At 29.1% G+C, this 57,671-nt stretch carries 40 protein-coding genes and 1 riboswitch (1 of these 41 cut by a window edge); of the genes, 14 read left to right on the plus strand and 26 right to left on the minus strand.

From position 1 onward, the window contains the following. On the plus strand, positions 1-1,897 hold the 3' portion of the coding sequence (locus EG57_RS0202415) for a PAS domain S-box protein (protein ID WP_032075715.1). 776 nt of this gene lie to the left of the window's left edge; only the last 1,897 of its 2,673 coding nucleotides appear in the window; its start codon lies beyond the left edge, outside the window; its stop codon occupies positions 1,895-1,897. Positions 1,898-2,590: 693 nt separating this feature from the next. Here the strand turns inward: EG57_RS0202415 and EG57_RS26990 are convergent. Further along, positions 2,591-3,754: a methyl-accepting chemotaxis protein gene (locus EG57_RS26990; RefSeq protein ID WP_242859793.1), complete on the minus strand. Its 1,164-nt coding sequence runs from the start codon at positions 3,752-3,754 to the stop codon at positions 2,591-2,593. Between the two features lie 169 nt (positions 3,755-3,923). Beyond that, positions 3,924-4,439 carry a serine/threonine protein kinase gene (locus EG57_RS0202425; RefSeq protein ID WP_032075716.1) on the minus strand — a complete coding sequence of 172 codons (516 nt, stop codon included), beginning with the start codon at positions 4,437-4,439 and terminating at the stop codon, positions 3,924-3,926. Positions 4,440-4,622: 183 nt separating this feature from the next. Here EG57_RS0202425 and EG57_RS0202430 point away from each other — a divergent pair, with 183 nt between their 5' ends. Continuing rightward, complete coding sequence (locus EG57_RS0202430) at positions 4,623-5,063, plus strand: cell wall hydrolase (RefSeq protein WP_032075717.1); 441 nt, start codon at positions 4,623-4,625, stop codon at positions 5,061-5,063. Between the two features lie 65 nt (positions 5,064-5,128). Continuing rightward, positions 5,129-5,476 (plus strand): hypothetical protein, encoded by a 348-nt coding sequence (locus EG57_RS0202435; protein ID WP_032075718.1) that lies wholly within the window; start codon positions 5,129-5,131, stop codon positions 5,474-5,476. Between the two features lie 78 nt (positions 5,477-5,554). Here the strand turns inward: EG57_RS0202435 and gcvT are convergent, their stop codons facing one another. From gcvT to EG57_RS0202460, 5 genes are all read right to left on the minus strand, one after another. Continuing rightward, positions 5,555-6,634: a glycine cleavage system aminomethyltransferase GcvT gene (gcvT, locus tag EG57_RS0202440; protein WP_032075719.1), complete on the minus strand. Its 1,080-nt coding sequence runs from the start codon at positions 6,632-6,634 to the stop codon at positions 5,555-5,557. A 148-nt stretch (positions 6,635-6,782) separates the two neighbouring features. Then, positions 6,783-6,880, minus strand: a riboswitch (glycine riboswitch). Positions 6,881-7,254: 374 nt separating this feature from the next. Beyond that, on the minus strand, positions 7,255-8,967 hold the full coding sequence (locus tag EG57_RS0202445; RefSeq protein WP_032075720.1) for a methyl-accepting chemotaxis protein: 1,713 nt from the start codon (positions 8,965-8,967) through the stop codon (positions 7,255-7,257). Between the two features lie 236 nt (positions 8,968-9,203). After that, a complete protein-coding gene (locus tag EG57_RS0202450) occupies positions 9,204-10,391 on the minus strand; it encodes an ABC transporter permease (RefSeq protein ID WP_032075721.1) in 1,188 nt (395 codons plus the stop codon). Beyond that, positions 10,392-11,093 (minus strand): ABC transporter ATP-binding protein, encoded by a 702-nt coding sequence (locus tag EG57_RS0202455; protein ID WP_032075722.1) that lies wholly within the window; start codon positions 11,091-11,093, stop codon positions 10,392-10,394. A 28-nt stretch (positions 11,094-11,121) separates the two neighbouring features. Next, positions 11,122-12,510 (minus strand): efflux RND transporter periplasmic adaptor subunit, encoded by a 1,389-nt coding sequence (locus tag EG57_RS0202460; protein ID WP_032075723.1) that lies wholly within the window; start codon positions 12,508-12,510, stop codon positions 11,122-11,124. A gap of 217 nt (positions 12,511-12,727) precedes the next feature. Between EG57_RS0202460 and EG57_RS0202465 the strand changes: the two genes are divergently transcribed. From EG57_RS0202465 to EG57_RS0202475, 3 genes are all read left to right on the plus strand, one after another. Beyond that, complete coding sequence (locus EG57_RS0202465; RefSeq protein WP_032075724.1) at positions 12,728-13,426, plus strand: response regulator transcription factor; 699 nt, start codon at positions 12,728-12,730, stop codon at positions 13,424-13,426. A 4-nt stretch (positions 13,427-13,430) separates the two neighbouring features. Next, positions 13,431-14,882: a HAMP domain-containing sensor histidine kinase gene (locus EG57_RS0202470; RefSeq protein ID WP_032075787.1), complete on the plus strand. Its 1,452-nt coding sequence runs from the start codon at positions 13,431-13,433 to the stop codon at positions 14,880-14,882. Positions 14,883-15,016: 134 nt separating this feature from the next. Next, the gene (locus tag EG57_RS0202475) at positions 15,017-15,715 is read left to right on the plus strand and encodes a hypothetical protein (protein WP_032075725.1); all 699 of its coding nucleotides are present in this window, start codon (positions 15,017-15,019) and stop codon (positions 15,713-15,715) included. 236 nt (positions 15,716-15,951) lie between these two features. Here the strand turns inward: EG57_RS0202475 and EG57_RS0202480 are convergent, their stop codons facing one another. Both EG57_RS0202480 and EG57_RS0202485 read right to left on the minus strand, forming a co-directional pair. Next, positions 15,952-16,503: a hypothetical protein gene (locus EG57_RS0202480; RefSeq protein ID WP_032075726.1), complete on the minus strand. Its 552-nt coding sequence runs from the start codon at positions 16,501-16,503 to the stop codon at positions 15,952-15,954. Between the two features lie 208 nt (positions 16,504-16,711). Then, positions 16,712-18,430, minus strand: coding sequence for a methyl-accepting chemotaxis protein (locus EG57_RS0202485; RefSeq protein WP_032075727.1), 1,719 nt, complete (start codon positions 18,428-18,430; stop codon positions 16,712-16,714). Between the two features lie 297 nt (positions 18,431-18,727). On the opposite strand from EG57_RS0202485, the gene EG57_RS0202490 reads away from it, so the two are divergent. After that, positions 18,728-19,936: an EAL and HDOD domain-containing protein gene (locus tag EG57_RS0202490; RefSeq protein WP_032075728.1), complete on the plus strand. Its 1,209-nt coding sequence runs from the start codon at positions 18,728-18,730 to the stop codon at positions 19,934-19,936. A gap of 39 nt (positions 19,937-19,975) precedes the next feature. On the opposite strand, the gene moaA is transcribed toward EG57_RS0202490, so the two are convergent. After that, entirely contained in the window at positions 19,976-20,932 is a 957-nt protein-coding gene (gene moaA / locus EG57_RS0202495; protein WP_032075729.1) for a GTP 3',8-cyclase MoaA, read from the minus strand. Positions 20,933-21,186: 254 nt separating this feature from the next. Here moaA and EG57_RS0202500 point away from each other — a divergent pair, with 254 nt between their 5' ends. Further along, the gene (locus EG57_RS0202500) at positions 21,187-22,335 is read left to right on the plus strand and encodes an aminotransferase class V-fold PLP-dependent enzyme (protein ID WP_032075730.1); all 1,149 of its coding nucleotides are present in this window, start codon (positions 21,187-21,189) and stop codon (positions 22,333-22,335) included. 168 nt (positions 22,336-22,503) lie between these two features. On the opposite strand, the gene EG57_RS0202505 is transcribed toward EG57_RS0202500, so the two are convergent. From EG57_RS0202505 to EG57_RS0202530, 6 genes are all read right to left on the minus strand, one after another. Then, positions 22,504-23,541 (minus strand): aldose epimerase family protein, encoded by a 1,038-nt coding sequence (locus tag EG57_RS0202505; RefSeq protein WP_032075731.1) that lies wholly within the window; start codon positions 23,539-23,541, stop codon positions 22,504-22,506. A gap of 102 nt (positions 23,542-23,643) precedes the next feature. Next, positions 23,644-26,037, minus strand: a complete 2,394-nt coding sequence (locus EG57_RS0202510; RefSeq protein ID WP_032075732.1) for a phosphoketolase family protein — start codon at positions 26,035-26,037, stop codon at positions 23,644-23,646. Positions 26,038-26,297: 260 nt separating this feature from the next. Beyond that, positions 26,298-27,764, minus strand: a complete 1,467-nt coding sequence (gene araA / locus EG57_RS0202515; protein ID WP_032075788.1) for an L-arabinose isomerase — start codon at positions 27,762-27,764, stop codon at positions 26,298-26,300. A 19-nt stretch (positions 27,765-27,783) separates the two neighbouring features. Then, positions 27,784-28,482 carry an L-ribulose-5-phosphate 4-epimerase gene (gene araD, locus EG57_RS0202520; RefSeq protein WP_032075733.1) on the minus strand — a complete coding sequence of 233 codons (699 nt, stop codon included), beginning with the start codon at positions 28,480-28,482 and terminating at the stop codon, positions 27,784-27,786. Positions 28,483-28,903: 421 nt separating this feature from the next. Then, the gene (locus EG57_RS0202525) at positions 28,904-30,259 is read right to left on the minus strand and encodes a sugar porter family MFS transporter (RefSeq protein WP_032075734.1); all 1,356 of its coding nucleotides are present in this window, start codon (positions 30,257-30,259) and stop codon (positions 28,904-28,906) included. 108 nt (positions 30,260-30,367) lie between these two features. Continuing rightward, entirely contained in the window at positions 30,368-31,972 is a 1,605-nt protein-coding gene (locus EG57_RS0202530; protein ID WP_032075735.1) for a xylulokinase, read from the minus strand. 347 nt (positions 31,973-32,319) lie between these two features. Here EG57_RS0202530 and EG57_RS0202535 point away from each other — a divergent pair, with 347 nt between their 5' ends. Continuing rightward, entirely contained in the window at positions 32,320-33,408 is a 1,089-nt protein-coding gene (locus EG57_RS0202535) for a GntR family transcriptional regulator (protein ID WP_032075736.1), read from the plus strand. A 264-nt stretch (positions 33,409-33,672) separates the two neighbouring features. Here EG57_RS0202535 and surE read toward each other — a convergent pair whose 3' ends face one another. From surE to EG57_RS0202560, 5 genes are all read right to left on the minus strand, one after another. Further along, positions 33,673-34,422 (minus strand): 5'/3'-nucleotidase SurE, encoded by a 750-nt coding sequence (gene surE / locus EG57_RS0202540; protein WP_032075737.1) that lies wholly within the window; start codon positions 34,420-34,422, stop codon positions 33,673-33,675. Between the two features lie 231 nt (positions 34,423-34,653). Further along, positions 34,654-38,100, minus strand: a complete 3,447-nt coding sequence (gene addB, locus EG57_RS0202545) for a helicase-exonuclease AddAB subunit AddB (protein WP_032075738.1) — start codon at positions 38,098-38,100, stop codon at positions 34,654-34,656. Positions 38,101-38,324: 224 nt separating this feature from the next. Continuing rightward, on the minus strand, positions 38,325-39,185 hold the full coding sequence (locus tag EG57_RS0202550) for a polysaccharide deacetylase family protein (protein ID WP_032075739.1): 861 nt from the start codon (positions 39,183-39,185) through the stop codon (positions 38,325-38,327). A gap of 24 nt (positions 39,186-39,209) precedes the next feature. After that, positions 39,210-40,949 carry an ABC transporter ATP-binding protein gene (locus EG57_RS0202555; protein ID WP_032075740.1) on the minus strand — a complete coding sequence of 580 codons (1,740 nt, stop codon included), beginning with the start codon at positions 40,947-40,949 and terminating at the stop codon, positions 39,210-39,212. Further along, complete coding sequence (locus EG57_RS0202560) at positions 40,918-42,687, minus strand: ABC transporter ATP-binding protein (RefSeq protein ID WP_032075741.1); 1,770 nt, start codon at positions 42,685-42,687, stop codon at positions 40,918-40,920. The genes EG57_RS0202555 and EG57_RS0202560 overlap by 32 nt, the downstream gene beginning before the upstream one ends. Positions 42,688-42,927: 240 nt before the next feature. Between EG57_RS0202560 and EG57_RS0202565 the strand changes: the two genes are divergently transcribed. From EG57_RS0202565 to EG57_RS0202585, 5 genes are all read left to right on the plus strand, one after another. After that, entirely contained in the window at positions 42,928-44,208 is a 1,281-nt protein-coding gene (locus tag EG57_RS0202565) for a hypothetical protein (protein ID WP_032075742.1), read from the plus strand. Between the two features lie 87 nt (positions 44,209-44,295). Further along, positions 44,296-45,021 carry an ABC transporter ATP-binding protein gene (locus tag EG57_RS0202570; RefSeq protein ID WP_032075743.1) on the plus strand — a complete coding sequence of 242 codons (726 nt, stop codon included), beginning with the start codon at positions 44,296-44,298 and terminating at the stop codon, positions 45,019-45,021. Beyond that, positions 45,008-45,760 (plus strand): ABC transporter permease, encoded by a 753-nt coding sequence (locus EG57_RS0202575; protein WP_032075744.1) that lies wholly within the window; start codon positions 45,008-45,010, stop codon positions 45,758-45,760. The genes EG57_RS0202570 and EG57_RS0202575 overlap by 14 nt, the downstream gene beginning before the upstream one ends. 9 nt (positions 45,761-45,769) lie before the next feature. Beyond that, complete coding sequence (locus EG57_RS0202580; RefSeq protein WP_032075745.1) at positions 45,770-47,212, plus strand: sensor histidine kinase; 1,443 nt, start codon at positions 45,770-45,772, stop codon at positions 47,210-47,212. Between the two features lie 10 nt (positions 47,213-47,222). Further along, on the plus strand, positions 47,223-47,918 hold the full coding sequence (locus EG57_RS0202585; RefSeq protein ID WP_032075746.1) for a response regulator transcription factor: 696 nt from the start codon (positions 47,223-47,225) through the stop codon (positions 47,916-47,918). Positions 47,919-47,973: 55 nt separating this feature from the next. On the opposite strand, the gene EG57_RS0202590 is transcribed toward EG57_RS0202585, so the two are convergent. The 5 genes from EG57_RS0202590 to EG57_RS0202610 form a co-directional block, all read right to left on the minus strand. Then, positions 47,974-50,415, minus strand: a complete 2,442-nt coding sequence (locus EG57_RS0202590) for a sugar phosphate nucleotidyltransferase (protein ID WP_032075747.1) — start codon at positions 50,413-50,415, stop codon at positions 47,974-47,976. Positions 50,416-50,440: 25 nt separating this feature from the next. After that, positions 50,441-51,970 (minus strand): glycosyltransferase family 4 protein, encoded by a 1,530-nt coding sequence (locus EG57_RS0202595; protein ID WP_052037719.1) that lies wholly within the window; start codon positions 51,968-51,970, stop codon positions 50,441-50,443. Positions 51,971-52,484: 514 nt separating this feature from the next. Beyond that, positions 52,485-53,858, minus strand: a complete 1,374-nt coding sequence (locus EG57_RS0202600; protein ID WP_052037720.1) for an APC family permease — start codon at positions 53,856-53,858, stop codon at positions 52,485-52,487. Between the two features lie 254 nt (positions 53,859-54,112). Then, positions 54,113-55,477 carry an aspartate aminotransferase family protein gene (locus EG57_RS0202605; RefSeq protein WP_032075748.1) on the minus strand — a complete coding sequence of 455 codons (1,365 nt, stop codon included), beginning with the start codon at positions 55,475-55,477 and terminating at the stop codon, positions 54,113-54,115. Between the two features lie 368 nt (positions 55,478-55,845). Beyond that, the gene (locus EG57_RS0202610; protein ID WP_084572143.1) at positions 55,846-57,516 is read right to left on the minus strand and encodes a sigma-54 interaction domain-containing protein; all 1,671 of its coding nucleotides are present in this window, start codon (positions 57,514-57,516) and stop codon (positions 55,846-55,848) included. Between the last annotated feature and the right edge of the window lie 155 nt (positions 57,517-57,671).

Consider the following 57,671-nt stretch of genomic DNA (forward strand, 5'->3'; position numbering starts at 1 on the left):
TATAGGAATAGAGCTTTTTGATGCTAATGGAGAAGTTATATCTTCAAATGAATCCTTCTGCAAGATGTTTAACTTAGATGATATAAAAGAATTCAAATATTCCAATTTCTTTAATACTCCTCATATTTATGAAAGTGTAAAAAATAGAATTAAAAATAAAAAGCCTTCTCGTGTTACTTGCAAATATAAATTAAATCAGCGCGCTGACTTTGAAACAAACAAAAATAGGATTTATTATTTTGATATTGTAACTGCTCCTATACTAAATGAAAAAAAAGATTTAACTGCAATTTTATTACAAGTACAAGACATTACCAAAATTAAAACTGTAGAAAAAAAAGTTCAAAATTTCACTAATTTATCTGATGATATATTCTCTATATTTGATTATGATGGTAAATTTTTTCAAATAAGTGCCGGTATGAATAAAATTTTGGAATGGAATGAAAAAGATGCTTTATATAAAAACTTTAAAGATTTTGTTCATCTCGATGATATTCAAGGCTGCGTAAACGATTTTTCATATTTATTAAAACATGGCAGGCACATATTTAAAAATAGATGCATTTGTAAAAACGGAAACTATAAATGGATTGAATGGAACTCATTCGTAATAAAAGAATATAGTCTTATTTATTCTATCGGAAGAGATATAACTAAGAGAATGGAAAACGAGGAAGAACTAAAAAAAGCAAAAATTGCAGCTGAAGAAGCCAATATTGAAAAGAGTAGATTTTTAGCTAATATGAGTCATGAAATAAGAACTCCAATAAATGGAATAATGGGTATGACAGATTTAACCTTGATGACAGAATTAACAAATGAGCAAAGAGAATATTTAAATATGGTAAAATCTTCTTCAAAACACTTACTAGATATAATAAATGACATTTTAGATATATCTAAGATTGAATCCGGAAAGTTTAAACTTGACTTAGTACCTTTTAACCTTGAAGAAAGGATTTCCAAAATGGTTAAAAATATCTCTGTCCTTGCTTATAAAAAGTTTATTGAAGTTATGTATTTCATTGATCCTAATATTGATGAAGGTAATATTATAGGTGATCCTTCAAAATTGGACCAAATATTAATGAATTTACTAAGCAATGCTATTAAGTTTACAGACAGAGGAAATATAATAGTCTGCGCCAAAAAAGTTGAAGGACCTAAAGATAAAATTAAAATTCAATTTTCTGTTAGCGATACTGGAATTGGAATTCCTGAAGATAAAATGGACAGGCTTTTTAAAACCTTTAGCCAAATAGATGATTCGTACACTAAAAAATATGGCGGTACTGGATTAGGACTTTCAATATCCAAAAATCTTGTAAATATGATGAACGGAGATATATGGGTAACAAGTAAGCATAACCAAGGAAGTTGTTTTTACTTTACCGCAGAATTTTCTCAAGATGAAAATTCATCAAAATGTTTTTTAGAAAATGATAATGAACTTACAAGTACTTCAAAATACATTGAAAAAGTAACGACAAATATAAAACAATTTAATAACTCTAAAAACATTTTAATTGTAGATGACAACGAAATAAACCAAAGATTTATTTCTACCCTAATAAGTAAAAGAGGTTATAATTATTTTACTGCTTTCGACGGCATTGAAGCTTTAAATTTATTAAATCAAGTAAACAAAATTGATCTAATCCTTATGGATATTCAAATGCCTAATTTAAATGGACTAAACGCAACCAAACGTATTCGCAATATAGAAACAGATACCAAAGATCATATTCCAATTATAGCAATGACAGCCTATGCCATGATAGGCGATAGAGAAAAATTTTTATCAGCAGGCATGGACGATTATATTTCCAAACCAATTGACTATACTACACTTTATAAATTAATAGATAAATTTTTATCCAATAACTTAACATAAAAAGCATAATGTAACGTAAGGGTGCAGTGGAAGTTTGGATTTTAACTTTTACTCCGTGATATATGATAAGTGTACGCACATAATTACATTGTCATAAGTAGTTTTAGTAAGTGAAAATTATATTTATAACCTTAACTTATAATGCTTAAAAATCAAGGCATAGCCTGCTGCTAGGCTAATATATTTCATTTAGAAGCAAGTTACTTTCTATATTTATAGAAATACCTTAAAATAAATTTATTATTTAGGTTGTTGAAAAATATAATAAAAAAAATATGCAAGTATCTTATAAATGTAATAATCAACAAATTTATTATTTTTGCAGGCTGCACCATAGAGTATTATTAAAATAACTGAAATATACATAAACTAGGTAATAAATATTATGTGTACACGTAATGCACTAAGAAGTAACTTTCAACTGTATGCAGACTGATATATGCTGTGAAGGAAGATTCGAACGAATTTTAGAAGTTCTTTGCTTGAGATATTTAAAAATTCCGTAATTTTTGCCAGGACGGCAAAAGCTCCGAAAGCGACAGGACGTCGCATTTGAGGAGGTAGGAATTTTTCAATATCTCAAGCATTAGAACTTCTTAATGAAGTGAGTTTTCCTTCACAGCATATATCAGCCGGAATACAGTTGAAAGTTACTTCGCTTACATGCGCTTGTATCTCATAATTTTTAAACTATTAAAGCTTAAACTTTTCTGTGACTTTATTTAATTTTGATGAAATTTTGTCAAGCTTTTCTAAGCTATTAGATACTTTTTCAATAGCTTCATATTGCTCTGCCATAGATGCAGATATTTCTTGTGTTGATGCTGCTGATTTTTGTGTACTATCAGATATATTTGTTATGAAGCTAATAACTATTTCCTTATTTTCATCTACTTTATTAATACTTGATGCTTGACATTCTACTTGCCTCATTGTATTTTTAACTGCTTTTCCAGTTGAAAAAAACGACTTTTCAGCTTCTGCCATAGCAGCATTGGCCTCTTCAGTAGCCTTGTTACTATGTTCCATATTCAATTTAGTATTTTCTATTTCACCTTGTATATCTTTCACTATTTTTTCTATTTGTTTTGCAGAATTTGTTGTTTCTTCAGATAGTTTTCTTATTTCATCTGCAACTATGGCAAATCCTCTTCCAGCCTCACCAGCTCTTGCTGCTTCTATAGCTGCATTAAGTGCTAAAAGATTAGTTTGGCTTGCAATTGATTCTATAGCATTAACAATTTCACCAATATCTCCTGACTTATTAGATAAATAATCCACATTATTAGATATTTTTTTTACACTGCTATTATTTATTTCAAATTTTTCTATAAGCTTCTTCATTGCTTCCATGCCCATTAAATTAATTTTTTGAGTCGCCTTAGATAACTTTCTAACCCTATCAGATCCTTGTACTGCTATTTTTATTTCCTCAGCTAAACTTGATAATTTTTCATTTCCACTCTCAGAATTCTTTGCTTCTTCCGCCGATCTTTTTGATAGCTCTTCTATTATGGCAATTAAATTTTCAATTGAAGATACTGCTTCTTTACTTGATGTATAAACTTCTTTATAATATTCTGAAATATCCTCTGAATTTTCCTTAATAATTTTAGCTATACTTCTAATCTTTTCTCTTAAACTATAAACAGACTTTACCATATTGCTAATTTCATTTTTTCCATTTAAGAAAAATTGCAATTCATTAGTTTTTTGTTGAACTGTTAAATCTAAATTAGCAGTCACATTAATAATTTCTGTTGCTATCTTTATTGGCTTTATAAATTTATTATGAATCAGCATCAAAATTATACATTGAATTATAACAAAAGCCATAAGCAATAAAAGTATTCTCATTTTACCATCTCCCATATCCCCTATAATGATCCAAATTAATAATAACACAATTTGGATAAAATTTCATAAAATTCACTAATTTCGATACACAAAATTTCAATATTCATTAAATTCAAACTATTTTATATTAACAAGTTCTTTCTTGAAACTGAAGATGGTACGTTATAAGCTAATTACTCCATTTTTTATACAAATCAGGCCTTTCATCTTTTAAAACATTAAAAAATTTACCTATTACTCCTAAATTTTTTAAATCTCTTATCATAAGTTCAGGATATTTTACTGTCTTTATAAGCTGCATAGAAGGATCTATAACCTTTACTTTTTCATCTTTAGTTACATATATATGGACTCCTCTCATATCTAATCTTTTAAATCCAAGCTTTTTAAATTCTTCAACCATTCCTATTAAATTCAATACTAAATTTTTGCTTAGTCCATACTTTTTTATATAAGTATTTAGATCATATCCATCTACATATTCTCTTATCATATTTTTCCCTTTTCTTTCATATACTTTTGGAAAATAACTACTTCCTTCAGCTATCTTTAAAACTTTATATTCTTCCAAACATCTATCTTCCCTTTTGCATATTTTTATTACTTTTCCATCAGGCATTAAATACACTTTTCCATTCTTCCCATGTCCTAAATATTTATATTTACTCACATCAACACAACTCATAGTTGTTTTCTCCCTTCTTCCCAAAATTTCATCATCTTCTTTTATTAATATATTTACTTAATGTAAGAAATGTACTTAATTATAGCAATAATTAAAAATATAATAATCTTATTAAAAATGTAACAATTACCATATATGTGAATAAACTATTATTATAGTGAGAATAATCGAGGTGAATAATATATGGCTTATTCAGATAGAGAATTATTAGCAAGATTAATTAAATGTGAAGCTGGTGGCGAAGGCGAAAATGGCATGAAAGCTGTTGCTACTTCTATTATGAATAGAGTAAGAGTTCCATATGGCGAATATCATAGAATCGGTCAAGGAGATCTTAGAAAAATAATTTATCAAAAGGGCCAATATGATTGTATGCGTTCAGTTTTAGGCGGTGTTGCCAATCCTCAGACAATTTGGGCAAATCCACCAGAACAAATACATTATGATATTGCAGATTGGGCATTAGCAGGAAATAGATTATTTCCAATAGGTTATTCGTTATGGTACTTTAATCCATTTGCTCCTTGTCCATATACTTTCCCATATAACGGAAGTGGCAGTTTTCAAATAAAAGTAATAAAACACTGTTTCTATAATCCTACTGAACTATATGCTAAAACCTAAAATTAAACCATATGTTTATTTTCATAAATAATAAAATAAAAATTTTTATATAAGGAGGTTTATTTATGTTTCCTCAGTGTTGTTTTAATTGCTTTAATCCTTATGCAATGGACTATGATTCTTCCAATACTTTTAACTTCCGTCAACAGCAGCCAACCACGCAAGATCAAGGTTTTGAACAAGCTCCTGGTTCACCAATAGCTCAAGATATTCAATATACACAAGGATACTTAAGAACACAAATAGGGAAAAGAGTTAGGGTATTTTTCTTAATTGGAACTAATATAGTACAAGATAGAGAAGGGATTTTAACAGATGTTGGAATTAGTTATATTATTCTAAAAGAAACAGGAACAAATATTAATGTATTATGTGATATCTATGCAATTAAATTTGTAAATATATTTCCTTAAAATATGCAATAAAAAATACATAGACTTTAAATACAATTTCAAATTGCATTTAAAGTCTATTGCAATATTATAATAAAATCATCTTATTACCTTAGCTTTAACTAAATCATTCATATTCTTAATAAATATTGTAGTTCCTAATTTAGAATATTTTAAATCTACCAAGGCTAAGCCCAAATTTTTTTTCTTTTTAGGTGAAAAACGTTCTGTAGCAACTATACCTACTTTTTCTCCATCAAAAATAACATTAGAACCAGAAATTTCACTGCTGCATTTATCTCCTGTCTCAAATTTTACAATCTTTCTTTTAATTCCTTTTTCACTTTCTTTTTTCAATGCATTCTTACCAATAAAATCACTTTTTCTTAAATTTACATAAGTTTTTAATCCAGCTTCAAATGGAGTTATATCTTCCAAAAGTTCATCTCCAAAAGGAGGTAGATTAGAATCTAATCTTAATGCATCTCTCACACTTAATCCTGCAGGTTTTATGCCTTCCTCTCTTCCTGCATTTAGTATACTATTCCAAAGTAATTTTAAGTCTTCAGGAAATATATAAATCTCAAATCCATCTTCCCCTGTGTACCCAGTTCTAGAGAGTAGACACTTTGTCCCACAAATGCTTACATCTCTTCTAAAACTCAAATATTTAATTTCTTTAAGATCTATATCTGTTAATTTTTGCAATATAGTCTCTGATTTAGGTCCTTGCAATGCAAGTTGACAGATTTCATTTGAAATATTAATAATACTTACATCATGTTTATTCTTTTTATTTATAAGCCATTTAAAAATTCTTTTTACATTTCCCGAATTAACAGTAATTAGATAATTGCTATCGCTTAATTTATATAACAATACTATCTCAATAACTGCACCATAAGGGTAACACATAAGAGTATACATAGCTCTATTTTCTTCTAAATTTTCAATATCATTAGTTACTAAATTTTGAATAAAATGAAAGGCATCCTTACCTTTTATTTGAATCTTTCCTACATGTGAAATATCAAATAATCCTGCCTTTTTTCTTACGGCCTTATATTCTTCCACTACTCCTTCAAATTGCATAGGTAAAGCCCAGCCTGCAATTTTGCCTATTTTTCCACCATATTCTTCATAAACATTATATAGTGGAGTTTTCTTCAACGCTTCCATACTGTTACCTCCTATGTATTCATAATAATAAAAAAAGGACCATTAGACATATCACTTATAAACGCCCACATGATCCTCTGTTATCCTATTTAAAAACTTTTACATTTAAATATAATCATAAAAGGTTAAAAATAGAATTTCAGAGTTTCGTCCTATAATGTTACATTTACCTGAAAGTTTCTATTAAACTTGTGATGTTTAACATTGCTTCTTCGGTTAACAAAAGTTATCTCACATTATTTTCATCCGAAGTTATATACTTTTTTATTATGTAAATCATTATAACACTTTTCTAATACATTTTTAACCCATTTTTATGAATAAATTATAAAATTTTAGTTATATTTATAAATATCTTATTTGAGAACAATATACTTTAAATAATAATACTTAATTATGCAAGTAATATATAAATTCTACGAAAAACTATATATTTTTCATAATTATTTTAAATAATTTTATATTTAGCAAAATGAATTTAAAATATCATTAATATTATAAATAAAGCATATAATTTTTTTTGTTTATTATTAGTATAATTATTAAATATATTTAATAATTATACTATAATTTTATATTTAACCGTAAATTATTTACAATCATTTTTTTAGTTTTTATAATTACACTTTAAATCCAGATGTCATTTTAATTAGTTTCTTTGACATCTCTGATAAATGTTTTGTATTTTTCTCTATATCAGTCATAGTGCTAAGCTGTTCTTCTATGCTTGTACTTATATTTTCAGTCCCACCAGCTATTTCACTTGAACTGCTAGCTATAGTATTAATAGCCATTTCAATTTCTTTTGTACTCTTTGCTTGCTGTTCATTAGCATTGTTTATTTGCTCTATTTGATTTACTATATCTTGTATATTATATATTATACTTTGCATACTCTCTCCAACCTCGGATGCTTTAGTAACTCCATGAGACACCTTTACTTCAACATGCTCAAATGAGGTTACAGCTGAAGCTGATTTTAACTGATTTTCTTTAACTAATTCAGATATCTGTGCTGCTGCATTATTACTTTCATCTGCAAGCTTTCTAATTTCATCAGCTACTACACTAAAGCCTTTTCCAGCTTCACCTGCACGAGCTGCTTCTATGGCTGCATTTAAAGCTAACATATTCGTTTGAGCTGAAATTCCTGTTATTATTTCAATAATTTCTCCTATTCTCTTTGAAGATATGTCAAGATCACTTATTATCATTGACACTTCTTTTGATGAAGAAGCTATATCTGTTATGGAAGAAACAACTTCCGATATTTTTCCTGCTCCTTCTTCTGCTATTTCTTTTGCCTTTTTACTGTTTACGGAAGTATTTTTTGTTGCTACAGAAGTTGATTCAGAAAATTTAGCTACTTCTGCAAGACTTGCTGAAGTTTCTTCTGAAACAGCAGCTCCATCTGATGTACTAGAGGATATTTCTGAAACAGTATCTGCTATACTATCTAATGACTGTGTTGTTGCTGTTGTTGCATCACTTAAATTTTCACTTAAAGATGTTACAGTTTCAGCTGAAACTGATACTTCCTTAATAATTGAATGAAGTTTGTCCATAAACATGTCAAAACTTCTACTTAAATCTCCCATCTCATCTTTACTGTTATAACCTATTCTTTGAGTTAAATCTCCATTGCTTTCAGAAATTTCCTTCAACTTCTTGGTAACTTTTTTAATTGGATTAACAGTTTCCCTTATTATAATTACAGATAAGATCAAAGTTATAATCATACATATTACTAAAATTGATATTAATATCATTAATGTAAGACCAAAAATCTTTTTACTTTGATCATAAGTGTTATTTGCTGCTTTAACATGATTATTTATAATTTCATCAAAGGATGCAGTTAATGCAGTTTTAGCTTTATCAAAATTAGCAGCATCATTAGGTCCTGAACTACCATTAGCCCCACTTATAGCTCCTTGTTGACCAGAAGTTTTTATAAATTCATCCTTTGCTGCTATAAACTTATCATAATTATCTAATAAAGTTTTGTAATCAGCGTCACTTTTATATTCTGATAATGATTTGTCAATTGATGCTACCTTATTTGCAACATCACTTTTTATAGCATTTTTTGTATTTTCATCACTTGCATCCATTAATGAGCTGCTTTTAGTTCGAATATATTCCACATTTGATTTCATATTCTCTAACTTAACAATTGGAGTCATTCTTGATTCACTTAGTTCTTTAATCCCAATATTAACTAAGGACAATTGTTTTACTGAAGCAACCCCCATTATTAGTAAAAAAATAAGAAAACTAATAGCAAGAAAGCTAATTTTCTGTGCAATTTTTAAGTTTCTAAAAAAATTCATGTAATTATCCTCCTCTGTATTTCTATTGTCTTTGGTACTTTATTGTTTACTACATTTTTACATTAAGTTTATATTTATATTTTAATATTAAATTGTTACAGTTAAGTTACAATTTAAACTTAACTTTAGCTACTTTTCCACATTTTATATGTGTATTCCATTTAAAAGATTTCAAACATTTATTTTACAAAAAAGTACTGACAAAATATATTGTCAGTACTTTTTTTATTTCACATTTATTCGAATCTCAATGCTTCAATAGGACTCAATTTAGAAGCCTTATTAGCAGGGTATACTCCAAAAACTATACCTACAAGAATAGAAAATAGAAATGCTTCTATTACCACATTATTAGATATTACAACAGATGTGTGAAAAAAAGTTTTCATTACATAAGCTGCTACATATCCACCTAAAACACCCAAAATCCCCCCAAAAGTACTTATACCTGCAGATTCTAATAAAAATTGCATCAGAATAGTTTTTCTCTTGGCACCAATGGCTTTTCTTATTCCTATTTCTCTTGTCCTTTCAACTACTGAAACAAGCATAATGTTCATAATTCCTATTCCACCAACAAGCAGAGATATAGCTGCTACTCCTGAAAGCATAGTAGTCATACTATCACTTGTTGAAGTGGCTGTTTCCAACAAACTAGACTGATCCATTATTCTATAATTAGTATTTTCTGAAGAATCACTGCTAAATTTATTGTTTAAAAATAACTGAAGATATCCTTTTGCTTCTGATATTGAATCCTGACTTTCTGCTTCCACATAGAAAGTTTTTATCTCTGAAATCTTAAATAACCTTTGAACAACACTTAAAGGTACTATTATTTTGTCATCTGGAGAATCTTGTCCACTACCACCTTGAGTAGCAAGAACGCCTACTATGGAAAATATACTTCCGTTTATATTAATTTCTTCTCCAACAACATCTGTACTTCCAAACAAAGTATCCGCAGCATTTGTACCAATTACTGCAACTCTATACCTGCTATCTACGTCATCTTGAGTAATAAATCTGCCACTAGTTACGCCTAATTTTCTTATAGTTGCAGAACTTGGTACACATCCTTCAATAGAAGCTGTAGTACTCTTTGAACTGGATTGTGATTTTACTGTGGCATTTTGCTGTGATGCTGAAGGTGCTATATCCTTTATTCCTGGTTTCTTTTTAAGTTCACTTAACTCACTACTTGTTACTGTTATACTTCTTCTTCCCATGATATTTACAGTTATAAGATTAGTTCCTAAACTTGAAATTTTAGAAGCTACGTCTTGTTTAGTTCCCTGACCCATACCTACTAAAGCTATAACAGAAGTAATTCCTATTATTATACCAAGCATAGTAAGGAAAGACCTCATTTTATTGGCTAAAACCGATGAAAATGCCATTTTTATAAGTTTACTAAATTTCATTTAAATCACCTTACTATATTCACAATTTAATTCATCTGATTGAATATATCCATCTTTTACAGTTATTATTCTTTTTGCCTGATGTGCAATTTCATTATCATGAGTTATAAGTACAATTGTATTTCCTTCTTTATTTAGTTCCTTAAGCATTTCAATAACTTCTTTCCCTGTTTTGCTATCTAATGCTCCTGTAGGTTCATCTGCTAATAATAACTCAGGCTCTGTAGCAAGAGCTCTTGCAATAGCAACTCTCTGCTTTTGTCCTCCAGAAAGTTCCGCAGGCCTATGTTTAATATGAGATATCAACCCAACTCTTTCTAGTGATTTCAAAGCTTTTTCTTTCATCTCTTTATTACTTAATCCTTGATATATTAAAGGCAATTCCACATTGCCTAGCACATTCATTTTAGGAAGAAGATTATAATTTTGAAATATAAAGCCTATTTTTCTGTTACGAATCTCAGATAACTTATTATCATTACAATTTGTATCTTCTCCATCAAGAATGTATTCTCCAGAGGTTGGAACATCCAAACAACCTATTATATTCATTAAAGTGGATTTACCTGCTCCAGAAGGCCCCACTATTGATACAAATTCACCTTTTTCTATATTCAGATTAACATCACTTAAAGCACTGTATTCACTACTACCCATTTTATAGACCTTATTAATATTCTTCATCTCTATAACAAGATTCATATTCTACCTCCATTAAACTACATATTAGTTAATTTCGTGGCATTCCTCCTCCACCAGACATTCCTCCACTTGGCATTCCACCTTGTTGATTGATTCTAGTCTTATTTGACTTACTATTGCTATTTGTATTAGTAGTTTGTGTAAGTTCTGTCATAACAACTTGATTATCTTTAAGTCCACTGGTTATTTCAATTAAAGTTTTATTTTTAAGTCCTGTTTTTACTTCTACAAGCTTTCCTGGCCTTACATTATTAGAAGCTTTTCTATTAGACGAAGCTGATCTACTTGTTTGCTCAGAAACCATGACGTATTTCTTTCCATTCTTTTCTGTAACAGCCTCCACTGGAACTGTTAACACATCTGTTTTATTTTGTACTTCAATGCTGACATTTGCATTCATTCCTATTTTCACATTCTCTGGGTTATCTATAGTCACAATTACACTATAAGTTGTTACATTATTGGTAGTTGTACCACTTTGTGAAATAGATTCAACACTACCTTTAAAAGTTTTATCTTTAATATCATCCAATTTTATTGTAGCTGTTTGTCCTACTTTTACTTGGTTAATATCCAATTCATCTACAGCTAGTGTCACTCTCATTTTAGATGTATCTGATATAGTAGCAATAAGCTTTTCATTTGTTACTATTTCACCATTTTTAACATTTAATACTGTTACTATTCCACTTATAGGAGTAGTTATTGTAGACTTAGCTAAATTAGCTTGCTTGTCACTTAAATTTTTTTGTGCCAACTTAATATCATTTTCTTTTTGAGCAATAGTATTATTTAAAGTTTTAGCATCAAGCCTAAATAATATATCTCCTTTATTAACGCTTTGGCCAGCTGATATACAAACTTCTGCTACTTTTCCACTAGAAGGAAATGGAACAGCTGTTTCATAAGAATTATCAGTTCCTACAGTTATCATAGCCATTCCCCCATAAGTAGACTTTATGGAACTAACCTCATCTCCAGCTCCTGCATACACTGCTCTTACTTTTCCACTTATAGGAGCCTTTACTACAAGATCATCTAACTGATTTTTCAATGCTTGCAATTCTAAATAACTGTGCTGCAGCGAAATTTGAGCACTATCCACTGCCTGTTGAGTTGTACTGTCATCAATTTTGCAGAATAAATCACCTTTATTAACAGAAGCACCTAATTTTGCTGTCATTCCATCTACTGTACCAGTGTTAGAGGAAAAAACATTTACTTCATTCACTCCTGTAACAGCACCTGTAGCTTCTACAGTAATATCCAAATTAGTTTTTGTTGCCTTTGATAAAGAATATTTAGTAGATGACAGTACATTTTTAGATGTACTTTTTTTATATGCATAATATCCTCCAAAGCCAACTATAATTATTAAAACTATTACAGCCGATATTTTTAAAATCTTTTCTTTCATGCTCAGAAACCTCCAAATCTAGTTTATCGTCACTATCATTTCCTTAATTTGAACTTTAATTATACTAAGTCATTTTTATCCACATTTTAATTCTACTCTAATAGCTTTATATAAATCTCGGCAAAATTGCGGCAAAATTGTGGCAACTATAAATACCAAACAATTTCAAATGCTATTACAAGACGCTTATGTTAAAATTGATTAAGAGGTGAGTTAATTGAATAAGAAACTGATATATATTGGCGACGATGAAGTTAACATTTGCAACATAATAAAGTCTTTTCTTATCAAAGAAGGCTTCGAAGTAGAAGCATTTAATGATGGTCTTTCTATTCTTGAAGCTTTTAATACTAAAGAACCAGATATGATCATACTAGATATTATGATGCCTGAAATGGATGGATTTTCGCTTTGTTCATTAATCCGCCAAAAAAGCTTCATCCCAATAATAATAGTATCTGCTAAAGACACAGAGCCTGACAAAATAGCAGGCCTTACTTTAGGATGTGATGATTATCTTACTAAACCTTTTAGCCCTATGGAACTCATAGCTAGGATTAAAAGCATTTTTCGTAGAATTGAATTGGATAAAGAGCAACATATTGAAGATAACAAAATTATTACTATTGGAGATATTTCTGTAAATATTAATATAAAAGAAATACATTTTCATGGAAAGAATATAGGCCTTACAGGTATGGAATTTTCATTCATTTATTACCTTATAACAAACAAAAATAGAGCAGTAAGCCGAAGTGAACTATTAGATAAAGTTTGGGGATTCCAAAATGATGTAGAAACTAGGGCTACTGATGATATGGTAAAAAGAATTAGAAAAAAACTGCTAAATGCTGGTTCTTGTTTAAAAATTGATACTGTATGGGGCTTTGGCTTTAAAATACAATTTAAGGAATGATATTATGAAAAAAACTACAATTAAATGGAGAATTTTTAAATATAATATTATTATAATTATTATGTTAATTACACTAACTACAATAATATTTAATATTGCTATTCGTCTATATTTTGAAAAAGATTTATTTATACAATTAAATAAAATTGCATCAAATACTGAACGCATAGCCCTAAAACATGGTCCAGACTTTTTTGTAAAATCAGAAAAAGTTCCACCACCACCTCCTTCACCTCAAAACAGTAATAGCCTTATACATTTTTATTTTATGCTAGATCGTTCATTAAAAGATTCTCTTACTGTTTTAAATGCAAATTATATTTTACTTGATAAATCTAAAAACATATTAACTCCTTTTCCAAGAGAATCATCTGTAAATTCAGCTGATATATTAAAACAAATAAATGAGACTGCAAGTAAATCAAAAAAACTTAGTTCTAAAAATTATTTGAACTTTTATTTATCTGGTACTGAATATATAGCACTAGTTAAACCTGTATCTGAAAAAAATTCCTTTGGATTAGGATGGATAATCATATATTCAAACATTGAAAAAGTAAAACAATTGCAAATTGGAATAAATATTGTTCTTTCTATTATTTTAATTTTTTCATCATTGATTATTTTAATTTTTTCATCTATTTTATCAAAAAAAATATCTTCTCCATTTTCTACACTCAGTCAGCATATAAGATCTATTTCTGAAAGAAACTTTGATACCAAAATTAATATGTCTGTAGATGATGAATTACGTGAATTTGTAAATAATATCAATATTATGTCTGAAAAATTAGAAATATATGATAAAGCACAAAAAACCTTTTTTCAGAATGCATCTCACGAATTTAGGACTCCACTTATGTCAATCCAAAGTTATGCCGAAGGCATAAAGTATAAGGTGGTTGATACCGATGAGGCTGCGGACATTATAATTGATGAAACAAAACGATTAACTCATTTAGTTGAAGATTTACTTTACTTATCTAGGCTTAATACAATAGATGATAATTATCATTATAATAATTTGGATTTTAACGATTTAATAAAAAGCTGTGTTAAACGCATGAATACTATCACTGTAAATAATAATATAAAAATCATTCTAAACAACATAGATAAAAAAATTGAAATAAATGCAGATGAAGAAAAACTTTCTCGAGCAATTGCTAATATAATAAGTAATTGTATCAGATATGCATCTAGTGTTGTTATATTAACAGTTAAAGTTATAGATAGTAAAATAATCTTAACTATATCTGATGATGGAATAGGTTTTCAAGAAAATGATCTTCCTAATATATTTGAAAGATTTTATAAAGGTAAAAAAGGTAACTTTGGTTTAGGCTTGCCTATCAGCAAAAATATTATTGAAAAACATAATGGAAAAATCATCGCTAAAAATTCTGATTCAGGAGCATTGTTTATAATTGAATTGCCATTAATCAAAATCACCTAGTTTTCGTAATTTATAATTAAACGCACAATTTATCCATAATATGCCAACTGTGACATAATTGTAACATGCCTGTAACAATCTACAATTATAATTATTATGAGATAAATTATTATTTTTAAAGAAAGGGTGATATTATGAACGTTAATACTACAAATGACATTTATCAATATTTACTTAATCCTCTTTATAATAACAACTTAACAACTAATAGTACTAACAACTCTGATTCAAATGACTCAAATACTGATATAACTACTGACTCAATTCAATTAAGCAAAAAAGCTCTTGACACTTTAAGCTCTACAACATCATCAATAAAATATGGACAACCATATACTAATAGCATCAATAACTTTATTGCCCCTAACATTAACTTATCTGATGGAATTAAATCAAAACTTAGTAGTCTTGTAACTGCTGGAACTATTACTCAAGATCAAGAAGATAAAATTGAAGATTTTATTCAACAAAAAAATGAAGAAAGAAAATCTGAAATGGATACACTTAAAAATATGAGTGCTAGTGATAGAAAATCTTATTTGGAACAAAAGAAATCTGAAGGTAAACCTGACCTTTTAAAAGATTTAGTAAGTGCAAATATTATATCTCAGGATCAAGCTAATTCAATAGGAAGCCTTACTCCTACCCCACCAAACAAACTTTCTAATATGTATAAAAATAATTTAAATACAACAGTAAAATCTACACTAGATAACCTAGTAAATTCAAACGTTATAACTCAAGATCAAGAAGATACTATTATAAATTCTATTGATGAAAATATAAATAAATCAAATACTGAAACTAATTCATCCCAGAATCAAGAAAGCTAGAATAACAAAATAAAATTTTATTTATAAATATCCAATAAAAATTTAATATATACATAATGTAAACTCGCTTAATTAGCTATATTAACTAAGTAAATAAGTTACACTAGCTTTGGATGTTTATAAACTAGCATATATTAAAGACTAAAGAGGAAGGTAAAGTCATCTTCCTCTTTTTATCAATAAACCTTACTTAGTGGAAATGTTTCAGTCGTCATCCATTAGGTAAAACTTTTTCACTAATTAGAACTTTGAGATGTTTGGCTACTACTGTTTGAAGTTGATTGTCCATTGTTCTTTTGAGGCATATTAGCACTTATCTTTTGCATAACAGCATCCGCTTGAGCTTGAGTTATAACCCCATCAGTTACTAGTTTGCTTAAAGGACTTTTACCTTTATTTTGATCGTTTCCTTGTAAGCTAGCTTGTCCATTTGATTGCTGATTGCTTTGTTGGCTACTTTGTTGATTTTGATTATTGTTCTGACCGTTATCTTGTGGTGGTTTGTTATCTCCACCTTTATTATCTGGTTTAGTTGTAAGAGCTGTTAGAATCTTATCTGATTGAGTTTGGTTTATAGTTCCTGCTGTTACAAGAGTTTTAAGACTTTCTTGTATCTGTGTTTTTCTTTCATCTGAGTTACTTGTTTTATTGCTACTCTGTGACGTTGTTTGTTTAGTACTACTAGCACTAGTACTGCTTTTACTACCACAACCTGCAAACAGAGATACTGACATAGCGACTGTAACTAAACACATAACAGATTTACTAAATAAATTATGTTTTTTCATTTTTATTATACCTTCCTTTTTTATACTTAATATTAACTTTATTTACTAATATTAATACTTTTTTATCACAATTTCATAACAATTTCATAACAATTTAACAACAATTTACTTTATTTGAATAATATTTGTTGTTTAAATTTTAAAACCGTCGATATTAACAGCTAACCTTTGAAGGTTTGCTAATACCAACGGCTTTATATAATGATTCCTAATTTATTTTAAAATTCTCCATAATTACTGATAGCTTTTCTGCCTCTTCTGCATTTTTATCAACTTCTTGTGTTATAAGCATATTTTTATCATTTACTGCAGATACACCTTCTGCTATTTCTCCCGAAGCTTTTGCAACTTCACCTACAGAAACAGCAACTTCCTCCATACTTTTTACAATCTGATCTACAGCACTAGAAATACTTTCTGAAACTTCCGAAAAATTTTCCACTATAGATTTAACAGTACTTCCATCATTTTTATATTGTTTACTTATCTCTATTAAATTTCCATAATCCTTTAAAACATCACTTTCAATAAACACTAGAACTTCCTTAGATGAATTAGACAGTTCTTCTACAGCAGTTAAAACCTTTTTAACATTAGTTTGTATTTCAACAACTGCGTTAGATGATTCCTCTGCAAGTTTACGCACTTCTTCTGCAACTACTGCAAATCCCTTTCCGTGTTCTCCTGCACGTGCAGCTTCTATAGCTGCATTTAATGATAATAAATTTGTTTGTTCTGCTATATCTAAAATGCTATTAGCCATTTCTGATATATTTTTAACTACTTTAGAATCTTCTATAGCTTTTTCTAATTTATCTTTGGCATACTTATAAATTTTTTCTGCATTTTCCTTAGCCTGTGAAGAATTTTTGTTTATATCATCAGCTTTTTTTTCTATTGCAATAGCAATATTTAATCCTTCTTTAGCCTTTTCAGCTGAAACATTTACTTCTTCCTTTACTGTAGTTGCCATTGATGTTACTTCTTCTGATGATGCTGCAGACTCTTCCATCCCTGCTGATATTTGCTCTGTAGATGCTGATATACTCTGAACCTGAGAGTTTACCTCTTCAAACATTTTTACCGTTCTATTTACACTTTCAGTTGTACTTTCACTCTGATTTTTCACTTCAACTATTGTTCCTTTTAAAACCTTTACAGCATCATTTAATGCTTTAACTGTTTGACCAATCTCATCATTTGCAAGAACTTCTATCTCGAAATTAAAATCTCCCTGAGCTAATTTATTTGCTGCCTCTGATAATTCTTTCATCTGTGATTTTATACTTTTAATAATAACATATGAGAATATCACAATTAAAATTAAACATGCAATACCAATAATAATCATCAATTGTATAACTTTTTGTGAAGAAGCATTAGCCTCTGCTCCTTGCTGTTTAGATGATTCATCTTGTAAATCTACCATACTTTGAATATTAGAAATCAAAGCATTTTGAGGCTTTTCCATTTTATTAAACATAATCAATAATTCTTCGTTAGTTACACCAACTCTCATTCCATTTTTTATAGTATCATTAATAATTGGGATAACATCTTCTTTACTAGATTTCATTTTATCAAATATTTCTTTACCTTTTTGTGTAGAAAGTAGTTTTTGTAATTCATTTTGTGCATTTTCATATTGTGATAAATTTTCGTCTATTTCCTTTTTCTTTGAAGCCATGTAATTCGTATCATTACTAACTCCAATGTCTCTAACGTCTATTGCTATTCTATTAATGTATCCCCTCATATCAGTGGCTAATTTTACTTTTCTATTGTTTACATTAATCATTTGATATAATAATGCGTTTGATTCCTTAAGTTTAACTATAGATGCAGCTGAAATGATAATAAGCATAACCATCATAACACCAAAACTAAATAAAAGCTTGCTTGTTAGTTTTACTTTTTTTAAATTCATAACTTCACCCCTTTTATAAAAATTATATACATATATATCGACTGTTTATTTTGTAAATTAACATTATTTTTAAATATGTGTACTATTTCATATCAAAATTTTTTTAAAAATGTAATTTTACAAAAGTATATTTAATAATATTACATTTTTTACTAATATGTGAAATTTATTTATATTTAATCATAATATTTCAAAAATTATGTATATTAATTTTTACTATCAATGAATTTTATTGCAAATTTTTATATGCCATGCAATAATTACTATATAAAGCATTTATGCGGAGGTGAAATATTAATGGACATATTTGTAGCAAGACAACCTATCTTTAACAAAAATAATAAAGTTATAGCATATGAATTACTTTTTAGAAATAGCTATGATAATAAATATACAAATGAAGATGGAGATACTGCTACTTTAAATGTAATAAATAGTTTGTATACTCTAGGAATAGATAATGTTACAAATGGAAAAAATGTTTTCATTAATTTTACTGAAAACTTATTAAATCATGACTTTATTGCATTATTGCCTCCTAATGTTGTGACAATTGAAATATTAGAAGATGTTTATCCAAGTAAAAAAATCATATTAGAATGTAAAAAATTGAAGAAACAAGGATATACTATTGCCCTCGATGATTTTATATTTGATGAAAAACACATCAATCTTATACAGATTGCTGATATTGTAAAAGTGGATTTCTCCATAACTAAAGGATATGAAAGAAAAGATATAATAAAAAAAGTAAACTCAAATAATATTAAGTTTCTTGCAGAAAAAGTTGAGACTATAGATGAATTTAATGAAGCAAAATCATTAGGATATTCATATTTTCAAGGTTACTATTTTAGTAAACCTATAATACTTTCTGGAAAGGATATTCCACATGATAAACTTATTAACTTTAAGATTTTAAAAGAATTAACTAAGGAAAACCTTGATATTGAGGGCTTAGAAAAGCTTATATTGATAGACATTTCTCTTTCCTTTAAATTATTAAGATTAGTAAACTCAACAGCATTTTCATTAAAAAACAAAGTAAACTCAATAAAACAAGCAATTTCATTGCTTGGAGAAAGAGAAATAAAAAAATGGATATATGTAGTTATAATACGTTCTCTAGCAGAAAATAAACCAAATGAATTAATAAATTGTACACTTATTAGAGCTAAATTTGCAGAATTACTATGTATTAAAATGGGCTTAAAATACAAAAGTTACAGTTCGTACATTACAGGTTTACTTTCATTTATTGATGTAATTTTAAATCAACCCATTGAAATAATAATAAAAGATCTGTGTTTATCAGTTGAAATTAAAGATGCTCTATTAAATAAAGAAAATATATTAAGTTCAATAATTAAATTAATAACTTTTTATGAAAAAGGACTTTGGCACGAGGTGGATTTATATTCAAAAAAATTAAATGTTAGTGATGAAGATTTATCACTATGCTATTTTGAATCCTTAAACTGGTTAAAACAACTTAATGGCTATTAAGTTTTACCTTATAGCCACTATTTTTACTTTTATTCTTTTTTAACCACCTATTTGATACATCATTTTTAAACTATGACTTTTATTATCACATTCTAAATGGTGTTGTGAAGGTTTATTATATATAATGTCTTTTAAAACTGAAGTGAGTAAACCTTCATTATCTAAATATTCTCTTATATTTATTTCTTTAGCTGAATGAAGACAAGGCTTAATTGTTCCCATAGATGTAAGCCTTATTCTATTACAATTACTACAAAACTTACAACTTAATGGACTAATAAATCCTACTTTACCTTTTGAATCAACAAGCTTGTACATAGATGCAGTACTTCTTTTATCAGATTCTAAAGGTATAAGCTCTGGAAACTCATTTAAAACCTCTTCTGAAGACATAAATCCATTTTTATAAAGCTTTTCACCTTCTCCTATAGGCATAAGTTCTATAAATCTTATTTCTACAGGTATTTCCCTAGTAAGATCTATAAAACTTTTTATTTCATCATCATTTATACCTTTTATAAGTACTGTATTAACTTTTACTTTAATACCCAGATTTATGCATTTTTCTATTGCTTTTAATACTTTATTTAAATCTCCACCCCTAGTTATATAACTAAACTTATCTTCTTTTAAAGTATCTAAACTTATATTTACTCTCTTAAGGCCTGCTTCTTTTAACTCATCAGCTAAATCATATAAAAGTATTCCATTAGTAGTTATAGCTATATCCTTAATTTGTTGTATTTTAGAAGTTTCACTTATTAATGAACTTATATTTTTTAATATTAAAGGTTCTCCACCTGTATACCTTATTTTTTTTATTCCAAGAGGAACTGCTACTCTTATAATCTTTAAAACTTCTTCAAATCTAATGACATCTTCATGACATTTTTTAAGTACACCCTGTTCAGGCATACAATATATGCATCTTAAATTACATCTATCTGTAAGGGAAATTCTAAGGTAGTCTATATTTCTTCCATAGTTATCAATCATTTTATACCCACCTTTAATTATAAATATTAGTATATATTCTCGTGTTACTTAATATCATATAACGCTTTTAAATATTATTCAACACAATTTATATTTTTTTAATGGTTTCAGCATGAAATATTTTAAATTTTTCAAAAATTTCTTCATTTTCCAAAATAATATCTATATAAGAAATATTTTTATTAGCTTTAGCATTTCTTCTTATAATGTTATAATTACTTTAAAATTATAATTACTTAAGAGGTGGTACAATAATGAATTCTGTATATTTTGATAATGCCGCAACAAGTTTTCCTAAAGCACCAGGAGTTGCTGAAAGTATGGTAAATTATATAACAAATATAGGCTGTAATGTAAATAGAGGTGCTTATGCCTCTGCTCTTCAAGCTCAACGAGTACTTTTTGATACTCGTAATTTAATCTGTTCTTTTTTTAACTTTGATACTCCTGAAAATGTTGTCTTTACAAAAAACATTACTGAAAGTTTAAATATTTTAATTAAAGGTTTACTAAAACCTGGTGATCATGTACTAGTATCTTCTATGGAACATAATGCTGTTATGCGTCCTCTAACCTCTATGGAAAAATCTTCTGTAGAATTTTCCAGGATTCCTTGTAATATTGATGGTACACTTAATTTAGAAGATCTTGAAAAATACTTAAAACCAAATACAAAAGCTGTTATTATGACTCACGCTTCTAATGTATGTGGTACTATTTTACCTCTCATACAAGTTGGAGAATTCTGTAAGAAACATAATTTATACTTTTTAATTGATAGTGCTCAAACTGCAGGATTTTTAGATTTAGACTTTAAAGCCTTAAATGCAAACGCTATAGCGTTTACTGGTCATAAGGCACTTCTTGGACCTCAAGGTATGGGAGGCTTTATAATAGATACAAATCTTGTACCACTAGTTGATCCATTTATAGAAGGTGGTACTGGAAGTGTTTCGTCTTCAGAAAAACAGCCTGATTATATGCCAGATAAATATGAAGCTGGTACTATGAACATTCCTGGAGTATTTGGATTAAATGCCTCACTAAATTATTTAAAGGACATAGGTCTTAAAACTATAAGAGAAAAAGAACTTCATCTTACAGAACTTTTTATAAATAAGATTAAAAACATGGACAATGTAAGATTGGTAGGCTTAAATGGAATAGATAATAGAACTGCTGTTGTATCTCTTGATTTTACAAACAGCGATAATGCGGAAGTTTCATTTAAACTATCAAGTGAATACTCAATACTTAACAGATGTGGCCTTCATTGCGCTCCATCAGCACATAAAACCCTTAACACTTATCCTCAAGGTACTGTTCGCTTGAGCTTCAGTCATACTAACACAGAAGAAGAAATTAATTATGCTATAGATTGCATTTACAAATGTATCAAATAATTATGTGACACAACCTTTTCAGAGGACAGTTAAGGAGGAAAACTCACCTTCATTGTCCTCTGTCCTCTGTCAAATGTCCTCTAAAAAAGTTGTGTCGCATTATGTTATATTAAGTGAAAATTTTATATGTGTAAAAGTTAGGTATTTACTGTATAAAAAATAAGTTTACTATATTGTAGTAAATTTATATTTAATATAATATTCCTCTTGCTTATTTGGTGACAATACTATATCTCCAAAGTTTTCATGATGTATTGAATCAGGTAATGTTTGAGCTTCTAGAGCTACTCCAAATTCAGGCGCTACTTTCTTATTTTGAACCTTCCAAATCTGATCTACAACATTAAGAGTATAAACTACTAATCCATTACGATTTGACTCAATATCAAGACGTCTACCTGTGTCATGATTAATTAAAGTTGCTATATTTCCACTATTATCTACCTTAAAAGGATGATCAATTCCACTTATTTTAAAATGTTTTTTTACATCTTTAATTGCCTGTGATAAATCTTTCTGTTTTCTAAAATCTAATGGTGTTTCAGATACATCATTTAATTTGCCAGTTGGTACTAAATCATCAGCAAGTTCAGTATAGTTATCTGCATTAATTTGTAATGTATGTCCTGATAACAATTTGCTAAAATCATTATTTAAATTAAAATATGAATGAATTGTAGGATTAAAAAGTGTATAATCATCAGATATACCTTTAAAAGTAATTAGAACTTCATCATTATCATTAAGTGTATATATTATTTTCACCTTCAAATTTGCTGGAAAACCATCTTCTTCAGCTGTAATTGTTCTATAAAAAATTATACTGTTATCATCTTTAGATTCTACTACTTCGCTATTCCATATTAATGTATCGAAACCATTTTCTCCACCATGTAGTGTATTTTCTCCCTCATTAGTTGGAACCTTATATAAAGTATCTTTAATTTGAAATTTGCCTTTAGCTATACGACCACCAACTCTTCCTATGGCTGCCCCTAGAAACATACTTCTATCTTTTAAATAACTATCTAAATTATCAAAACCTAATAAAACATTTGATAAGTTTTCTTGTTTGTCTTTTACAAAAATTTCTGTTAATTTAGCTCCATAGGAAATACAAGAAACTTTCATTCCATTACTATTTGTCATTGTATACTTTCTAATTTCCTTTTCTCCAATATGTCCAAATAGTTCACTTTGAACCATGTTACTCATCCCCTCATATCATATTTTTACAAAAACGGAACTATTATACTAATTTCTTAGTATAATAGTTCCTATTTTATCATTATAATAATCCGTTAGCAATTACACATGCCACTGCCATTTAGCAACTTCAGGAAGATCTTCACCAAAGTCACGAATGTATTTATTATGTTCAACTATTTTGTCGTTCATTAATTGAACAAGGTGTGCACCACGATTTCCAAGTTGAGGTAAATTTTGTACTACATCTTTTACAAGATTAAATCTGTCTAATTTATTCTGAACACGCATATCAAATGGAGTCGTAATTGTACCCTCTTCTTGATAACCATGAACATGTAAGTTATGATTAGCACGATGATAAGTTAATTGATTAACTAAATGAGCATATCCATGGAAAGCAAATATAATTGGCTTATCTGTTGTAAACAATGTATTATAATCTTCTTCACTTAATCCATGAGGATGTTCATTTTCAGGCATTAGTTTCATCATATCTACTACATTTACAAAACGAATTTTAAGCTCTGGTAAATGTTCACGTAAAATTGTAACTGCTGCTAATCCTTCTAAAGTTGGAGTATCACCACAAGTACCTATAACTACATCAGGTTCTTGTCCCTGGTCATTACTTGCAAAGTCCCAAATACTAGCACCCTGTTCTACATGCTTAACAGCTTGTTCCATAGTTAACCATTGTTGTCTTGGGTGTTTTGATGTAACTAATACATTGATTTTATGTTTAATATGAAGACAATGATCAAAAACAGCAAGTAAAGTATTAGCATCAGCTGGTAAATAAGCTCTGACTATTTCTGGTTTCTTATCTACTATATGACCAAGTAAACCTGGATCCTGGTGTGTATAGCCATTATGATCCTGCTGCCATACATTAGATGTAGCTATTAAATTTAAAGAAGCTATATCTTTTCTCCAAGGAAGTTCTGAAGTTACTTTTAACCACTTTCCATGTTGAGTGATCATAGAATCTACAATACGAAGGAAAGCTTCATAGCTTGAAAAGAAACCATGACGTCCAGTTAATAAGTATCCTTCTAACCAACCTTCACATAAATGTTCACTAAGCATTGAATCTACAATTCTTCCATCATGAGCTAAGAATTCATCATTTGGTTCATTTATTTCTGGTAACCATTGACGTTTAGTTCCTTCAAATAATGCCCATAAACGGTTGGACATAGTTTCATCTGGTCCAAAGATACGGAAGTTACGATTTTCTTCGTTTAATTTAACTACATCACGTAGATATTTTGCAAGTTCAATCATATCCTGTGAAGTAGTAGCTCCTGGAGTAGGTACATCTACAGCATAATCACGAAAATCAGGAGTACGAAGTTCCTTTAATAATAAACCACCATTTGTATGTGGATTTGATGCCATTCTTTTATTTCCCTTTGGAGTTAATTCTTGAAGTTCAGGAACTAATCTACCATTTTCATCAAATAATTCTTCTGGTTTATAGCTCTTTAACCATTTTACCAAATCATCTAAATGTTCTGTGTGACAACGGTCTACTGGAAGAGGTACCTGGTGCGCACGGAAAGAACCTTCATTTGGAACTCCATCAACCATTTTAGGACCTGTCCATCCCTTTGGAGTACGTAAAACAATCATTGGCCACTTAGGACGAGCAGCATCATTATTTTTACGAGCATTTTCTTGGATTCTAAGAATTTCTTCAGTTACTATATCAAGTGTATTAGCCATTAATTCATGCATAGTTTTAGGATCTTCGCCTTCCACAAAATAAGGCTTCCATCCATTTCCTTCAAAGAACTTTTTTAATTCTTCATTAGGAATACGTGATAATATAGTAGGATTACTAATTTTGTAACCATTCAAATGTAATATTGGAAGTACTGCACCATCTGTAATAGGATTTAAAAATTTATTTGCCTGCCATGAAGTAGCAAGTGGACCAGTTTCAGATTCACCATCACCAACAACACAAGCAGTAATTAAACTAGGATTATCAAAAACTGCACCAAATGAGTGAGCTAAAGAATAACCTAATTCTCCACCTTCATGTATAGAACCAGGAGTTTCAGGTGCCATATGGCTAGAAATTCCGCCTGGGAAAGAAAATTGTTTGCATAGTTTCTTTAAACCAGGAATATCACGAGCAACATTTGGGTAAACTTCACTGTAAGTTCCATCTAAATAAGCATTGGATACCATAACTTGACCACCATGTCCTGGTCCAGAAACATAAATCATGTCTAAATCATACTTTTTTATAACTCTATTTAAATGAGCATAAATAAAGTTTTGTCCAGGAATAGTTCCCCAATGTCCAACTACTTTTCCTTTTAAATGTTCAGGCTTTAAAGGTTCTTTAAGTAAAGGATTGTCTAATAAATATAATTGTGCTGCAGATAAATAATTAGCAGCACGCCAATAAGCATCCACTTTTTTTAAGTATTCTGGTGTAATATTTCCTTCACCTGTATGTTCTTTTGTTGTTATAACTTTCATAATATTCCTCCTGATTTGTAATTTTTTCATTGTGAAATCATCTGATGTCATATTTAACAAGTGTTTCATTTTTGTTAATTGTAATTCAACATTTTATTATGTATTATGAACGCTTTATTTTATACGCATATATTTAAAATTTTAAATTATTTATACGTACAAATTAGAATATTTTTTTGACAACTATGGATCCATTACAAATTCCATAGTTGTCATTTTTTCTTAAAGTATAATAAGCATTACTATTAGCTATTAAATAATTATCTTGAAACTTCTTTAATAAGGTCTCTTAAATTAGTGTTTTTATCTATTATAATTGTTTCCAATCCAACCATACGAGCCCAATCATAAACTTGTTCACAAGTTAAAGCTAAAGTAAGAACAGTATGATGTCCGCCGCCAGCATAAATCCAAGCTTTAACAGCATCTGCAAAGTTTGGCTGTGGCTGCCATACCATCTTAGCTACAGGTAAATTAGGTGTATCTTCAGCAGCTTTAACAGCAGTTACTTCATTAATAAGCATGCGATAGTGTGTTCCAAGATCAAGCATAGATATAGTGATACCTTCTCCAGTTGTTCCATTAAATATTAAACGTGCAGGATCTTCTTTTCCACCAATACCTAATGGTTTAACAACAACTCTAGGTTTGTCTGCTGCAAGAGTAGGATCTACTTCTAACATATGAGCACCTAAAATTGTTTCGCTGCCAGAATTTAATTCATAAGTATAGTCTTCCATAAATCCAGTTTTTTCATTCTTAGTCATGATTTTAATTAAACGGCTTAATGCAGCAGTTTTCCAATCACCTTCACCTGCAAAACCATAACCTTCAGCATTTAAACGTTGAACTGCAAGTCCAGGTAATTGTTTCATTCCATATAAATCTTCAAAGTTTGTAGTAAATGCAGTATATCCACCAGCATTTAAGAAATTACGTAAAGCAATTTCCATTTTTATTTGTTCTTTTACTTGCTTTTCATAGAATTCAGGGGCATTCTCACCTGGTTCCATTATATAAAGCTTCTTAAATTCTTCATAAGTATCATTAATTTGTTTTTCTGAAACTTTGTTCATTTCAGCAACTAAATCACCAATACCAAAGTAATCAACTGTCCATCCAAATTGAATTTGAGCTTCTATTTTATCTCCTTCAGTAACAGCAACATTACGCATATTATCACCAAAACGTGCAACTTTAATATCTTGGCTCAAAATGTAACCTACAGCTACCTGCATCCATTCAGCAATTTGCTTTTGAACGTCATCTTTCTTCCAGTAACCTACAACTACTTTATTGTGTTTGTTTAATCTAGCATTGATGAATCCATATTCTCTATCACCATGAGCACTTTGATGTAAGTTCATATAGTCCATATCTATTGTTTTCCAAGGAATGTTCTCATTAAATTGAGTTGCTAAATGTAATAAAGGTTTTTGTAATAATTTCGTTCCGGCAATCCACATTTTAGCAGGTGAAAAAGTATGCATCCATGTTATAACACCAGCTACTTCATCTTTGTAGTTTACTTCTTTCATAATACTTGTAATTTTATCAGCAGATGTTGCTAAAGCTTTAAATACAATAGGATATGGTAATTTTCCGCTTGCATTTAAACATTTTATAATTTCTTCAGAATTCTTTTTAACCTGAGCTAATGCTTCTTCTCCGTATAAATGTTGACTTCCTACTACAAACCAAAATTCTAATTTTTTATTTTTTAACATCTTAATCATCCCTCTTTTTTTATTTTTTCTGTCCATAATATGCGTTTTTCCCATGTTTTCTTTTAAAATGCTTGTCCAATAAAACTTGATCCATTCTGATATTATGAGGATTCAATTGTAATGAATGATATGTCATTTTTGCTACTTCTTCCAAAACTAATGCATTATGTACTGCATTTTCTGGATCTGTTCCCCAAGTAAAAGGACCATGGTCATTTACTAATACTGCTGGTATATTATTAGGATCAATATCATTATCTTTAAAAGTCCTAACAATTACGTCTCCTGTCTGCTTTTCATATTCTGTATTTATCTCACTTGCAGTCATTTGTGGTGTTACAGGAATGTCACCATAAAAATAATCTGCATGAGTAGTCCCAGCTGCTTTAATAGAAATTCCTGCTTGAGCAAAAGAAGTAGCCCAAGGTGAATGTGTATGAACAACACCTTTAATATCAGTAAATTTCTTATATAAAACTATATGAGTTGGCGTATCGCTAGAAGGATTTAAATTACCTTCTACAACATTGCCATTTAAGTCTACAACAACCATGTCGTCAGCCTTCATATTTGTATATTCAACTCCACTTGGCTTAATTACTATTAACCCCTTCTCACGATCAATTCCACTTACATTGCCCCAGGTTAATGTAACCATTCCATACTTTGGAAGCATCAGATTAGCTTCTAGTACTCTTTTCTTCAAATCCTCTAGCATAAATTAATCCTCCTTAGCTGTAACTTTATTAATTTGCTCTAGATACTTAATAACATTTAAATTTCTTTCTTGAATTATAATTTTAAATCTACATCTTAAAAACGATTTTACATATATAATACTATTTATACGTATAACAGTCAACGAAATTTAAAATTTATACGTATAAATTTTTTCAAATCTATTTTTCACATTTATTTATGCAAAAACATTATATTCACATTCATCTTTAGTACCATATAGAAAGCTTAATTATGAAGGTTTTCTGATGTTTCTTATACCTTTATGTCCAAATTTATTTTCATAGAATGAAAGTTTTCCATGCGTTCACTAACATGTACGTACCTGTTTATTATTTAATAGCTTTAATAAGCGACTTCATTTTAAAAGGTACGTATATATTCTAAGAAACTTAAATAATTTACGAAACTTTTCCAATAGAACGATTGTATAAATACATTTCAATTTCTTCTAATGATTTTCCCTTTGTTTCATAAAGAACATATTTTGCAAATAAGAACCCTATAATGCAAATTGCAGCAAAACCAAAGAATATTACAGATAAACCTACTGTTTGAAGCAATATTGGGAAGAATAAAGCAACTAAAATATTACCAAACCAATTTACTGTTGATGCAATACCAGTAGCAATTCCTCTAACATGACTTGGGAACAATTCACCAACTACAATCCATGTAACGGCAGCCCAAGAATATGCATAGAAAACAACATACAAGCATATAAAGAAAAATACAGTCCACATTGCCCATGTATGATTAGCTTCAGCTGAAGGGTAAATTAATCCAACCAATAATAGACATACTCCCATTCCAATAGATCCTGACATAAATAGACTGCGGCGTTTAAATTTATCTACAATTAATAAAGTTATAATAGTTGCTAATACAAAAACAACACCAATACCAACTGTACTAATAACTCCACCAATTGCTGAACCAAAAACCTTCTCTAGAATTTGTGATGAGTAATAAAAAATTGTATTTGCACCTTGGATTTGCTGTAATAGTGTTAAACCACAACCTGCAACTACAGCAGGTAGAGCTGTTTTACCAAACAAATCTTTAAATGAACCTGAATCAGAATGTTTTGAATTAATAATCTCCTGATATTCAATTTGAGCTTCTTCAGAAGAACGTAACGTTTGCAACACTTGTAGTGCAGATTCCTTTTCTCCAATTCGAACTAAGAATCTTGGTGATTCTGGTAACACAAATGTTCCAAACAGTAAAACCATAGCTGGTATCATAGCACCACCAAGCATCCAACGCCATCCTTCAAATGCATTTGCAAATCCATAATTTACACCATATGCAATAAGCATTCCAACTGTTATCATTAATTGATTTAATCCCGATAGCTTTCCACGTGTTTCAGCAGGACTAATTTCTCCCATATACATTGGAACTAATGCCGAAGCACCACCTACAGCTACCCCTAAAATAATACGAGCACCAATTAGAAAGCTTGTACTGCTAGAAATACCAGATCCGATAGCACCGATTGCAAATACAATAGCACTCCACATAATCATCTTACGACGACCAAAACGGTCTGCTAATGAAGCCATTAGTGAAGCACCAATCATAGCTCCTACAAACAATCCAGAAGTAATTAACCCTTCTAACCATGGATTAATATGCCATGTTGTCTTAATTCCAGGTAAAGCACCGTTAATTATTCCGATATCATACCCAAACATGAATCCTCCAAAAGCTCCAAAAAAGTAAATTAATGTTGGAGATATTTTTTTCTTCATTGTAATTTTCCTCCTTACTCATTGGTTAAATAATATTTATTGTTTTCTTTAGTGGAGTTAGTTTCTAATATTACCTTAATTATATTTAACTATACATATGGTATTTATTTAAATTAAATAATCCACTGCTGCTTGTTCAATAGGAATTCCCTTTTTATAGCGATCCATGAATTTCTCAAAGCCTTCAACATCTTTTGACTCAGGCTTTACTTCATCGGCTACATAGCCAGCAAAAACCTTTTTTGATAGAAATTCTGACAATGTTAAATCATTTTCTTTATTTTTCAAATAGCTTGCTAAGAGTGCAATTCCCCATGCACCACCTTCACCTGCAGTTTTCATAACTGATACTGGTGTATTTACTGCTGCAGCAACTGCTTCTTGTCCCACAATAGGCGTCTTGAATAATCCACCGTGACCAAGTAACTTATCAAGTTTCACTCCTTCATCCTTAAGAAGAATGTCCATACCAATTTTAAGTGCTCCTAAAGAAGTAAAGAGATGTGCTTTCATAAAGTTTGGCAAATTAAAATTACTTTTTGGTTTTCTTACAACTAGAGGTCTACCTTCTGAAACACCTGTAATGTTTTCACCTGCTAAATAGTTATATGTAAGAATTCCTCCACAATCAGGATCACCTAAAAATGCTTGACTATAGAGTCCCATGTAAAGAAGATCCTTTGGAATCTTAACATTTATAGCTTTAGTAAATTCATCAAAGATATTTACCCATGCATCTATATCAGAATAGCCATTGTTTGCATGAGCCATTCCTACTAAATCACCTATAGGTGTTGTTACCATATCGATCTCTGTATGAACCTCATTAAGTGGCTTCTCAAGAACAACCATAGCAAAAATTGATGTACCCGCAGATATGTTTCCTGTACGTGGTGCAACTGAATTTGTTGCAACCATTCCTGTTCCTGCATCTCCTTCAGGTGGGCATAACGGGATTCCACTTTGAAGGTTTCCACTAACATCAAGCTTTTTAGCTCCCTCTGGAGTTAAAACACCTGCACTTTCTCCGGCTACTAAAATCTTTGGTAAAAGTTTTTCTACATTTAATGAATATTTTTTAACTTCAGGCAACTTATTGAAGGTTTCTAACATATTATTATCATAATTATGAGTATTCATATCAATTGGAAACATTCCTGATGCATCACAAATACCCAAAACTTTTTCACCTGTTAATTGCCAATGAATATATCCAGCTAAAGTAGTTAGAAAATCTATCTTTTCAATATGAGGTTCATTATGAAGAATAGCTTGATATAAATGAGCTATGCTCCATCTCTCTGGAATATTAAATTTAAACAACTCTGTTAACTTTTTCGCTGCTTCTTCTGTCATTGTATTACGCCAAGTCCTAAATGGCACAAGTAGATTTCCTTGCTCATCAAATGCCATATATCCATGCATCATTGCTGAAAAACCAATAGACCCAATTTTGGAAAGTGTAACTCCATATTTTTCTTTTACCTCAGCAAAAAGTTTTTGATAACTATATTGTAATCCCTTCCAGATTTCTTCCAATGAATATGTCCAAACCCCATTTTCTAAGCTTGTCTCCCATTCAAAGCTGCCACTAGCTAACGGTTGAAAATCGTTTCCAATAAGAACAGCTTTAATGCGAGTAGAACCAAACTCTATTCCTAGTGATGTCTTACCATTTTGAATTTCTTCTACTATTTTTTCTTTTATAGTCACTAGAATGACCTCCTCTTAAAATATTAGTAAACGGTTTCTTTTAAATAAATATACCACTCATGTACGTACATGTCAAGAAAAATTTTAACAAAGGTACGTACCTATTTTCTTTTATTTGATTATTTTTATAAGAATTTATATTTATATATAATCCTATTTACCATAATTTTTATTGACAAACCCTGACTGAACAATAGCTCTCCCATTTATGTTTCAAATTAATCGTTAAATATTAATGCTTTTCATATTCATACGTACTAATTACAATTGCCACTGTTTCTAAACATATAAACTTATGATATACTATTATATAAAAAAACATTTATTTTTACAGGAGAATAACACTAATGAAATACAAATATGAAGAAGTAGAAAAAAATATTATTGACTGGATCGTCACAGGTAAATATAAAACACATGAAAAAATACCTACTGAATCAGAACTTATGCAAATGTTCAATGTCAGTAGACATACCATAAGAAAAGCTATAGGCGATCTTGTATCAACACAATATTTATATAGAAAACAAGGAAGTGGCATATACATTTCCGATTGGACAGAAAACAGCGAAAATCTTAAAAATACTAAAAATGTGGCTGTATTAACCACTCACATATCTAATTACATTTTCCCTAATATAATTAATGGTATGGAAGATGTTCTTTATTCCCAAACTTATTCTCTTTTGCTGTCTTCCACTAATAACAATGTTATGTTTGAAGACATAAACTTAAAAAATTTATTAGCACATAAAATAGATGGCCTTATTTTAGAACCAACTAAAAGTGCATATCAAAGTCCAAATATTGCATACTTAAATAATATAATATCAAAAAATATACCCGTTGTAACAATAAACGCTTCTTATCCTGAAATTAATGTACCTAGTCTTCGAACAGATGATTTTAAAGGAGGTAAACTGGCAACAAATTACCTCATATCTTTAGGACATAGAACATTAATGGGTATTTTTAAAGTCGATGATTTGCAAGGTATAAATAGAATGAATGGATTTATTTCAGAATGTCAAGAAAATAATATTCCACCATACTCTGGACAGATTTTAACTTATCTATCTGAAGAAATAAATTCATCATTACCTTCTAAAATTGAGTATACATTAAAATCTGAAAAGAAACCTACCGGAATTTTTTGTTATAATGATGAAATAGCTTATATAGTCTTAACTATTGCTAATAAACTAAACATCAAAATTCCTGAAGAGCTATCAATAATAGGCTTTGATGATTCACAGCTTTCAGTAATTGTACACCCAACTTTAACTTCTATAACTCATCCTAAAGAACAAATGGGTAGAGATGCTGCTAATCTGATTATTAAACTAATAAATAACAATAATCATTTTGAGGCTAATGACTCTATTCTTTATGATCCCCAACTTATCATTAGAGAGTCAACTTCTCCAATGAAATAATTTTTGTAATAAGTGCTGTCACACTAAGAATTTACATACAATATGTTATGAAGTTTATCCGATCGCTACCATTGCTAATACCCCCACTTCTTCAAGTTGGGGATAAGCACTGCTACGCGCCTGGATAAGTTCTTCTAAGACTCAGATGGGTAAAATGCCTAAATGGTATTTTACGAGCTTTTGCTCAGGTAAGAGGTATTCCTCACAAGCAAACTCCACCTGAGTCTAAGAATCACTTGATTCTTAGTGCGACAACCACTTTTTTTAAAATAATTTTCTAACTTCCTCTAATATTTTAAAATTTGTCAGATCATAGTGAAGAGGTGTCAATGTAACATATCCTTGTTTTATAAAATGTACATCTGTATCTATATCTTGAACATTATTTAATTCCCCTCTTAATTGAAAACTCTTGCCATCATTTGTAGTATGTTCTTCAAAATAACTATTGTAAGTTCTTCCACCTATTTTACATATTTTTATTCCTTTGATTTTTTCTTTATTTAATATAGGAACATTCAAGTTCCATACAACATCATCCATAAGATATCTATTTTTAATTTTTTCTATTAAATCTGATGTATATTCTGCTGCAACTTCATAGTTATCCTCTCCGTCTTCAATTTCTGAAGAAACAGCTATAGATGGTATTTTGTAAATAGCAGCCTCAATAGCAGCAGAAACTGTCCCTGAATAAAGTACATCTATTCCTGCATTTACACCATTATTTATTCCAGACAAAACCATGTCTACTTTTCCATTTGTAATTTTATTTACTGCAATTTTTACACAATCTGCTGGTGTACCACTGACACTATATACTTTTGATTTTATACCATTCAATTTAACTTCCTTAACAATTAATGGTTCTCTCATAGTTATAGAATGACTACAAGCACTTCTTTCAACACTGGGTGCAACAATAATTATTTCATGATTTTTCTCTAGCTTCTTGGCTAAAGTATATATTCCCTTTGCATTAACACCATCATCATTAGTCAACAATAACTTCATAAATTAGCCTCCATAATTATATAAATTCATTACCAAAATTTATTGTATCATAATATAAATTTTATTCACACAAATTTGTGATCTACATATAATGAATATATAGATTAATTTATTATTCAAGATACCCCCATATATCGATAAATTTCCCTATCACCTCCAATCTAAAAAACAAGCTCTAAGTTATACTATATAACCTTTCATGCAATCCAATCTTAGAGCTTGTTATTAAGGTTATTTTTTATACTTATTTTCTATTTCATTCCAAACTTCTTCATCACTTTTATCATTTATTATCCTATACTTGTTTTCTTCTAAAGATGTATCAAATTGACATATAGATGGATAAATACAGTATTCACAAGCATTTCCACTCTTATGTTTACTAGGATTCACACCTATATTACCTTCCAGTATTTGCTCACACAAAGAAGCTATAGTATCCCTTACATATCTTCTTAAAAGATTAAATTGATCTATTGTAGCAACTGAAGAATAAGCTTTAGACAAAGTACCATCCTTCTTTATAGAAGCCGGTATAATATCAGAATTTTTTTCTATTTCATTATCCATTCCTCTTATAATATCAGGGTCATCTAATAATAATCCATTCATTTTTAAGGCTTTCATTATTCTTTCTTCTATTTCTGAATCAGTAATATCTCCTTTTGTCTTTACTATTGGATCATCTAATTTAAAATAAAGAATTCCTCCTGGAATAGCCTCTTTATTCATTTCTTTTTCAAGTTCCGTGAGCATAGCATCTAAATATATTAAAAGCTGCATTTGTAAACCATAATATACATCTGAAAGCTTAAATTCCTTTGTTCCAGATTTATAATCTACTATTCTTAAATAAGTATGCTCCTCACTATTCATACTATCTACTCTGTCAACTCTTCCTATAAGACTTATAGTTTCACCAGAATGAAGCTGTAGAGAAATAGGGGGGAAATCTCCTAAATTACCAAATGATAGTTCATATCCAGAAGGTTCAAAGCCTCCCCTTTTCATATGCTCAGTTATAAGCCAAACTGATCTATTGAGAATTCTTTTTGCATTATTAGTTATATGCTTATATCTTTTAGAACTATTAAATACAGAACTAGGCATACTTTCTAAAATTCCATCCACTATTTCAGAAACTTCTCTCTCACACCATTCACTATCAATTTCCTTCCAACTTAAGTTTTCTTCCTTAAGTTTGCTTGAAAATACTTGGAGTACATTATGCATAAAGCTTCCCAAATCAGGTGAATTTAATTTATATACTTTTCTTTCCTTTGCATTAAGTCCATATTGTATAAAATAAGAAAATGGACAATTTACAAACCTTTCAAGTCTAGATACACTTATATTCAAATGCCTTCCATAAAGTTTTCTTACTCTATTTGTATCCATAATTTCTGCTTCGTTACTATATGAAAAACCATTAAATACATTTTCAAGTTTTCTGCTCCATTTATCATTTTTATTATACCATCTATACACATCTAGCCACATAGGCGTTATATATCCATTATAATCCTTCTTAATATTTGATATAAGCTTATTAAAGGTTGCTCTAGGTCCTGTTACATGCTTTAATCTTTCCTCATCATTTTGTATTTCTATTAAATTGCCTTGTTCCTCCACATTGCTAAATATCTTTTTAACTCTACCTATTACTATAGAAGGTCTTTTTGTTTTTCCACCTTCATCTGCTATAGAATAACTCAGTCTTAAATATTTACTTACAGTGGTTAAGGTAGTATACACCAAAAATTGTTCTTCAAAGGCTCTACTTCTAGTATCCTTTGCAATTTCTATTCCTCTTTCCTTTAAAATTTCTCTATCACTATCTGTTAATACACCTTCTTGAGCTAGCGCAGCTGGAAAAACCCCGTCATTAACTCCAACAATATATAATACAGATACATCATGACTTTTAAGTCTCGTAACACTACCGATGAGAACTTGATCTAAAGCTGGTGGAATTACTCCTATTTCATACTCATCAAAACCTTTAGATAAAACCTGTGAAAAAGTCCCAACTGATAGAGTTTCTTCTCCCATTACTTCTACTATTTGATCTAAAACCTCCATTACTATATTCCATATCTGACTATATTCATTAGCTTTATCTAATTCTCCATTTTCCTTAAAATATTCTATCCATGCAGCTACCTTTTTATCTAATTTTATACTACATAAAAAATTATAAATTCCTTCACATATAGCTCTTCCTTTTTTTCTTCCTTTTATATCTTGAGATAGTTTAATAATAGGCTCTCTTATTTCATCTCTAATTAAATTTATCTTATTCAGAGTTTCCTTTTCATAATCTGATGTTTCTTTTTTTTCAAAACTATAGCTTAAACCAAAATCCCAAGGTTCTTCTTTAACCCAAGCATTTCCTTTTATACCACTGCTAAGTACATAATTTTCTACTAAGTCTATATCCTCCTTATTTAACTCCAAAAGTCCTGTTTTTAAATATCTAAATACAGCTTCATAGCTCCAATTTTGTGATAATATCTCTACTACAGACATTATTAGCATTATAATAGGATTGTCATTTATTTTTCTTTTTTTATCTATGAAACAAGGTATATCATATTCTTTAAAAATTGCACTAAACAAACTTTCATATCCACCAAGATCTCCGCTTATTACTGCAATATCTTTAAACCTAAATCCGTTATCTCTACACATTCTAACTATATCCCTAGCGGTGTCTTCTACTTCTGTATATTTATTTAATGCCTTAAAAATACTTATATCTTCACATTTTTCTTTATAAATCTTATATGGATAAGAAAATAAGTATTTTTCTAAATGTTGAAGTTCTTTAGTGTCTTTGAATCTATAACAAGGACTACATTTTAATGCAATTGGTTTATCATACTTTATATTTTTTTCTAAAACAATTTTTAAAATTTTTTCTTCTGTACTTTTAGTTGGTAAAAATACATCTGTTCTGTTATCCACTAAGCTGCAGTCTAAATAATCTGTACATAAAGTTATATTAATTCTTTTGGTCTTATCCATAAGCCTATCTAAAACTTTATATTCTTGAGGAGTAAAGCTTGAAAATTCATCTATCCATATTTCTGCTTCATCAAACATATGTGATTTTGACATTTTTTCTGCCAAAATAGTTAAATCATCTTCTGAATCAACATATTTTTTATGAAGTCTTTCTTGAAATTGTGAAAAGATTAATATTAAATCTTCCATTTTATTTCTTAAATTTTCATTTTCTATTCTATCTAAAGTACTATTTAAATTTTCCAGGGTAATATCATATCTTTTAAATTCTGTTATAATATCAGAAACCGTAGTAATAAATCCTTGCCTTTTTACTGACTTTTTAAAAACCTTAAGCTTACTACTATTTTCCTCCATTATCTTATAAATAAGCATACTCTTTCCTGAAGAATTAATATGCTTTCTTGTAAGTCCACCTACTTCGTTTAATACTTTATATGCCATCCTTCTAAAACTTAAAACTTGTGCTTTAAGCATTCCAGCTTCTCCAATAATTTTTATAAGATTTTTTTCTGCTTGAAATGAGAACTGTTCAGGCACTAAAAGAATTAAAGGATTATCTTCTCCTTCATCTATCTTCTTTTTAATATCATTTAGGCAAAAATGACTTTTACCGCTGCCTGCTCTTCCATATATAAATCTCAAACTCATAATATATTCTCCTTCAATATGTAATATGTATACTGAACTTTTCAATATTAATTCTTAACCCAACTTTCGCAATTTGAAAATAATACGAAAGTTTAACTAATTATTTCCTTCTTAATATTATATCATTTACTTAAGTTTAATATTTTAAATATAAACAAAAAGGGTTGGAATACTAATTAATTAGCATTTCAGCCCTTTTAACTGTCAACTTTCCATTGTCAATTCTATTTTAGTGTATCAAAAGTATACCCTTTTGATTTTAAATATTCAATTACCTGAGGTAAAGCTTGTACTGTTGTACCCTTAGCTCCAGCATCATGCATTAAAATTACTACAGTATCTGAACTTGTATATTTTTTAAGGTTACTAAGTAAAGTGTTAACTGGAACATTGCTATGTTCAGCATCTCCTGTTTCATCATTCCAATCTATATAATGATACCCAGCCTTTGTAGCAGCATCCCTAAAAGGTTCTAATCTTTTTCCAAAAGACCCACCTGGGAATCTTATAAGCTTTGAATCATACTTATCACCTACTATGGACTTAATCACAACATTACCTTTATCCAAATCTTCTACAAACTTTTGTGGACCTTCTTTATAATTCAATTGATGACTATAGGTATGATTTCCTACTACGTTTCCTTGAGCTATTTCCTGTTTTACAAGTTCAGGATTATGTTCAGCATTTTTTCCAATCAAAAAGAAAGTAGCTTTTATATTATTTTTATTTAATATATCCAATATTTTAGTAGTATTTGGTGATGGACCATCATCAAAAGTTAAATAAGCTACTTTTTTTCCATCCGTTCTTTTTGCTGCCCAAGGTTTATATGCTCCAGCGGCCAAATTTTCACCTGATTCATTTTTATCATCTTTAGGAATCTGACTTTCTCTTTTATCTTGAGAATTTTCCTTAGAATTCTTCTTTGAATTTGCTGCATTTACAACTGCATTTTTTCTACCTATCATTCTATTTACTGCAAAAAAACCAATACCCACAACAACTAACATACAAATTGCTGCAATTATCCTATTTCTCCTTATAGTTTTTCTTTTTTCATTTGTTTCATCATGATTATTCATGAAAATCATCTCCTATGTTTTTGCTTAATTAGTAACTTGAAATTGACTATTATAAAGGTTTGCGTAAAAACCTCCTTTTTTGATAAGTTCTTTGTGATTACCATTTTCAATAATTTCTCCATTATTCATAACTAAAATTAAATCAGCATCACGAATAGTTGAAAGTCTATGTGCTATTATAAAGCTTGTACGACCATTCATCATAGATAAAAAGGCTTTTTGTATACTTAACTCAGTCCTAGTATCAATATTACTAGTCGCTTCATCCAATATAAGCATCGGAGGATCTATCATCATTACTCTAGCTATGGTTAAAAGCTGTTTTTGTCCTTGAGAAAGATTTTCACCACCTTCAGTAATAATAGTATCATATCCGTTAGGTAAACTTTTAATAAAATTATGAATATGAGCGGCTTTTGCAGCTTTTTCTATTTCCCTAATACTTGCTTTAGGTTTCCCATAACTTATATTCTCTCTAACAGTACCTGCAAAAAGCCATGTGTCTTGAAGTACCATACCAAATGCACCACGAAGACTATTACGTGTTATTTCCCCTATATTTTTTTTATCAATAAAAATTTTTCCACTATCTATATCATAAAACCTCATTAATAAATTTACCATAGTTGTTTTACCTGCACCAGTAGGTCCTACAATAGCTACTGTACTACCTGATTTTATACTTATATTTAAATTTTTAATTAGGGACACATCTTTTCTATAAGAAAAGCATACATCTTTAAAATTTATATCTCCATGACATTCTTTTGGTATATATGAATTCTTTATTTCTGATGTTTCTGGTATTTCATCTAAAATAGAAAACACTCTTTCAGCGGCTGCAACTGCAGCTTGAAGTTGAGTAGTAACACTAGTTATATTATTGATAGGCTGTGAAAATTGTGTTGAATATGTTAAAAAGCTTGATATTTTACCTATGCTTAGTCCACCTACTACCGAACATATTCCCCCAACTACACCAACTAAAATATATGTAATATTATTAACAAATCTAGTTGAAGGATTTGTTAATGATGAATATAATTGTGCAAAACGTCCACACTTATACAATCTCTCATTAATTTCTTTGAACGTTTCCTGAGAACTTTTTTCATATCCAAAAGCTTTTACAACTTTTTGATTACCTATTATTTCTTCTATATATCCATTTAACTCTCCTACAGTTCTTTGCTGTTCCTTAAACATTTTATTAGATCTAGTGGTAATAAAAGATGCAATAAAAAAGCAAAATGGAGTCATAAGTAAAATAACAAGTGTTATTTTAGGACTCAGTATAACCATTAACACTAAAGAAGATAGTATAGTAACAATATCTGGATAGAATTGTGTAATACCTTGAAGTACCCCATCAGATATAGCATCAATATCATTTGTTAATCTGCTCATAATATCTCCATGTGGATTATTATCAAAATAACTTAAAGGAAGTATGCTTATTTTATCAAAAGCTTCTTTTCTTATATCCTGTACAGTATGGAATGCTATAACATTTGCTATCATTGAAAAAATCCATGAAAATACTGCACTAATTACATAAAGTACTGCTAATATATATATTAACTTTAATAGGTAGTTAGAATTTACTTTTCCATAACCTACAATATAATCTATTCCTCTTCCTACCAACAAGGGACCTATCACCATTAATAAATTACTTACAAATGCACAAATTATAATAGCAAACATATGTAACTTGTACTTTCCTATATATTTAAACAGCCTCAACAATGTCTTGTTCTTCATTTTTATCGTCTCCCCCTTTATCTAATTGGGAAAGGTAGATCTCTCTATAGATGTTATTATTTTCAATTAACTCATCATGTGTTCCAACTCCAACCATTTCTCCATTATCTAAAACAACTATCATATCAGCATCCTTTATAGTACTTACTCTCTGAGTTACCATTATAACAGTCATATTATTCTTAGCACTCTTAATAGCCTTCCTTAGTGCAGCATCTGTAACATAGTCTAAAGCACTAGAACTATCATCTAATATTAGCAATTCAGGATTACGTACTAAAGCTCTTGCAATTGTAAGTCTTTGTTTCTGTCCTCCTGAAAAATTCACTCCACCTTGAGATATGTTAGTATCATAGCCTTTAGGTAGTTTTTCAACAAAATCAGAAGCTTGTGCAATTTCTGCAGCTTTTTCTATTTCTTTATAGGAAGCATCCTTTAAGCCCCATCTTATATTTTCCGCCACAGTACCTGAAAATAAAACTGCTTTTTGAGGAACAATTCCTATTTTATATCTAAGTTCATTTTGCATATAATGATTAACTTCAATTCCATTAAACATTATACTTCCTTTATTTACATCATAAAAACGAGGAATTAAATTTATAAGTGTTGTTTTTCCTGAACCTGTTCCTCCTATTATTCCAACTGTTTGTCCACGTTTTACTTGAAAAGAAACATTTTTTATAGCATATTCTTTAGAATTATTATAGGCAAAAGAAACATTTCTAAATTTAATTATAGCATCATCTTCATTTAAAGCTGTATAGTTTTTAAAATTTGAGTTATCCGCTATTGTAACTGATGTCTCAAAAATTTCATTTACACGTCCTGCTGAAGCAACAGCTTTTGTAAATATAACTACCAGATTTGCCACTACAATTAATGCAGATAAAACCAATGTATTATAATTTATATAAGCTATGATCTGTCCTTGAGTCATTGCACCTACATTTACACGCATACCTCCGAACCACAATATGGCAATAACTGAAAAATTCATTATAATATTAGTCATAGGATTCATCAATGCTGAAATTTTTCCAACTTTAATTGCAGTATTTGCAAAATCTTCATTTGAATTTTCAAATCTTTTCTTTTCATAATCTACTCGAGCAAATGCTCTTATAATTCTAATTCCTGAAAGATTTTCTCTAAGAATCAAGGCTAATTTATCTAACTTTTTTTGAACTAATTTGTATAGAGGAATTGACTTACTCATTATTAAATATAAAACGAACGCAAATAATGGCAATGCTAAAAACATAATTGTAGAAAGTTTAATGTCTAAAAACATAGCCATTATAACTCCTCCTATACACAGAAATGGTACTCTTATAGCCAATCTAATAACCATTGCCACTGATACTTGAAGTTGATTAACATCATTTGTTATACGATTAATTAAAGAGGACGTACCAAAACTATCAAGTTCATTATGTGAAAATGTTCCTATTTTTTCAAACAATGCATTTCTAAGCCTAGTTCCAAATCCTTGAGAAACTATTGATGCATAATATTGACAAGTAAAAGAAGATATAACGCCTAATATAGCCATACCTCCCATTATTCCTCCTATTTTTAATATGTAAGAAATATCATTATTTTTTATACCATTGTCAATAAGAACTACCATAATTGTTGGTATCAAAAGTTCAAAAATAGCTTCTAATAATTTAAATATAGGACCTAATATAACTTGCTTCTTATATGGTTTTAAAAAATGCAACAATTTAAACAAAACTACTCCTCCCTTAAAGCGTAATAAATTTAGTATTATTGTAATTTCTTGTAACATTATATCAAAAAGAAATGTATATTAAAAATACTTATTAAATATCAAACCCATATAAAATTTATATATATATAAGAAATCTGTTTAGACTTTATTTATATTTAGTTTACGAAAAATCAAGATACTTATTTTAAAATATAATTAAAGAAAGATTTGTCATACAAATTAAAGGGAGATGGTCTTAAAATGAAAATTAATAAAAAGCTGGCGATTATTTTAAGTTTTACTGTAGGTACTTTAATGTTTGCCAGCACCGCTATGGCTGAAGTTACATCTAAAAGTGGATATGATCAACTAAAAGATTCTTTAAAGTATACATCTGATAGCTTAAGTAGTAAACTTTCAAACTACACTATTGATATGTCATTTGTTATTAAAGATAACAATACTGTTGTTTCTTCTACAAGTGTATTAAATAAATGTGATTTATCAAAAGATGCTAAAGAACAAACATCAAAATATACTAACTCTCCGAATGCCAATGATACAAGAGAAAGCTACTACTACAATGATAAAAATTCTTCTATCGCACATAATAGTGATGAAGATTTTTATCGTGTAATTGACTTAAAAGGTTCTAAAGATTCTAAAGATAAAAAAATTTTTACAGACCCTTTTAAAGAAAAACAAGCAGCAGATATTGAGAAAATATCAGATGCTCTTGTAGGTAATTTAAAAGATTCTGTTGTGGTTACTCAGAATACTGATGGAAGTAAAAAATTATCTGGTTCTTTAACTGAAGCACAAATTCCTGCCATCATAAATGCATTAGCATCTTTTCAATTTAAAAACCAATTTAGAATTTATAATCCTGATGAAGCTAGTAGCCCTAGAGCAAAAATGTCTAAAATCACAAAAGACATTTTTGTAAAAGAAATTAAAGGTACTATGGATGTAAATAAAGATGGATTAGCACAAAATCTTCTTTTCACTGGAATACTTTCTGGAAAAGATGAACAAGGATCAGAACATATACTAACTTTTGAAATGTTGATAAAAGTAACTAATATTAACTCAACTACAGTTAGCAAACCTGATCTTTCTGATAAAAAAGTTGAAACACAAGTTCAAAGAGATGATAATAAAATATCTAACGCTAAAGCCTATATCGGAAAATACAAAAGTAATCTTGTAATAGAAAAAGATAATAAATTTGTTAAAATAGGTGAAAGAATTGTAACTATTACAAATATAGACGAGGATAGTGTTATGGGAAATTGCCATGAAGAATATATAAAGGGTTATGAAAGCTATAGTAGTAGTAAAAATGATTTTAACTTTGATGGAAAGTTTGATAAACAATCTCATCGTGATGCAAGTTTTAACTATACTAATTCTTCCGGGAAAACTGTAAAGGGACATATATTTATTAATACTAGTTCTTCATCTATAAATTTTAATATAGATGGACAAAGGTCAAACGGAAGCATACTATTTAATAATAATTTCGATAGAATGTTTGATTAACTATCATAAGATAACTTGTTCATACAATGTATGTCAGGTTATCTTTATCCTGTTTTTTACAGTTTAAACTACTAGGGAGGTATATAGATGAAAAAAGTTATAGAAATAAATAATCTTACGAAAATATACAAAAATGGAAGAGGTATAAAGGATATTAACCTTGAAATATGTCAGGGTGATATTTTTGGTTTTTTGGGCCCTAATGGTGCTGGCAAAACTACTGCTATGAAAATCATGACTGGACTTGTAAAACCAGATAGTGGTGATGTTAAAATTTTAGGATTTAGTATCTTAGAACAATTTGAACAAGCTATAGAAAAAGTAGGCTGCATTATAGAAAATGCCGAATCCTATACTTATTTAACTGCCTTTGAAAATCTAAAGCAATTCTCAAGATATTATAAAAATGTGGATGACAAAAGAATTGATGAAGTTCTAGAACTTACAGGTATTTTAAAATATAAAGACGAAAAACCCAAAAAATTCTCTCTTGGTATGAAGCAAAGACTAGGAATTGCTGCTGCACTTTTATCAAAACCTGAGGTTATCATTCTAGATGAGCCTTTAAATGGTCTTGATGTTGAAGGAATGATAACTATAAGAAACATTATAAAAACTTTAGCTGAAACAGAAAAGACAACATTTTTTATATCAAGTCATCTTATTCATGACATTGAACTTACCTGTAACCGTATTGGTGTATTGTACGATGGAAAACTTCTTAATGTGGATACAACTAAAAACATCTTAAATGACTATGCTTCACTTGAGAATTATTTTGTTAGCGAGGTGGAACCAAATGGCAGGATTTAAAGCAGCTTTAATTAATGAAATTGAAAAACTATATAAAAAGAAGAAAGTTTTAGTAGCAGTAATAATATCCCTTATTTTCATTATACTTGGGCAATTATCTATTATTGCTCTAAGAAATGGTTTTGGATTACGTGGAGTTTCCAGTATGGACTTTCCTATACTTGTACTTTCTGTAGTTGCTAATACAATTTTACCTTTATTTACTGCACTTGTTACTATAGATAGCTTTTCTGGAGAATTTTCTCACAACACTATGAAAATTTCACTTACAAGACCAATCAGTAGACTTAAATTTTTTACGGCAAAGTTAACTGCCATAATATTATTTGTACTTGCAAATCTTGTATTTGTGATGATTTTTTCTATTATAGCAGGATTGTTATTTAATTCAAATTCTTTTACATTAAAAGGTATTATTAGAATATTACTTTCCTATACTGTCACATTAATGCCTATGATAGTTTTATCTTTAATTATTGCATTTTTTACAAACATAATCAAAAGCAGTGTAGGTGTATTTTTTCTATCTATTTTTGTTTTTATTGTTTTTAAAGCACTAGAAATTATTTTTTACAGATACTCTGGTTTATTTTTCACATCTATGATTAATTGGTATACCTTATGGATTATGGATAACATTCCCTTTTTTAAAATTCTTCGTCAGTTTATACTGATGTTAAGTTATGATATAATTTTATTTACAGGAAGTTACTATTTATTTGATAAAAAAGATTTTTAAGGTGAAAAAATGGATATAAAAAAACGTCTAATAACATTTAATTCTATAACTATTATAATTCCATTTATTGTTACAATAATTATCGCTTATATGTTTATTTTTATTTCTTCAGCATCTCTAAGTAGAGATATAAGTTATGATAATTTCAAAAAGCTTTTAACCATAAAATCAGAATTATTGGATTTAAATACAAATATATCAAAACAAACTTCTTCAGATATTGAAGATGTAAACTTGCAAAAATATTTATCTAAAAGACTTTTAAGTATAAATGGAGAATTTATACTTACTAAAGACGATAATGTTATATTCGCCTCAAAAAATGTAAGCAAAATTGATATAGCCAAATGCTTAGAAGATATGAAAAATCATCCTCTACAAAAAACCATCAAAATTAATGATATTTCTTATATTATTGAAGTGGTACCTCTCAAGTTTAAGGATGAAATTTCTGGTAATGTGATATTATTAGCACCAGATAACCAAGAATATAAGTTTATTGAAAGATTTATTATAGCAATTATTGTAGTATTTTTTATTTGTTTTACATTAGTTAATACAGTTATGTCATATCTTTTTTCCAAGAGAATATTAAATCCAATATCTCTTTTGAAAAATGCTACTGCAAAAATTAGTAAAGGCGATTTAGATTATGAAATTATTGAAACTGGTGATGAAGAAATCCGGGAATTATGTAGTGATTTTGAACATATGAGAATTGAGTTGAAAAATTCTATTCATATGAAAATGAAATATGATGATAACAGAAGAATGTTAGTTTCCAGTATATCTCATGATCTAAAGACACCTATAACTTCCATAAAAGGATATGCTAATGGTCTTTTAGATGGTGTTGCAAACACTCCTGAAAAAGCAGAACATTATTTGAAAACTATTTATTCAAAGGCTGAGCTAATTGATGTTATGATTGATGATTTACTTTTATATTCAAAACTAGATCTAAATCAAATTCCTTTTAAATTTGAAAAAACAAATATTATTGAATACTTTAACTATTGTATTTGTGAAAGTTCGCCTGAACTTGAAAGATCTAATATAAAAATTCATTTAAAAAATGACTTAACCCATTCGAAATATGTTATGATTGATAGGGACAGATTAAAAAGAGTAATATTAAATATTATTGATAACTCCCGTAAGTATATGGATAAAAATAATGGTGAAATTATAATAATGCTTAGAGAAACTAATTCCAGTATTGTTATTGAACTAAGAGATAACGGCTATGGAATTGATAAAAACGATACAAATAAAATATTTAATAGATTTTACAGAGGTGATTCTGCAAGAACTGGTGCAAGTGGAAGTGGTCTTGGACTTGCTATTGCAAAACAAATTGTAGAAGGGCACAATGGTAGAATATGGGCTGTAAGTCATAAAAATAAAGGTACAAGCATATTAATGTCATTATCTAAAATACCAGAAGAATAGAGAGGATATTATGAAAAAAATTTTGATAGCTGAAGATGATTTAAGTATTGCTGAACTTCAAAGAGACTACCTGGAGCTCTCAGAATTTGAAGTTAAGATATGCATGGATGGCGTAGAAGCTTTAAACTGCTTAAAAGAAAATCAATTTGATCTATTAATTCTTGATATTATGCTTCCTAAAATTGATGGTTTTAGTATCCTTCGCAGCATACAAGATAGTAAAGACATTCCAGTTTTGATTGTTTCTTCAAAGAAAGAAGAAATTGACAAAATAAAAGGATTTAACCTTGGTGCTGACGATTATATAACAAAACCCTTTAGTCCAGCAGAGTTAGTTGCTAGAGTTAAATCACATATAAAAAACTATGAAAGAATAAAAAATAAATTTGATACTAATAAAAAAAATGATACTATCATAATAAGAGGTTTAGAAATACGAAAAGATTCTAGACAAGTATTTGTAAATTGTAACGAAGTAACTTTGGCTCAAAAAGAATTTGATCTACTACTTTATATGTCTGAAAACCCTAATAGAGTGTTTAGTAGAGAGGAATTATTCGAAAAAGTTTGGGGACTTGATGCTATTGGAGATACTTCTACTGTTACAGTACATATTGGAAGAATAAGAGAAAAAACAGAGACCACTCCATCTGACCCTCAATATATTGAAACTGTTTGGGGTGCTGGATATAGGCTTAAAGTTTGATCCTATATCCTTTTTTACACTCCATAATATCTAAATAAGTATCGATGAAAAACTATTATTGTAATGTTATAGCTTCAATTCTCTTTAATAATTGATTTGTAAGTTTTTTCAGTTCATCTGAATTCTTAGATTCGGCATAGACTCTACAAAGAGGTTCGTCTGCATCTGGTAAAACTAATGCCCACCCATCATTAAAATTCAACTTAACTCCTTCTATTAGATCTACAGATTTTGAATGATTTTCTTCTATAAGATTTCTCATTACTTTTCCCTTTAGATTCCATGGACATTCTATTTCTTCTCTAGCAGTGTAATATTTGGGAATTTGTTCTCCTATAATCGAAAGTGTCAAGTTGCTTGCCGCCATAAAATTAATAGTTAACATAGTTACACTTATAGCATCTAGTGTCATTAAATAGGAACCTATAACCTCTCTCCTAGTAATTCTATTTTCATGTTTTAGATAGTTATCTAATATAAATTTTTGTGAAGTTTTAGTTCTTATAAATTTACATCCACACATACTTGCAATTTCCTGCATGGTAGAAGATGCTGTCACTGGAGCAACCAATGTACTTATATTTGTACTTTTTAACATAACAAGAGCATTTATTGCATCATAAGCTTCATCTTTTATTATATTTCCCTTTTCATCTATAAAAATTGCTCTATCACATTCATCATCAATCCTAATTCCTAAATTTGAACTACTTTCTATTACTTCTTTTCTTAATCCTAAAATATTATTAAATTCATCGTATAATTTAACACTTATTTTAAGTTCTTGGAATATATTCTGAATTATATTTAATATCATAGGACTTTTAACACTTAATGCGACCTTATACTTTTGTTTTCTTATATTCTTAACTCCTAATTCATTTATGAGATGCCTTATATAATATTCTATAGAATTATATATATGATTGATTTGTTTAAAACTATCTGTCTTAACCCTTCTGAAATCTTCTCTTATAAAGCTATTTTCTATCTTTCTTTCTATGCCTTTATCTATATCAAGGCCATTTTCATCCATAAATACTATATCAACCTTTTGAGAATCCTCATTATCTATATAAACGTGAATACTTCCCTGTACTCCAAAAAACAAGGTAGCCTGCCTTACTGCTGGTCTTGGCATTCTATGCAAATCTAATACTTCAATTCCCATAGAAAGTAATCCAGTAGCAAGAGAATATTTAAACATTTGAGCTGCACCATCATTACTGCAAGCTATGGCAACTTTTGAATCAGCTTTTAGAAGCGAACCATAAGCAGCTCCTAATTTTGATACAAATTCTGGTGTTATATCTACATTAACTTCACCACTTATACCTCTCTTTCCAAACAGCGCCTTTGAAAACTTTCCTCCCCAAATTACATTCGATTTTACTACAGTACTAGCTTCAATAAGTTTGTTAGGCCATACCTTTATATTAGGTTTTATAATTGCTTTTTCTCTTATAAGAGTGTCATCACCTATAGTTGCTTGTTCATATACAGAAACTTTTGGTTCTAATTGAACTTTTCTACAAAGAACAGCACCTCTTACTTGTGAGTTATCACCTATATAGCAGTTGTCAAAAATTATACTTCTTTTTATAGTTGCATGCTTTGACACTATATTATTTTTTCCTAGAATAGTATAGGGTCCTATTTCTGCCCCATCATATATTTTTGTTCCACCTCCTATATAAACTGGAGAACATATCAAAGCATTTTTACTTATTTGACAATTTTCCCCCATCCATATACCATCTTTATATTTTTCACCTTTTATATTTACTTTTACTAAACCCTTTAATATATCAAAATGGCATCTTATATATTGCTCAATGTTTCCAATATCACACCAATATCCTTCAGCTACATAGCCAAACATACGCTTCTTTTCATTTAAAAGTATTGGAAATAAATCATTACTAAAATCAAACTTTTGATTTTTTTCAAAGTAAGAAAATATCTCAGGCTCCAATATATATATTCCTGTATTTACTTTATCACTAAAAACTTCACTCCAGCTTGGTTTTTCTAAAAAACCTGTTACTCTTCCATCATTATCTGTTACTACTACTCCAAACTCTAAGGGCACAGCAACTTCTTTTAATACTAAAGTAGATATAGCATTATTCTTTTTATGATAAGCAATGGCTTTGGATAAATCTATATCAGTTAAGGCATCCCCACTTATAACTATAAAAGTATCATCAAGAAATCCTTCTGCATTTTTAACACTACCTGCTGTACCTAGTGGTATTTCTTCTATAAAATATCTTATATTAACTCCAAATTCTCTTCCATCTCCAAAATAATTGATAATTTCATCTGGTAAATATTGCAGTGTAACTCCTATATCATTTATACCATTTTCTTTTAAAAGTTCTATGGCATATTGCATAACAGGCTTATCCATTATAGGCATCATTGGCTTTGGTATGTTGCATGTTAATGGTCTTAATCTAGTTCCTTCTCCCCCTGCCATTATTATAGCTTTCACTTAATATCATCCCCTTATTTCCTTTTTAGCTTTTTTTAGTCTTATTTTTTATCATATTAGAACTTTTCAATTTCTGTACAGATTCCACAGTTTTTGAATTTTTGACTCCTTCTAAAACTTCAATAGTTTGAGATGTTATCTTGTCTTTTACATCTACAGCATCTCCTACTATATCTTTTGTTTTATCAGTTATTTTATTTTTTAATCTATCCATTAAACTCTTTTCTACTTTTTCTTTTAATTCTTCTTCCAACTTTTTTTCAACCTTATCCTTTAATTCAAATTTTAATTTTTCTTTAACTTTATCTCTAAGTTCTTCAGTTAAATTCTTTATAATATCATTTTTAACTTTCTCCTCACTTTTTACTTCCCACTGACTGTCTTTTGTTTCTTCTTGAACCTGACTATACATGTTTATGGTTAAGTCAGCTATTTTATCCCAACTATATTTCTCATGAACAGTTTTTAGTCCATTTTCTTTCACATAATTTGATAAGCCCTTATCTAATAAGAGTCTACTTACATTTATTGCTAAACTTTCAGAAGAAGCAGTTATAGCCTTTAATCCATTTATTTCATGCTGAACTATTTCACCTAATCCTCCTGTTTCAGATACAACTACTGGACACCCTGCTGCCATAGCTTCTAAAGCTACAATACCAAAAGGTTCATATAAAGAAGGAAAAACAGCTGCATTTGCTACCCTATATATTTTGTCTCTATCTTCATCACTTATATACCCTGTAAAAATCACCTTTGATCCTATACCCATTTGCTGCACTCTATCTTTTAGTTCTTCCGTCATAGGACCTGTACCACCAATAATAATTTTAGTATCATTGTAGCTTTGTAATATTTTAGGGCATGCTTCTATCAATAGATGTATTCCTTTTTCAAATACATGTCTTCCAACATAAAATACAATTTTTTCATTATCACTAGCAAATCTTCTTCTAAAATTAATCCAATCGAAGTCAAAATTAAATTTTTCTGTATTAACACCATTAGGTATTACCCAAATTTTATTCCAAGGTGATTGCAATATATCACTTATTTGCTGCCTCATATAATTACTACAAGCAACTACTTTCCAGGATTCATAGGTTAACATCCATTCAGTAGATGATATATATTTCTGCATATCAGTTTTTATACCTCCATTCCTACCATATTCTGTAGCATGAATAGTACACACCATAGGAATCTTAAAGGACCACTTTAAATTTTTGGCACTAAAAGCAGAAAGCCAGTCATGTGCATGTATTAAATCAAACTTTCCAAACTTAGTTATAAGACTTGATGCCTTCTCTATTATAGAAAAATTTAATTGCATAACCCACTTTATAAAATCATTTGTATCTATTTTGTACGGTGAAACTCTGTGAACAAAAACCCCATTATCATTTTGTTCTTCAGGTGATGTACCTTCTTCACAGGTTATTACATGTATTTCATGTCCTTTTTTACTTAATGCCTGAGATAAATAGTAAACATGATTTGATAAACCACCTACATTTTTAGGTGGATACTCCCAAGAAATCATTAAAATTTTCATTTTTAATTCCCCCAATTTTAAATATAAGTAAATTATTTATTATTTATTATAGTTTTTTAATGATATATACTTTTTTAACTAAAAATTTCTACATTAAACACAGCCAATTATCCTTTACATGTATAAAATGGATATATTTGGCTAAGAACTATATAAATAATTATAAGTGTTTTTTTTTAAAAATCAACTGTTTTATCATTATTTTTTATCGTATAAGCTTATTATAATTGGTTATATATAATCAAACCCAAATAAACTTTAAATTATTTATTTTACTTTAAATTGCTTCATTTTATTTAAAATATATTACTACTTTCTTCAATATTTTGTGTTTTATATTGCTATATGTTGAAATTTTTTGTCATATCTTCAATATTTCTAAATATCAATAGATGATATTTTATTATATTTAATGCTTATTTATCAGAAATTTTTTACTATCTATATATAATAAATTGCTTAATAATAATTAATTTAAAACGGATGAAGTTATACTTCATCCGTTTTAAATTAATCATACACCTATTTCTGGTGGCAATTCTCTAAAAAATTTAGTCTTATAACATAGATATATTAATCCAAGTATTAACCAAAATAAACCAAACATCATTGCTTTAAAGTCAACTTTTGACCAAATTACAAGGTTTATAACTGCTCCAATAATCGGCATAACTAAATACTTTATGGCATCAAATCCACTTCTCTTTTTCTGTTTAACAAAGTACCAAGCAATAACTGATAAATTAACCATTACAAAAGCAAGTAATGCACCAAAATTTAATATACCATTAGCTGTTGCTAAAGGAACGACTGTTGCTAGCAAACCAATTACGCTAATAATTATAATACTATAAGTTGGAGTCTTATACTTTTCATGTAACTTCCCAAATACTCGATATGGAAGAATCCTATCTCTTCCCATCCCATAAAGTACTCTTGAAGCAGAAGTAACTCCTGCTAGTGATGATGCCAGAAGCCCTGCACCAAAGCAAGCCGTAAAAAAGATCTGTAGCCATGGTTCATTACAAATTCTCTTTAATACTTCAACTGATGCTGAATCAGAATTAGCTATTTCAGAAAATGCCTGTGGCCAACAAAGTGTCAAAAAATAAGTTATAACCACAAACCCTATTCCTGCTCCAATACAGGCAATTAATATAGCTTTTCCAACATTCTTTTCAGGATTAATTGCCTCTTCACTCAATGTAGAGATGGCATCAAATCCAAGATACGAAAGTGCTAAAATTGATGCACCTGTTAATATAGCTGATATACCAACTCCTGGTTTATGAAATTCTACTGCATTAAAATATGCATTGCCATAAACTAATGTACCCGCTCCACCACCACCTGTAACGTACCTAAATATAAGTACTAATAGTACAATTAAAAATACAAATTGCAACCAAACTATAACATTATTTACAATTGATGCAAGTTTGATACCAAAGTGATTAACTAATGCAATAGCTATTACAGCTACTACAATAAATATATTTGATGGAATTGTTGGAATTAGCGCATTAAAATAAATTCCCATTACAACATAATTTAGCAGTGGTAACATAATATATCCAAGTAAAATTACCCAACCTGTAAAAAAGCCAATAAAAGGATTCATAGATTTAGTCACATAAGAATAAGCTGCTCCTGCTACTGGAAATGATTTAACCATTCTTGAATAGCTAAATGCTGTAAATCCCATTGCTATAGTTGCAACTGTATATGTTAATGGAATCATTCCATGGGTAGCCACTGAAGCAAGACCATAAGTTGTAAAAATTGTTAGAGGTATCATGAATGCTAGTCCGTAAAAAATTAAGGAACTAAGGGGTAATACACGTTTTAAATGAGATTCAGAATTTGTATTCAAATTTATTTCAGTCATTTTGATTACTCCTTTCAAATTTTCTCGTAAATTCGGTTGAACATTTAAAATATTGAGAATATTTCAAACGTACCAAGTAGCTTTTACTACTTCATATAAATTTAACCTACACTCAGCTTGTAAAATACTTATTTTACTTTAACTTATGTAAGGGATTTACTTAACTAACACTCATTTAATATTCTTCCTTACTTTCTAAAATAACCTGCTGAATGTAGGTTCTAATATTAAAATTAACATATAAAATTAACTTATTATTTTACATCCAAATTCTTTATAATAGCTTTTTCAAATATTTTAAGACCTGCTTCAGTTTGCTCATCAGTCATACAAAGTGGAGCTAACAATCTTACAACACTTCCCTTATTACCCGCATTTTCTAATATCAATCCCATTTGAGCTGCATCATGGATTATTGCCTTAACTATTGCTGGATTTGCAGTCTTAGTTGCTTTATCAGTTACAAATTCAATACCAACCATTGAGCCAATACCTCTTACATCTCCAACAACGTCATATTTTTCTTTCCATTGGTTGTATCTTTCAGTTATCTTAACACCAATATGACGCGCTTTTGATGGAAAATCTTCTCTTTCCATGATTTCAATAACTTTTAATGCAGCTGCACAACCAAGTGCATTTCCTCCATAAGTACCACCTATTGTACCTGCTGGTACCTTATCAAATATTTCTTTTCTAGCTGTAACAGCACTTATTGGAATGCCTTGAGCTATTGATTTAGCCATTGTTACAATATCTGGTGGACATCCTGCTTCTTCCCAATATTCTGTAGCAAACATTCTTCCTGATCTAGCAAAACCTGTTTGAACTTCGTCAGCCACAAGTAATATGCCTTTTTCATCACATATTTTTCTAACTGCTTTAACCCATTCAATAGGAGCTGGAACAAATCCACCTTCACCTTGTACTGGCTCAAAAACTATGGCAGCACAGTATTCTGCTGGAGTTGCTTCCATAAACATGTTTTCAAGTCTAGTTATATAATAATCAATAGCTTCTGCTTCTGTCATTTTCTTTGGAGCTCTATATAAATATGGAAATTCTGCTCTATATACACCATCTGGGAAAGGACCTTGACCAACAGCATAACCTTTTTTAGCTGTCATAGCCATTGTGTAATTTGTTCTTCCATGAAAAGCACCTGAAAAAACTATTATGTTGGGTCTTCCTGTATAAGCTTTAGCAATCTTTACAGCATTTTCATTAGCTTCTGATCCGCTACAAACAAACATAGTGTTTCTAATATCACCTTTTACTGGAACAATTTTATTTAATTTTTCTGCAAGTTTAACATATCCTTCATGAGAATAGATATTGAACATTGCATGACAAAATTTTTCTGATTGCTCTTGTATAACCTTAATAACTTCAGGATTACTGTATCCAAGGTTAGTTACACCTACACCACCAACCCAATCAAGGAATACGTTTCCATCTGGATCTTGAAACATTGCACCTTCTGCTTTAGCCATAACAGCTGGATAACTACAACCAATTGCTTTTGCACACGCAACTGCTCTTCTATCTATAATATCTTGTCCTTTAGGTCCTGGAACTGTTTTAGTAATAATTTTAGGTAATTCGTTTCCTAATGTCATTTTTTAAATCCTCCTTAAATTTTCACATACTTTTATAATCCAAAAGGAAGTTAATATAAGATAAGTAAATTCAAAGTTACTATATCAGCCAATGTATATTTATTTTGCAAATACATGCAGCATAATTTTTTATTAAATTTTAAATAATATATTTTGAATGCATTCGAAAGTTTATATTAGCAAAACTTATGCCAAAAAATAAATAGGCTGTTACATTAAGAATAAATTTCTTAATGTAACAGTCACATTTTAATAATTATCATAAATATGCTTCAATAAATATAATTCAATTTTGAATAGTTTTTCTGTTTATATTTAATCATCAGGCATATTATAATAATTATTCACTTATAACTCCTGATATTCATTTATGAATATTTACGTACATATTTTTTTATTTTTCTTACAGCTGTAGCTTGACTTATTCCTAAAGCTTTTGCAACTGCTACAGTAGTCTTGTACTTTTCAAAAGCTTTTACTACAATATCTTTTTCATAGCTATCAAGATCTTCTTGAAGTGTATTTTTTTGTTGACCATTCATTTCTCTATGTGAACTTTTAATATTGTCTGGTAAAAATTCTTCAGTAATGATATCACCATCTGAAATCAATAAAGTTCTTTCAATCATATTTTCTAATTCTCTTATATTTCCAACCCACTCATAACTAACTAGATTATTCATTACACAATGAGATAATTTTTTATTTAAATTGTATTTTTTATTAAATTTTTCCATAAAATACAAAATCAAGGCAGTTATATCCTCTTTTCTTCTTCTAAGAGCTGGAATATGGATACTTACCACATTTAATCTATAAAATAAATCCTCTCGAAATTTCCTCTGCCTAATTAAATCTTTTAAATCTCTATTCGTTGCTGTAATAAGACGAAAATTTACTTTAATAACTTTCCTTCCCCCAATTCTATTAAATGTTTTATCTTGGATTACTTTAAGAAGTTTAACCTGTAAATTTAAAGACATTTCAGCAATTTCATCTAAAAAAAGGGTTCCATTTTGAGCTAACTCTATTAATCCTAATTTACCTTCTTTTTTTGCTCCAGTAAACGAGCCACCTTCATATCCAAACAATTCTGATTCTAAAAGATTTTCTGGTATAGCACCACAATTCACTTCAATAAAAGGTTCTTTATTCCTTCTACTAATGTTGTGAATTAACTTAGCAAAATAACTTTTCCCAACACCAGATTCTCCAGTAATAATAACGTTCACATCAAAATCTGCTATCTTAGTAATGAGCTTAAATATTTTTTGCATCTCTTTGCTCTTTCCAACTACATTAGGAAAATTTATTTTCTTACTTTCCAAAGATTTTAGATTTCTCATATATATTTCAGCATTTTTTTCTAAATCTCCAATTTGTTTTTTTATTTTATATAAATCTGTAATATCATAAGAAAAACAGACAACTCTAGAAATATTTTGTTTATCATCTTTAATCGGAAGTGCAGTTACTAAAATTTCATGATTTAGTCTATTTTTCTGAAGTATAGTAACTCTTTGTCCAGTTTTTAAAACCTTACAGGTAGCTGAAGGATAAAATACACCTGACTTTTCTAATTCAAAAACACTTTTACCTAACAATTCCTCACTATTTACATTGTAATACTTTTCAAAAAAATAACTGATATTTAAAATAATACCTTTTCCATCTGTTGCAATAATGTCTATATTATTATTTTTAGTAGATCCTAAGAGCACATTATTGCTCTTGTTTTTTATAGTTTCAACTAGGGCCATACTTATATCTTGTATTATTATAATTTTATATTCAGAAGAATCATTAAATTTTAAACAATAGAAAGAAATTAAATTTTCATTTTCTCCAATTATATAAATATCCTTCAAATATTCTTCGAAATCTTTTTTCGAAATATACTTAAGCATATTCTCTAAATTTTTTTCAATAGAAATATTATTTTTTAATATTTCATATGCTTTTTCATTAGGTATCATATACTGCTCTGTAGTCTTATAAAGTATAGCTGGAATAGGTATTGATTTTATCAAATCGTTCAACTTAAAACCCCCTATTTGTTAATTTTACTTTTACAGGGGATAAAATGTAAAGAACACTTGTATTAAAAAAATCTCTATTAAAGGTAATTTAATGATTTTGTAGCGGCTGATAAAGATTATTTAAATTTTAAAAATATCATGAATAAAATAAAGGA

It is taken from the genome of Clostridium drakei, from assembly GCF_000633595.2.
Classification (GTDB): Bacteria; Bacillota; Clostridia; order Clostridiales; family Clostridiaceae; genus Clostridium_AM; species Clostridium_AM drakei.

Excerpts from the sequence above, each read along its gene's own strand:
- EG57_RS26990 (WP_242859793.1), bottom strand. The coding sequence starts at position 3,754 with ATGAGAATACTTTTATTGCTTATGGCTTTTGTTATAATTCAATGTATA.
- EG57_RS0202425 (WP_032075716.1), bottom strand. The coding sequence starts at position 4,439 with ATGAGTTGTGTTGATGTGAGTAAATATAAATATTTAGGACATGGGAAG.
- EG57_RS0202430 (WP_032075717.1), top strand. The coding sequence starts at position 4,623 with ATGGCTTATTCAGATAGAGAATTATTAGCAAGATTAATTAAATGTGAA.
- EG57_RS0202435 (WP_032075718.1), top strand. The coding sequence starts at position 5,129 with ATGTTTCCTCAGTGTTGTTTTAATTGCTTTAATCCTTATGCAATGGAC.
- gcvT (WP_032075719.1), bottom strand. The coding sequence starts at position 6,634 with ATGGAAGCGTTGAAGAAAACTCCACTATATAATGTTTATGAAGAATAT.
- EG57_RS0202445 (WP_032075720.1), bottom strand. The coding sequence starts at position 8,967 with ATGAATTTTTTTAGAAACTTAAAAATTGCACAGAAAATTAGCTTTCTT.
- EG57_RS0202450 (WP_032075721.1), bottom strand. The coding sequence starts at position 10,391 with ATGAAATTTAGTAAACTTATAAAAATGGCATTTTCATCGGTTTTAGCC.
- EG57_RS0202455 (WP_032075722.1), bottom strand. The coding sequence starts at position 11,093 with ATGAATCTTGTTATAGAGATGAAGAATATTAATAAGGTCTATAAAATG.
- EG57_RS0202460 (WP_032075723.1), bottom strand. The coding sequence starts at position 12,510 with ATGAAAGAAAAGATTTTAAAAATATCGGCTGTAATAGTTTTAATAATT.
- EG57_RS0202470 (WP_032075787.1), top strand. The coding sequence starts at position 13,431 with ATGAAAAAAACTACAATTAAATGGAGAATTTTTAAATATAATATTATT.
- EG57_RS0202475 (WP_032075725.1), top strand. The coding sequence starts at position 15,017 with ATGAACGTTAATACTACAAATGACATTTATCAATATTTACTTAATCCT.
- EG57_RS0202480 (WP_032075726.1), bottom strand. The coding sequence starts at position 16,503 with ATGAAAAAACATAATTTATTTAGTAAATCTGTTATGTGTTTAGTTACA.
- EG57_RS0202485 (WP_032075727.1), bottom strand. The coding sequence starts at position 18,430 with ATGAATTTAAAAAAAGTAAAACTAACAAGCAAGCTTTTATTTAGTTTT.
- EG57_RS0202490 (WP_032075728.1), top strand. The coding sequence starts at position 18,728 with ATGGACATATTTGTAGCAAGACAACCTATCTTTAACAAAAATAATAAA.
- moaA (WP_032075729.1), bottom strand. The coding sequence starts at position 20,932 with ATGATTGATAACTATGGAAGAAATATAGACTACCTTAGAATTTCCCTT.
- EG57_RS0202500 (WP_032075730.1), top strand. The coding sequence starts at position 21,187 with ATGAATTCTGTATATTTTGATAATGCCGCAACAAGTTTTCCTAAAGCA.
- EG57_RS0202505 (WP_032075731.1), bottom strand. The coding sequence starts at position 23,541 with ATGGTTCAAAGTGAACTATTTGGACATATTGGAGAAAAGGAAATTAGA.
- EG57_RS0202510 (WP_032075732.1), bottom strand. The coding sequence starts at position 26,037 with ATGAAAGTTATAACAACAAAAGAACATACAGGTGAAGGAAATATTACA.
- araA (WP_032075788.1), bottom strand. The coding sequence starts at position 27,764 with ATGTTAAAAAATAAAAAATTAGAATTTTGGTTTGTAGTAGGAAGTCAA.
- araD (WP_032075733.1), bottom strand. The coding sequence starts at position 28,482 with ATGCTAGAGGATTTGAAGAAAAGAGTACTAGAAGCTAATCTGATGCTT.
- EG57_RS0202525 (WP_032075734.1), bottom strand. The coding sequence starts at position 30,259 with ATGAAGAAAAAAATATCTCCAACATTAATTTACTTTTTTGGAGCTTTT.
- EG57_RS0202535 (WP_032075736.1), top strand. The coding sequence starts at position 32,320 with ATGAAATACAAATATGAAGAAGTAGAAAAAAATATTATTGACTGGATC.
- surE (WP_032075737.1), bottom strand. The coding sequence starts at position 34,422 with ATGAAGTTATTGTTGACTAATGATGATGGTGTTAATGCAAAGGGAATA.
- addB (WP_032075738.1), bottom strand. The coding sequence starts at position 38,100 with ATGAGTTTGAGATTTATATATGGAAGAGCAGGCAGCGGTAAAAGTCAT.
- EG57_RS0202550 (WP_032075739.1), bottom strand. The coding sequence starts at position 39,185 with ATGAATAATCATGATGAAACAAATGAAAAAAGAAAAACTATAAGGAGA.
- EG57_RS0202555 (WP_032075740.1), bottom strand. The coding sequence starts at position 40,949 with ATGAAGAACAAGACATTGTTGAGGCTGTTTAAATATATAGGAAAGTAC.
- EG57_RS0202565 (WP_032075742.1), top strand. The coding sequence starts at position 42,928 with ATGAAAATTAATAAAAAGCTGGCGATTATTTTAAGTTTTACTGTAGGT.
- EG57_RS0202570 (WP_032075743.1), top strand. The coding sequence starts at position 44,296 with ATGAAAAAAGTTATAGAAATAAATAATCTTACGAAAATATACAAAAAT.
- EG57_RS0202575 (WP_032075744.1), top strand. The coding sequence starts at position 45,008 with ATGGCAGGATTTAAAGCAGCTTTAATTAATGAAATTGAAAAACTATAT.
- EG57_RS0202580 (WP_032075745.1), top strand. The coding sequence starts at position 45,770 with ATGGATATAAAAAAACGTCTAATAACATTTAATTCTATAACTATTATA.
- EG57_RS0202585 (WP_032075746.1), top strand. The coding sequence starts at position 47,223 with ATGAAAAAAATTTTGATAGCTGAAGATGATTTAAGTATTGCTGAACTT.
- EG57_RS0202595 (WP_052037719.1), bottom strand. The coding sequence starts at position 51,970 with ATGAAAATTTTAATGATTTCTTGGGAGTATCCACCTAAAAATGTAGGT.
- EG57_RS0202600 (WP_052037720.1), bottom strand. The coding sequence starts at position 53,858 with ATGACTGAAATAAATTTGAATACAAATTCTGAATCTCATTTAAAACGT.
- EG57_RS0202605 (WP_032075748.1), bottom strand. The coding sequence starts at position 55,477 with ATGACATTAGGAAACGAATTACCTAAAATTATTACTAAAACAGTTCCA.